We start from the raw sequence: 57,281 nt of genomic DNA, 5'->3' as shown, positions 1-57,281 counted from the left end.
ACCCGCACAACGTGGTAAAAGCTACTTTCAAAGCTTTGTTGGATTTGAGAAGTGCAAACGTAGTAGCACGTCAGAGAGGTATTTCGGTAGGTAAAGTGTTCAACGGAAAATAAGCGATAAGATGAGTAAAGTAAAAGTAAAACAAGTACGTAGCGCAATCAATCGCGATAAATCTCAAAAAGCAACTTTGATTGCGTTGGGATTGAGAAAATTGAACCAGGTAGTAGAACATGAAACTACACCTCAGATCGAAGGTATGATCAAGAAAGTACAACATTTAGTTGAAGTAGAAAAAGCTTAAGATTAACAAGATGAAATTAAATACACTAAAACCTGCTGCAGGTTCAGTAAAAAATAAATTCCGTAAAGGTAGAGGAGAAGCCAGCGGAAACGGCGGGACTTCCGGTCGTGGACACAAGGGACAAAAATCCCGTTCAGGTTACTCCAAGAAAATCGGATTTGAAGGTGGTCAGATGCCTTTGCAAAGACGTGTTCCTAAATTTGGTTTCAAAAACATCAACCGCGTTGAGTACAACGGAATCAATTTAGACGTAATCCAGAAATTGGTTGATGACAAAAAAATTACCGATACACTTTCAAAAGAAGTTCTGGTACAGCACGGATTGGCTCACAAAAACGATTTGATCAAAATTTTGGGTCGCGGTGAATTAAAAGCGACTGTGAATATCACGGCCGATAAATTTACCAAAACAGCTCAAGAGGCGATTGAGAAAGCCGGCGGAAAAGCTGAACTGAAAGGAAAATAAAATAAGTAAGACCGGATAATGGAACCCGAAAAGGTTCCATTTGTTCGGTTTAAAAAATTAGTAAACACATGGAACTAAGTTTTATGTGGCCTATATTAAAATTTAAATGAACACATGAAAGGGTTTATACAAACGATAAAAAATATTTGGAGCATAAAAGAACTGAGAGAAAAACTAATGGTCACGTTCTTTTTCCTTATTATCTACCGGTTTGGTTCTTACATTCCGCTTCCGGGTATTGATGTAAATGAAGTAACGCGTTTGTTGGCTGCACAGTCAGAAGACCAACGTGGACTTTTAGGACTATTAAACTCTTTTACAGGAGGTTCGTTTAACCGGGCTTCCATTTTAGCTTTGGGGATTATGCCTTATATCTCTGCATCGATTGTGGTTCAGTTGATGGGATTGGCAGTTCCTTATTTGCAGAAATTACAGAAAGACGGAGACAGCGGACGTAAAAAAATCACTCAGATTACACGTTGGTTAACCATCGCCATCTGTTTGGTTCAGGCGCCTGCTTACCTGACTTTATTGCAAACTCAGTTATTGCCTTACAGCGGCGGATTCCAGTCTGCTTATCTGATCGATCCGGGAACATTCTGGTTCATTTTTCCTTCTACTATCATCCTGGTAACAGGTACGATTTTTACAATGTGGATGGGAGAGAAGATTACAGACCGAGGAATTGGAAACGGTATCTCAATCCTTATTATGGTGGGAATTTTGGCCGATCTTCCAAGAGCGCTTATCAATGCATTTGAGTTGGATACAACAGGAGGAATTATGTTCTTGCTTGAAATCATAGGATTATTGGTTGTTATTTTACTTTGTGTGCTTCTGGTACAAGCCGTGAGAAAAGTTCCGGTACAGTATGTAAGAAGAGCGCAAGCAGGAAGCAGCAGCTACATCCGTTCGATGACAGATTCAGTACGTTCTTATATTCCTTTGAAAGTAAACGCAGCAGGGGTAATGCCTATCATCTTTGCGCAGGCAATTATGTTCCTTCCTGCAACTTTGGTCGGAATGGTTTCAGATGGTGACTCACCGATGATGATGTTCCTTGCTAAAGTTTCAGATCCGTTCTCATGGCAACATAGTGTGATTTTTGCAATATTAATTATTGTATTTACGTTTTTCTATACGGCTATTACCATTCCGGTTAACCAAATGGCAGATGACCTGAAAAGAAACGGTGGAATCATTCCGGGTATCAAGCCTGGTAAAGATACTGCCGATTATCTGGACGATATTTTGTCGAAAATCACTTTCCCGGGATCTATTTTCCTGGTATTGATTGCGGTCCTTCCGGCTGTCGTTCACTTGTTCGGAGTAGACCAGAGTCTGGCTATGTTTTATGGAGGTACATCACTTTTGATTATGGTGGCGGTTATTCTGGACACTGTTCAGCAGATCAACACTTATTTGTTGAATCACCACTATGACGGGTTGATGTCAACCGGCCGAACGAAAAACGTTGCGTAAGTCATTAATTAATTGTACATTTGCAAACTTTCTGACAAGGGGAAGATAAAATTTATGGCAAAACAAAAACACATAGAACAAGACGGAACGATAATCGAAGCATTGTCCAACGCCATGTTCAGAGTAGAATTAGAAAACGGTCACATTGTGACATCCCATATTTCGGGAAAAATGCGTATGCACTACATCAAATTATTACCGGGCGACAAGGTGAAAATCGAAATGTCTCCTTATGATTTGACCAAAGGTAGAATTACGTATAGATATTAAGGAATTAAAAATGATGAATTTTAAATTTTAATTTTCGTCATTTTTTTGATTTTATAAAAATTTGATAATAACGACAGGAGGCATAAAGCCGGAGCATTTAAAAAAGAACTAAAATGAAAATTAGAGCATCTATCAAAAAAAGAAGTGCTGAGTGCAAGATTGTACGCAGAAAGGGCGTACTGTACGTGATCAATAAGAAGAATCCTAAATTTAAACAAAGACAAGGTTAAGATATGGCACGTATTTCAGGAGTAGACTTACCAAAAAACAAAAGAGGAGAAATAGGTTTGACCTATATCTACGGAATTGGTAAAAGCACAGCACAAAAGATATTAGCTGACGCTAATGTTGACAAAGACAAAAAAGTAAACGAATGGAACGATGATGAAATCAACGCAATCCGTTTGGCAATTACTGAGAACTACAAAGTGGAAGGTGAACTTCGTTCAGAAGTCCAGTTGAACATCAAACGTATGATGGACATCGGATGTCAGCGCGGAATCCGTCACCGTCTTGGATTACCTCTGAGAGGTCAGCGAACTAAAAACAATTCTCGTACGAGAAAAGGTAGAAAGAAAACAGTTGCTAACAAGAAAAAAGCCACTAAATAATAAGTAGTAATCATGGCAAAGAATCAAAAAACAGTAAAGAAAAGAAAGGTCATAGTTGAAGCTACAGGACAAGCACATATCCAGGCTTCTTTTAACAACGTGATCATCACTTTGACAAATAAAAACGGTGAAGTTATCTCCTGGTCATCTGCCGGGAAAATGGGCTTCAGAGGATCTAAAAAGAATACACCTTATGCTGCTCAGGTAGCTGCTCAGGACGCTACAGCTCAAGCTTTGGAAGCAGGTTTAAGAAGAGTGAAAGTGTATGTAAAAGGACCTGGACAAGGTCGTGAATCTGCAATCCGTACTATTCACAACGGAGGTATCGAAGTAAGCGAAATCATTGACGTTACACCATTGCCACACAACGGTTGTCGTCCACCAAAACGCAGAAGAGTGTAACAATTGAAAAGAGAATTAAGATGAAACAATTCATTCAAAATTCAAAATTCAAAATTCAAAATTAGATTAAAAATGGCAAGATATACAGGACCAAAAACAAAAATCGCTAGAAAATTCGGACAGCCTATCTTTGGTGACGATAAAAGCTTCGAAAAGAAAAAATATCCTCCGGGAATGCACGGCCCGAACAAAAGAAGAGGGAAAAAATCTGAATATGCAGTTCAGTTAGAAGAAAAGCAAAAAGCAAAATATACCTACGGAATTCTTGAGCGTCAGTTTGCAAACATGTACAAAAAAGCAAACGCAAAACCAGGGATTACAGGTGAGATTTTGTTACAACTTTGTGAATCACGTCTGGACAACGTAGTGTACCGTTTCGGAATTGCTCCGAGCCGTAGTGCTGCAAGACAGTTTGTTACACACAAACATATCACTGTAAACGGTGAGGTTGTAAACATTCCTTCTTACCAATTAAAAGCAGGTGATGTAGTAGCTGTTCGTGAGAAATCAAAAACACTGAGCGCAATTACAGATTCATTGAAATCCAGATCTACGTATGACTGGCTGATCTGGAACGACGAGCAAATGTCAGGTACATTTAACTCCGTTCCTGAAAGAATTCAGATTCCGGAAGACATCAAAGAACAATTGATCGTCGAGTTATATTCTAAATAATTTTAGAGTACTAGAATTTTATAGTAAGTGGAGAAACCTTCGGGTTTCGGTTAAACCAAAAAATCTTATAAAAAAAGATGACAATTTTAAACTTTATAAAACCGGACAAAGTAGTCTTAATTGAATCAGACAGTAATTTTGGACAATTCGAATTCCGTCCTCTGGAACCAGGATACGGATTGACCATCGGGAACGCTTTGCGCAGAGTATTGCTATCTTCTCTTGAAGGTTATGCAATCACTTCTGTGAAAATTGAAGGTGTTGACCATGAATTTTCTACCATTTCGGGGGTAGTAGAAGACATGACCGAAATTATCTTGAATCTTAAAAAAGTAAGATTCAAAAGACAAATCAGCGAATCTGATTCAGAAACCGTAACTGTGTCTATCTCAGGCCAAGAGCAATTAACAGCAGGTGATTTAGGGAAATTTATTTCAGGTTTCCAAATCTTAAATCCCGACTTCGTAATTGCAAACATGGACAAAAAAGTGAAATTAGACTTCACTTTTACCATTGAGAAAGGACGCGGATACGTTCCGGCGGACGACAACAAAAAGTCAAACGCTGCTATCGGAACAATTGCCATCGACGCTATTTATACGCCTATTAAAAACGTAAAATACAGCGTTGAAAACTATCGTGTGGAACAAAAAACCGACTATGAAAAGTTGATTTTGGAAATCACAACAGATGGTTCAATCAGTCCGCAAGACGCCTTGACCGAAACAGCAAAAATCCTTATCCATCACTTCATGTTGTTCTCTGACGAACGCATTACTTTGGAAGCAGAAGAAGTAGCTTACGGCGAAACTTATGACGAAGAAGCTTTGCACATGAGACAGCTTTTGAAAACAAAACTGGTTGATATGGACCTTTCAGTTCGTGCTTTGAACTGCTTGAAAGCTGCAGAAGTAGAAACCCTTGGTGAATTGGTTTCTTACAACAAATCTGATCTGATGAAATTCAGAAACTTCGGTAAAAAATCATTGACCGAATTGGAAGAATTGGTGGACAATAAAGGATTAAGTTTCGGAATGGATATTTCCAAGTATAAGTTAGACGTAGAATAATTTTATTAAAATGAGACACGGTAAAAAAATCAATCACTTAGGAAGAACAGCCTCGCACAGAAATGCGATGCTTTCCAACATGGCTTCCTCATTGATTACACATAAAAGAATCAATACCACAGTTGCAAAAGCAAAAGCATTGCAACGTTACATTGAACCTTTGATTACAAAATCAAAGACCGACGATACAAACAATCGTCGTGTAGTATTTAAATATTTGCAGGACAAAGAAGCAGTTGCTGAATTGTTCCGTGAAGTAGCTCCTAAAATCGCAGATCGCCCGGGTGGATATACCCGTATCATAAAAACTGGATTCCGTCAGGGAGATAGTGCTGATATGGCGATGATCGAATTGGTTGACTTCAACGAATTGTATACTTCTGCTAAGCCGGAGAAGAAAACAAGAAGAAGCAGAAGAGGAACTTCTAAAAAAGAAGAAACTCCAGTTGCTGAAGTTGAAACCAAAGATGAAGTAGTGGAAGAAGTAAAAGCAGAGGAAACTGCAACAGAAGAAACTGTTGAAGAACCAAAAGCAGAAACTCCTGAAACTCCCGAAGCTTCTGCCGAAGAAGGAACAGAAGAAAAGAAAGATTAATTAGAACTTTCAAAATACTAAAGCAGCCGATTTGGCTGCTTTTTTTATGCCTGAATTTTTCGGGAAGAATTGAAGCTGGAAATTTTCCGGTATTTTGTCATTTTCTTTCCTAAATTTATACCTTACATAAATTAAAATGAACCACGACGAAATCGAAAATATAGAAATTACCTTTCTCTCCATCGACGATTATGCAGAACTCAAAAATGCCATGATCTCTTCTTATCAGTCTATGCCCGATGCCTATTGGGATAAAGGTCAGATCAATAATTTACTGCAAAAATTTCCAGACGGACAAGTGGTTATCAAAGTAGACGGAAAAATCGCCGGTTGCGCACTGTCCATTATCGTAAATTCCGACAAGATTTCTCGCGCTCACACCTACAAAGAGATTACGGGCAATTATACTTTTTCTTCTCATTCACCAAACGGCGATATTCTCTACGGAATCGATATTTTCATTAAACCCGAATTCCGCGGACTCAGATTAGGTAGAAGATTATATGATTACAGAAAAGAACTTTGTGAAAAACTAAATCTCCAAAGCATTGTGTTTGGCGGACGAATTCCGTTCTATCACAAATATGCCAACGAATTATCACCCAAACAATACATTGAAAAAGTAAGAAGCAAGGAAATCGACGATCCCGTTCTGAACTTTCAGCTGTCCAATGATTTTCATCCCATCCGTGTGTTGAAAGGTTATTTGGAAGGCGATAAAGCTTCGAGCGAATATGCCGTTCTTCTCGAGTGGGACAATATTTATTATGAAAAACCTTCTACACAGACTGTAGCAACCAAACGTGTTGTGCGTCTTGGATTGGTTCAATGGCAGATGCGTCCTTACCAAGATGTTTCCCAATTACTGCAACAGGCAGAATATTTTGTGGACACACTTTCCGGTTATCGTTCGGACTTTGCTTTGTTCCCTGAATTTTTCAATGCGCCGCTGATGGCCAAATACAATCATCTGTCAGAACCAGATGCTATTCGTAAACTCGCCGAATTTACCGAAGAAATTGTCAAAAATTTCTCACGTTACGCCATTTCGTATAACATCAATATTATTTCGGGCAGTATGCCCGAAGTAGTGGACGGAAAGCTTTTTAACGTCGGATATCTGTGTCGTCGAGATGGATCCATTGAACGTTACGAGAAAATTCATGTAACACCAGACGAAGCAAAAGTCTGGGGAATGCAGGTAGGAAAAGAACTCAAAATTTTCGATACCGATTGTGGTAAAATCGGAATTCTGATTTGCTACGATGTGGAATTCCCGGAATTAGGTCGTTTATTGGCCGATGATGGAATGAATATATTATTCGTCCCCTTTCTTACAGATACCCAAAATGGTTTTTCACGTGTGAAAAATTGCGCAAAAGCAAGAGCCATTGAAAACGAATGTTACGTAGCCATTGCCGGAAGCGTAGGAAATCTACCCAACGTTCACAATATGGACATTCAGTATGCACAATCCATGGTTTTTACGCCATGTGATTTTGCTTTTCCGATGGACGGTGTGAAAGCAGAAGCCACACCCAATACCGAAATGATCCTGATTTCAGATGTCGATTTGGATTTGCTCACCGAGCTCCACGAATTCGGAAGTGTGAAAAACCTGAAAGACCGAAGAAAAGATGTTTACGAAGTAAAAAGAAGTAATTAATCAATAAAAAAGGAGCGAAAATCCGCTCCTTACTATTTATTTTGTGTGTTTTAAAAACATCCAATATCTATCCTCAACAATTTATCCTTCCACATAATATTTAAAAAAGTACGGAATCGTTTCAATTCCTTTGTAGAAATTAAACAATCCGAAGTTTTCGTTTGGCGAATGGATCACATCGGAATTCAGACCGAAGCCCATTAAAACCGATTTAGAACCCAATTCCTTTTCAAACAAAGCTACAATCGGAATACTTCCACCACCTCTTGTTGGCAAAGCTTCTTTTCCAAATGTATGGGTCATCGCTTTTTTAGCCGCTTGAAATCCTTTGTCAGAAGTCGGTAAAACATATCCATGGCCACCGTGGTGCGGTTTTACGGTAACTTCAACTGAAGAAGGAGCAAGCGTAGGGAAATAATCCACAAATAATTGCGTGATTTTTTCCGGATCTTGATGTGGAACCAATCGCATTGAAATTTTGGCGTAGGCATGCGAAGCAATTACTGTTTTTGCACCTTTTCCGGTATAGCCACCCCAGATTCCGTTTACATCAAGTGTCGGACGAATGGATGCGCGTTCGATGGTCGAATATCCTTTTTCTCCCTGAATATCCGCAATCCCGATTGATTTTTTATAATTCTCCAAACTGAATGGGATTTTCGCCATTTCAGCACGATCGGTTTCAGAAAGTTCTTCCACATCATCATAAAACCCGGGAATGGTAATTTTGCCGTCATCGTCATGCAATTTGGCAATCATTCTCGACAAAACGTTGATTGGATTTGGAACAGCACCTCCGTAAACCCCGGAATGCATATCCAAATCTGCACCTTTTACTTCAACTTCCACATAACTCAAACCTCTCAAACCAACCGAAATCGAAGGTTGATCGTTGGAAATGATTTCCGTATCGGAAATTAAAATGATATCATTTTTCAGTTTTTCTTTATTGTTTCGGACAAATTCACCAAGGCTATTGGAACCGACTTCTTCTTCGCCTTCGATCATAAATTTGATATTGCACGGAAGTTGTCCCGATTTATTCATCGCTTCAAAAGCTTTTACGTGCATAAAGAATTGACCTTTGTCATCGGCAGAACCACGTGCGAAAATCGCTCCTTCGGGATGAATTTCCGTTTTTTTGATGACCGGCTCAAAAGGGCCGGACTCCCAAAGTTCCAGTGGGTCAGCCGGTTGAACATCATAATGGCCATAAACCAAAACGGTTGGAAGAGAAGGATCAATGATTTTTTCGCCATATACAACCGGGTAACCATTAGTCTCACAGACTTCTACGTTGTCGGCGCCAGCAGAATTTAAAAATTCGGCTACTTTTTCCGCTGTGTTCAGTACATCCTGATTGTAAGCTGGATCTGCGCTGACAGACGGAATTTTAAGTAATTCGATTAATTCATCTAAAAATCTTTGTTTATTTTCGGTTATAAACCTTTGTGTTTCGTCCATTATAAATTGAAATTTGAATAAAAAGCTAATGTAAGAAATTTGAGTTGAGTAGTCAGAGTTTAGAAATATGATTTTTTTGATTTAAAGCATTAAACAAAATATTTTTCAAATTAAACCCTATATTCGCTTAAGAATTTTTGATTATGATAATTTACAGCGTGACGATCAACATTGATGAAACAGTGGAAACGGAATGGGTGCAATGGATGAAAAAAATCCATATTCCCGATGTGATGAATACTGGTAAATTTATCTCATGCAGGTTTTCCAAACTGACTTCTCACAAAGAGGAGGGAAGCGCGAATTATTCGGCTCAATACACTTGTCATTCCCGTCATGATTTGGAAGATTATCAGAAAAATTTCGCACAACAGCTTCAGCAAAAATCCTTGGAGAAATTTGCCGATAAAATGCATTCTTTCCGTACCGAACTAGAAGTCATTGAAGATTTTTATTCGGTTTTGAGCTGAACAATCAATTGAAAGATCAAACCGTCACCGCTACTTTTGCTTGAGTGCCTCCGGATTTTCTTTTTGTAATTTCAAAATTACCGCCAATTGATTTTAAACGCTGGGAAATACTGTATAGACCTTGATTTCCAGCTTCTTCAGAGTCTTCATAACCAATGCCATCATCTGTTATTTCAATCTGTAAACCATTTGAATTATTACTAAACTTGATTTCTGCATTTGCTGCTTCAGAATGTTTGATGATATTGTTTACCAATTCTTGAATCACCCTAAATATCATCAGTTGTAATTGTTGCGAAAGTTTGTGTGTATTTTCATGGTTATCCGTTACCGATATTTTGATAAGTTTGGTTTCGTTTATTTCTGAAACAAAGTGTTCGGTTGCCTTTACTAAACCATCTTGTTCCAATACGGTTGGGAGCAGGTTGTGTGCGATATGTCGAGTGTCGGCATGTGATCTTTCTAATATTCGTTGGACTTTTGCCAGTTGTTCCATTCTTTTTTCCTGCGGAAGATGGGGGATGGATTCCAAACTCATTTTGGCTGCGCCAATCATGGCGGCAACGCCGTCGTGCAATTCGTGAGAAATCCTTTTTCTTTCTCGTTCTTCGCCCAAAATAAAGGAATTCAGAATGGCATTTTCTTTGTCCTTTTGCAATTGTTTGAGTCTTGATTCTTGTTTCTTTTTGTTATAGAAGATTGCTCCGCCCAAAATTGAAATCAACAAAGCTCCACCCAAAATCGCCAAAAGTAAATTGGATTGTTGCTTTTGGATTTTAAATTCTTGTTGTACAATCTGCTTTTCTTTCTTTTCGGTTTCGTATTTGGTATTGATTTCATTGATTTCTCTTGCATTTTCAGCTGATGAAATAGAATCTTTGAAGGTTGCATAGGTGTGATAAAAATCGGCGGCTTTCTCTTTCAATCCCGAGTTGTAATAAATAGATGCGGCCGTAAGAGATGCCTTTGTTAAAATACTGTTGTCACCAACTTCTTTTGCAAAATTTATAGCCTGTTCTGCGTATTTCAAAGCTTCTTTATTTGAGCCGGTTTTGTATAAAAGATCAGCATATGTATAATGAGTCGATGTCAGATGGATTTTATTTTCGAGTTCAACGGCGTATTCTACAGCTTTTTTAGCATATTTCAATGATTTATTGAGATCTTTCTCGATTAAGGACAATGTTAGAAACGACAGTGTTTTTGCCTCCAAATCATTGGAGATATCGGACAAATCCAAGGCTTTCTCGGACCATTTAATGGCATTTATTGTATCATTTAAATTATAATACCCGAGACCAAGATTGCTAGCAGCAGTCGCTATAAACTTCTCATCGTTATGCTCATCCAGTAGGTTATAAGACTTTAATAAATACTCAATCTGTTTATCATAATTTTCAGTCGAGCTAAGTAAGGTACCTATATTGACATATAAATATCCCAAATGTACTGGATTCCCTCCGTCTTCCAGAATGGCCGCAACCTTAAGGTAATATTTGATAGCGCTATCCAAATCATCTTTATGGTAATAAGCGTTGGCCAGAAGATTGTAGGCATCTAAATCACTTCGCTGTTTTTCGATTGGATGCGGATTTTCAATAGCCAATTGACTGTACAGCATGGTAGAGTCCATCTCCTGAAGATTCCAGAAATAGAAGGCTTTATTTGCATACAAATAGTCTAAAAAAGCAACATTTTCTCGCTTCCCTTTTTCAATAATCTCATTTATTATCTCCACACAATCTTGCTCTTTATTTTCAATACAGACACTTAACTTATTGAATAGCGCCATAAACTCAGGACCAACATTAATATCTGTATCACGGTTCTGCGCATTTGCAAGAATGGATAGCAGAAAAAAGGTAATGAACAATAGTATTCTCATAATTAATGTATTTTTTAAATGTTAACCAATCCCTGCATAATGGCTTTTTTGACCATTCCGGCAATGTTTTTTACATCGAGTTTCTGCATAATGTTGGAACGGTGCGTTTCTATGGTTTTTTCTGATAAGAATAGTTCTTCTGCGATTTCTTTGGTGGTTTTTTCTTGTACGATTAATTGCAAGATTTCTTTTTCCCTTTCGGTGAGTTCTATTTTTTTTCTTGAAGCGTTCATTTCAAAAAATGCTTGTTGGGTTTTGGGACTGAAATATTGCCCGTCATTTGTCACAACTTTGAGTGCTTTTTCTATTTCTTCCCGACTGTCAATCTTTAATAAATAACCGTCAAAACCTGCGTTAATGGAAGATTTGATCGTTACGGAATCCGCATGACTGGTTAAGGCAATGATTTTCATTTCGGGTGCTATCTGCTTAATTTCTCCGATTATTTTTCTTCCATCGTGTTTACCGAAATGAATATCAAGTAACAAAATATCATAACTTTCTTCTTTTAGAATTTCTTTTAATTCTATGTAATTCAATACACTTTCAGTTTTTTCTACAAATTCAAATGTGGATAAAAGCACCTCTAATCCATCTAAAACCAAAAAATGATCGTCTGCGAGTAAGATCTTCATCATAACTATTTTAATTCTATAGATGATGAATTTAGTGGATTTTTATCAGGTAACTGAGCTTTTTACAATTAATCTCTACATTTTTCCAAAACTTCACGAGCAAAATTAACAGCATCATTAAGAGATGTTTCAGGAGATTCGCTGGTTTTATTTAGAATTGTAAACCTGGCATTCCCAGTTAGCACAACCAGTTCTATGCCGTAATCTGTCCATTTTTGATAGGCGCGATCGCCCAAATTATCAACGGCTTTGTATTCGAATTTCATCCGGCTTTCCAAGATTTTTTTGGCTTGAGCAAGCTCTTTGGGTTTTTCACCGAGTTCCTTTTCGAAATTTGCCAATAATTCTTCGTATTCAGTTTGGGATAATTTTTTATATCCTCTGTCAAATAAATCCACAGCCGTTTCCTGTTTATGAGTTGACAAATCTTCATCTGTATAAAAATCCAGCATCTTTATCGTAACCTGATTCATATCGGGACGTTTGAAAGTTGCGCCGGTTACTTTGGACACAATTTCCTTATCGGGTCGGTCGCTTTTCCAACTATAAACACAAGAGCCATATTTGCCTTTTGTGGTCGAAATTTCTTGTTTGAACGAGGATTCATCGATATTTACATATTTCTCGAGATCGGCTTTGGTCAGTAAAGTTTCGTATTTATAGTTTTTGGACTCCAGACATGAACTAATGGAATTGGACGTCATTTTGAGTTCAGTTTCGGTAGAATTTGAACTGGAACAAGCCATAATAATATGGGACATAACTAAAAGATATATTGCTTTTTTCATAATATTATTTTAAAAATACTGGACGTTTTATTGGAGCTGAACATTTAATTTCTAGCTCAGATATTTGAAAAATAGCAGGAGTATGCTGTTAGGCACTACTCCTGCATAATTTAAGTATGAAAGTCGTAAAGTCTTAAGGAATTGTAATTTCATTTCCACTAAAATCTGAGAACATTTTGGGTGTGTTGACCAAAATAAGATTGTCGTAACTGAAATTGATGCTGCTAGCACTTTGCACACTTACTGCGTATTCAAAACAATCAATGAAATTCACATCGTGCATTTTTAGAAATAAATCATTGCTTCCCAAAAGTATAGCCCCGTTTGGATATCCATTTGTTTTTCCTGCATTGGCAATGTTTAAAAACCCAATTTCATTTAGCGGATTAGTAGTGTAATCAATCTGAATGCCTTCCCAATATCCCGGTACGTCTTCTTTTCCTTTAATAGTAATAGGTTCGTTCGCTGTTCCTACCATCACTACTTCATGGTCATAATGAAAAGCATTTTGAAATCTGATTTTGCTTCCGGCTTCCATCAATAATGTTGCACCCGGTTTAAATGTAAATTTGCGACTCATTTCATTGTCGGGCTTGAATCCGGCAGAAAGAAACGGAACATCGGTTTTATGAAAGGTAACATCTTGATGAGTATCGGTCTGAGTCAATTTTATATAATCGTTTACGTTGCCTGTGTAGGTACTGGTTCCATCGATGGTATTGATGTGATTTACAGAGGTTTGAATTGGAATGTCATTGCCGGTAAAGGTACTGTTGGAAAGCGTTAGCTTCCCTGCATTGAGTGTCGTGCCTACCCAATGCAGTCCAATGAGATGTCCTTCCTGAACGGTACAATGATCCATTTTCATAACACCTCCGGCGGCTCCAATTACAGAGCCTTGAAGTGCCCAGCCCCCGCGGCCTCCTTGTCCGGCATATTCCACAGTTACATAATTCATTTGGTTCGCAGGATTATCGCTGGAAATCTGGATGCCTCTCCAAGATCCTTTATCCTGTTGCGTTCCGGTGAGAATAATTGGATTTTCGGCAGTTCCGTTCATTTGTATTTTACCATTTGCTTCTTTGCCCAAAATCAATCCGGCATTACTTTCAAATGCTATCACAACGCCTGCATCTATAATGAGATCTCCGTTAATCTTTGGGTCACAGTTTATAATGAAATCTACAGGTGCATTTGGGTCATCGGTTAGATGGATGTTGAAATTTTCATTGAAATAACCACAATCCAAAATAATGGGTGGAATTACTTCCACAATTGGTTCATCTGGCGCATCATCGTCACTGTTACACGAGATAAATGCAAATGCAGCAAAAGCAGAAATAGCAAATCTGTTTATGGGTTTAAAAATTTTCATTGTTTTATTTTTTTAGGGTTATACTTATTTTGAGTTAAAGTTTTATAATCATTGAACAAAATTAGGCGGACTGACGACAGCATGTTTCGGGACAATTACTGAAATTTAGACTAGGGGTTTTCCCTGAAGTCCATCGTAGAATTAAAACTTTTTAAGTAAACTTGAACGGCAAAAACTGAGAAATGGGATGAAAAAAATCCATATTCCTGAAGTGATGAACACCGGAAAATTTATTTCCTGCAGGTTTTCAAAACTGACTTCTCACAAAGAGGAGGGAGGCGCCAATTATTCGGCTCAATACACTTGTCATTCGCGCCATGATCTGGAGGATTATCAGAAAAATTTCGCACAACAACTTCAACAAAAGTCAATAGAGAAATTTGCCGATAAAATGCATGCTTTCCACACCGAACTGGGAGTTATTGAGGATTTTTATTCGGTTTTGAGCTGATTTTTAAAGTTGATAAAATATTTTATCCCTAAATTAAATCCGATTCCCTGGTTTTGATATTTTCCTGCTGAAGTGTTGAACCGATAAACTGCCGGGTCTGTGTACATTTCCAAAAATAATTTGAAATTTTTGGCGAAAATATATTCCACACCCATATCAAACAAAAAATTATATTCGGAAGATCTCATTTCAAGATCAGCTTCTAAATTATTAAAAGCTTCTGTTTGAGGTGTCAAACTATTGTATCCGTGGTTGGTGTCCAGACTTGTATAACCCAAACCAATGTCTGCATACATTCTGAATTGATTGCCGATATTTCCACCATACCCAATCAACAAACCCATCATATTTGTATTATAACGGAAATCGGCATCCGAATTTCTTTCGCTTTTTGATCCTTTGTCAATGTTGGAATAAAGTGCGGAAATTTTGGCTCCCGCATCATTTTTGAAATAATAACTCAAAATTACTCCCTTGTTTAGATCCCAAACCGGGTCACCAATTACTGCCTTGCCTTCCGAAATTTTGGTATTTGTAATGTTGTGAAAAGAATATCCTCCAAAAACGCCTACTTCTAATTGTTGTGCAAAACAAAAGCCGGTAAGAAGAATAAATAGGAGAGTGATTTTTTTCATGGGTTAAATTTTCCCCAAATATCAAAAAATTAAAATAGGATATTTTATGAAAATTATCATATTACTTTGAAAGCCTTTCCAAAGCAAACTGTATCATCTTATCAATACTTTTGTAAGAGTCTTTACTGAATTCGCCCAAAGCCCGATTGGCAACCACACAATTCAGCGAAAGTGCTTCGTGTCCCATCATGGCCGATAGTCCATAAATTCCCGAAGTTTCCATTTCGAAATTCGTAATGCGATGACCTTTGAACTCAAACGCAGCTAACTTTTCGTTGATATCAAACGGATTTGGCCGTAAACGTAAAAACCTTCCTTGCGGTCCATAAAAACCATTGGCCGTCGCCGTAATCCCAGATTTGGTTTCGTCCGAGGAAAGCTGTTCCATCAATTCTGTGGAACCTTTGACAATATAAGGAACGGCCTTAGAATCGTCCCAATCCGTTTGTTCATAAAAAGCTTCTTCCATATCTAAATCACGCACCATCAACGAATCTTCATAAAAATGTAGTAAACCGTCAAACCCCAAACCATGAGAACTCAATACATAGGAATCCACCGGAATATCGGCATGCAAAGCCCCCGAAGTTCCCAAACGAACGAATTGTAACGCTCGGAAATCTTCCTTGATTTCACCGGTTTTCAAATCGATATTAGCCAAAGCATCCAATTCACTGAAAACGATGTCGATATTATCCGTTCCCATTCCGGTCGAAATCACCGTAATTCGTTTGCCGTTCAGACTTCCTGTATGAGTTACGATTTCTCGCTTTTGGGTTTTGAATTCGATTTCATCAAAATATTGGGAAACTTTTTCTACACGATCAGGATCACCTACCGTTATGACCAAATCGGCTAATTGCTCAGGTAAAATATTGCAGTGATAAACACTTCCGTCCGGATTTAAAACCAATTCCGATGCTGCTTTGCTCATGATATTCTATCTTTTTTCCAAAGCTAATTAATCCGATTCATATATCAGAATAAAATTCGCTCAAAAATAATTGTTAGTCTAAGCTAACAATTTTGTAGATTTGCATAAATTTAATGAATGTTCCAAAACTTAGTTGAATATTTTGAAAGCATTTCCCCTGTATTGGCCGCTTTGTGTGCAACTTTATTTACATGGGGATTGACCGCTTTGGGTGCTTCTTTTGTTTTCCTATTCAAAACGATGAATCGCGTAGTACTTGACGGAATGCTCGGCTTTACCGGTGGTGTGATGATTGCCGCGAGTTATTGGAGTTTGCTGGCGCCTGCCGTTGAAATGAGTACAGGCGAAGGCGTGATGAGAATTTTCCCGGTTGCTTTTGGATTTATTTTAGGAGCGCTTTTTCTTTTTGGGTTGGACAAACTTTTGCCACATTTACATATCAATTTCAAACAAGCGGAAGGTGTGAAAACGCCTTGGCAACGTACGACTTTACTCACTTTGGCGATTACATTGCACAATATTCCCGAAGGTCTGGCAGTCGGCGTTTTGTTTGGTGGTGTAGCTGCCGGAATTCCCGAAGCGACCATTGCTGGCGCTTTGACTTTGGCCATCGGAATTGGAATTCAGAATTTTCCCGAAGGAATTGCAGTCGCCATGCCGCTTCGCCGAATGGGACTTTCGCGCCGGAAAAGTTTTTTGTACGGACAAGCATCCGCTATCGTGGAACCGATTTTCGGCGTTTTGGGCGCTTTGGCAGTAACTTTTTTCACACCTATTCTACCATATGCATTGGCTTTTGCGGCGGCGGCGATGATTTATGTGGTGATTGAAGAAGTCGTTCCCGAAACCCAACAAAGCGGAAATACAGATATTGCAACTTTGGGTTTTGTCGCTGGATTTGTGGTAATGATGAGTTTGGATGTGCTTTTGGGGTAATAATTTTGAATAAATGAATTAGTGAAAGAAAGATTATTTTCATCACTCACTCATTCAACCTCGTACAATTCAATGGGCAATCCATCGGGATCGGAAAAGAAACTAAAACGTTTGCCGGTAAATTCATCTACTCGAATTTCTTCTACTGTAACTCCTTTTTGAATTAAACTTTCGATGCATTCCTCCAAATTATCCACTTCAAACGCCAAATGACGAAGTCCTCTGGCTTCAGGTTGGCTAATTCTTTTGGGTGGATTGGGAAAGGAAAACAATTCTATGATATAATTCCCATTCAATGCCAAATCCAATTTGTAGGAATTTCGTTCTTCTCTGAAAACTTCACGTATGATTTTCAATCCTAAAATTTCTGTATAAAACTGTTTCGAAACTTCATAATCCGAACAAATAATGGCGATGTGGTGAATTTTCTTGAGTCTCAATTTTTGATTTTTTGTATTCAAAATTAAGGAATTGGTGTAATAAAAAACCCAAAATATATTGGTTTCTGGGATTTTCTTTTACTTGGATTTTTTCTTCTTTTTCTTTTCTGTTTTGGAATCAATTCGTTTATGAAATTCCTCTAAAATCGAATTATTGCTATCGTGACAATTCATCGATTTGATTTCTTTTAGAATTTTTTTAGCCATTTTAAAATCGCGCAAGACTTCTTTTAACCAAACTTTTTTAAATAAAATTTTCACTTTATCCATTCCTTTCAAGGTCAAAGCAAACGAAATCAATTTTTCTGCTTCATCAAAATCTTCGTTTAGTATCAAGGTTTCGATGTAGTAGGGATAAATTTCCAATGCATGAAGATTGTAAGAAATAGCTTCCTCGAAATATTCTTTTGCCGTTTCATAATCCATTAATTGCTCGGCATAAATCCTTCCCAGCAAGCAAATTGCCATTGTGTTTTTTTCATTGTACGAAAGGGCATATTCCAGCGACTCCATTGTTGCCATTAATGAATATGGATAATTATCCAAAGCATTCAGTAAATGTTTATCGATAGTTTTCATTTTTTTTATTCTTACTCCAAATCTTTACCCAAATCCCGTTTCAGTTTTTGGCGTTCCGATTTGTAATTTTTTTCCTCTTTTTTTGGTTTTTTAAAATCCGAACCTTTAAATGTACGTGTCGGATTTCCTCTTTTAATTTCAGTCTGATTGTTCCATTCCGACTCCATTTGTTCCTGAATTCCTTTCAGGTTTTCTTCATTTAGTTTTGCAAGCAAACGTTCGGTTGCCAGTTTTTTGTTCTGATGTTGCGAACGACTGTCCATTGCCACCACAGCAATTCCGGTTGGTTTATGGATTGCCCGAACTGCCGTATTGACTTTGTTTACATTTTGTCCGCCCGAACCGGAACTTCGCATCGCCTGAAATTCAAAATCTTTTTCATTGTAAATCACCGGTTGAAAATCTTCCACTTCAAAAATTCCGATGAACCAATTTTTTCTTTTGTGTAATTTCCGAAACTGACTTTGTCCAATCCACTGAATTGTACCTTTCCAGGAATCCACAAATTCCTGTACGGTTTCGCCTTCCAAAATTACGCTTGCCGATAGAACCGTTCCGTTGTGATTGCCCGGTTCCCGATGAAGCACAACCGGATTTAATCCTTTTTGCTGTGCTTCATCAAGAAGAATTTTTAACACCTGAGCCACCACCCAAGTGCATTCTTCCGGACCTCTTCCGGCCGTTATCTGAAGTATCTTAGTCATTTTTCTAATTTTAATTTAACGATCCATTCGTACCACTTTGGGTAAGAAAGTTCCTAAAACACGCACCAGTTCCTGTTGGGAACTCATCACTTTTCGGATGTCTTTATAAGCCATCGGTGCTTCATCTACATTTCCACCGATCAGGGATACATTGTGCTGTTTCAAAACATTTTGAATATCCTTCCGAGTAAATTTCTGTTTACTTTTAGTTCTCGAATACAATCTTCCGGCGCCATGTGAAGCTGAATTCAGACTTTCTGCATTTCCCAATCCTTCTACGATGTATCCGGGCGCAACCATTGAACCGGGAATAATTCCCAAAACACCTTTGGCAGCCGGAGTTGCGCCTTTTCTGTGGACGATTACTTCGCGTCCGTTCCAGGTTTCTTTCCAAGCAAAATTATGATGGTTTTCAATATTGAAAACGGCTCTGTGTCCGAGTGCTTTCGCAATTCTACGGTGTATATCATCGTGACAGGCTTTCGCATATTCGCCCGCCAAATTCATTGCCCGCCAATATTCCTGACCGTCGTGCGTATCCAAATCTAGCCAAGCCAAATGTTGAACTTGTTTCGGAAGCGGTGTTTGCCGAGATGCCAATTGCGTATAATGTTTTGCAATATTGGCACCCAAACCGCGGGATCCGCTGTGTGATAAAACCGCCACGTATTTTCCCGGGTATAATTTCCATTCCGGACGAACTTCGTTCAGTTCCACTACGCCAAATTCTACAAAATGATTTCCGCCACCCGATGTTCCAAGCTGTGTATAAGCTTTGTCAAGTAAACCTTTCAGCAAAGGAATTTCTCGAAATTCAGATCGGCTGAAAATTTCATGATCTGCTTTTTCTTTATGAACTTCTTTCATTCCGAATTTGGTATGTTCACTCAGAATTTTTTCAAGTTTATCCGATTTTCCATTCAGAAATCCGGAAGGCAAATCGAAAACCGAAAGGCTCATTCGGCAGCCAATGTCCACGCCTACACCATAAGGAATAACCGCATTGTCCGTAGCAAGTACACCGCCGATCGGAAGTCCGTAACCATAATGCGCATCGGGCATCAAAGCGCCACCGACTGCAACCGGAAGTTTCAGCGCATCAAATAATTGAAATTTACTGGCTTCGTCGATTTCATTTTCACCGAATATAGCAAAAGGCGCTCTTGTGGCTGAAAGTTCGTGGCGTTTGACTTCCACAGGACGGATCAGACTTTCGGCTAATTTTCCCCAAACCCCATCCTGACTGTATTTTACAGGATTTAGAAGTACATCTTTGGCTTCGTTCAGAAGACTGGCTTTTTTGTCCTTTTTTCGGTATCGGCTGATTTGACCGAGGGCAATATTGATTGCATTTGTTTTCGGAAAGCCTAATTTAATCAGGTCTTTTCCGGATATTTTATTTCCCATTGTTTAATTTTTAAATGAATTTTTAGGATGACGAAATATTTTCTTGGTCATCGCTTTAATCAATCCGGGAAATTTTTTTTGAAATGCTTTTCAAGAAAAAAGCCCGGAGATTTTATTTCTTCGGGCTTTGCATATTTTGATGAATTTTAATCAATAAAAATTGAAAGCACGAAGAAAAGCTACACCGTATTGAGGTGTTTCGCTTAGCTGATTTTTAATTAATTCAAACATTTTTTCTTCGTTTTTTTGTTGTTAAACTTTCCTTTTGAGTTTGCAAATATCTAAAAAAAGAATTTAGAAAAACAAATTTAAATTTTAAATCATTTGTTTTTAGTCAGTTATGAAAAGTTAATTCCTGACAGCACTCAGAACTTTCTTTCCACCTGAAACCAAAAAGAAAGTCAAAAGCCCTGCAATCAATCCGAATGCAATTTCTTTTACGATGGACGGCAAACCAGGCAAAAGATGATGGAAATAATCAATCTGATGAACGAAAATTCCGCCAGAAACCAAAATCAAAGCGATGGTTCCGATAATCCCCAAGGCTTTGATTACAACTGGAAGTGCTTTTACCAAAAAACTTCCCAAAGCATTGAAAAATCCTTTTTCGCCCGATCTTTTGATGAGTTTATATCCTGCATCGTCCATCCGCACAATAAGTGCCACAATTCCATAAACCCCGATCGTTGCCAGAATAGCAACTACCGAAACCGTTAGGATTTGCGTTGCCAAAGGTGCTTCCAAAACCGTACTGAGTGCGATAATCACAATTTCGACCGACAAAATAAAGTCGGTCACAATGGCCGAACGGATTTTTGTTTTTTCGGCTTCGTGGTTGTCTTCGGTATTTTCATCAATGACTTCTTCGCCCTTTTTTTCACGATGTGTAAAATAATGGATGATTTTTTCTATCCCTTCGTAAGCCAAATAAAATCCACCGATAATCAGTGCAATTTTGGTGGCAACGGGAAGAAAAACATTGAGCAATAAAACAATGGGAACGATGATGAGTTTATTGACGAAAGAACCTTTTGTGATGGCCCAGAGAACCGGGATTTCGCGTGAAGAAAGAAATCCGGTTGCTTTTTCAGCATTTACAGCAAGGTCATCACCGAGAATTCCGGCTGTTTTTTTGGTTGCAATTTTACTCGCTACGGCTACATCGTCCATTAAGGCAGCGATATCGTCCAGAACTGCAAATATTCCTGAGGCCATTGGTTTTTATTTGATTGTAAAAGTAAGGGTTCGGGATTAATTTTGGAAGTTAGAATTTGGAAAAAAAAGAAATATTTTATTTAGCTTTTGATTGGTAGAACTCTTGGTTTTGTGAGTTTTGTAATTCGTAGGGTTTCATTACCTGCTGGAGTCTATTTTTTTGTTAGAAAAAATGGAAAATTCTTAAAACAGGAAGAAATTAAAAACTGACATAAAATAAATTTCAATCGAATCATTATAAGTAAAACGGGAAACCTAATTTTTCAAATTGAATTTTAATATAGTAGATAAATATTTTTTGTTTAATTCAAAATTTAATCAATACATTTGTTCTTCCTTATTGAGAAAGGTGGAGGGATTAGGCCCTGTGAAACCTTAGCAACCCGTTGAGTCGGGTGCTACATCCTATCTTGGCGAAGCCGGGAAAAGATAAGGGAAGAATTACTTCGCATATTTCTTTCATAAGGTAGATTGTATTTTTAATTGTTTGGAGATTCCAATTGGGAACTTTAAACCTTAAACATGAAACCAAATGACAGATTTAATTCAAATCATTCAAAACAGAATCCTCATTCTCGACGGCGCCATGGGTACCATGATTCAGCGCCATCAGCTTTCCGAAGAGAATTATAGAGGAGAGCGCTTCAAAGATTTTCATCAGTCGCTGAAAGGAAACAATGACCTGCTTTCCATCACTCAACCGGAAATCATCAAAGAAATCCATTTGGATTATCTGAAAGCCGGAGCCGATATCATCGAAACCAATACTTTTAACGCCAACCGGATTTCTATGATCGATTATGACATGGTCGATTTAGTGGACGAATTAAACGTTGCTTCCGCGAAATTAGCCTTGGAAGCTGCGGAAGAATTTACCAAACAAACTCCCGATAAACCCCGGTTTGTAGCAGGTTCCTTAGGCCCGACCAATCGTACAGCTTCGATTTCCCCCGATGTCAATGACCCGGCTTTTCGGAACATCGATTATGACGAATTGGTGGAAACCTATAAACAACAAACGACTTCTCTTTTGAAAACCGGCGTCCATGCGATTTTGGTCGAAACGATTTTCGATACTTTAAACGCAAAAGCTGCTTTTTTTGGAATAATGGAAGCGATGGACGAAACGGGAATTCAGGTTCCGCTGATGGCTTCCGGCACGATCACCGACAAAAGCGGCCGTACTTTATCGGGACAAACCACCGAAGCATTTCTGATTTCACTTTCGCATATTCCATTGTTGAGCATTGGTTTGAATTGCGCTTTGGGCGCAACCGATATGATTCCTTATGTCGAAATTTTATCGGAAAACGCACCTTTTTATGTAAGTATTTATCCGAATGCCGGATTGCCCAATGCTTTTGGCGGATATGATGAATCGCCTGAAATCATGTTGGAAAATCTCAAACCGATGATTGAAAACGGCTGGGTAAATATCATTGGCGGATGTTGCGGAACCACACCCGAGCACATCAAAGCCATTGCAGATTTTACAAAAGATTTTGAACCGAGAAAATTGCCGGAATTGGTATAAAAAGTTCTCGACTCCGCTCGAACTGACCCTACTTTTGTCACTTCGAGCCGAGAAGTAAATTAAAAAAAATGAATTTAAAACTAACACTCAGCGGACTTGAACCGCTCTACATACGAGACAATTCGAACTTCATCAACGTGGGCGAACGAACCAATGTGACGGGTTCCAAAAAGTTTCTCAACTTAATAAAAGCCAACGATTTTGAAGCGGCTTTGCAAATTGCCCGTGACCAAGTGGACGGAGGCGCCCAAATCATCGACATCAATATGGACGAAGGAATGCTCGATGGCAAAGAAGCGATGGTTCGTTTTCTTCGTTTGATTGCTGCTGAACCCGATATTTCAAAAGTTCCCATCATGATTGATTCTTCGAAATGGGAAATTCTGGAAGCCGGATTGAAAAATGTGCAGGGAAAAGCGATTGTGAATTCCATCAGTCTGAAAGAAGGCGAAGCGGAATTCATTCAACATGCCAAAAAAATCCGTCGATATGGGGCAGCAGCGATTGTTATGGCGTTTGACGAAGACGGTCAAGCCGATAATTTGGAACGAAGAATTGAAATCTGTAAACGTTCTTATGATATTTTGGTCAATCAAATTGGTTTTCCAAAAAATGATATCATTTTCGATGTCAATATTTTCCCTTTAGCAACCGGAATGGAAGAACATCGCCGAAATGCGCTCGATTTTTTTGAAGCCACCCAATGGATCAAAGAAAATCTGCCGGGAGCTTTGGTGAGCGGCGGTGTGAGCAATGCTTCTTTTTCGTTTCGTGGAAATAATCTCGTTCGCGAAGCCATTCATTCGGTGTTTTTGTACCATGGAATCCGCCATGGAATGGACATGGGAATCGTGAATCCGGAAATGCTGGAGATTTATGACAATATTCCCAAAGATTTGCTCGAATTGGTAGAGGATGTTGTATTGAATAAAAGAGAAGATGCCACTGAGCGTTTGATTGAATTTGCGGAAAATGTAAAAGGCGAAGCTAAATCCAAAAAGAAAGATGAGGAATGGCGAAATTTTTCTTTGGAAAAACGAATTGAACATTCACTTGTAAAAGGTATTACCGAATTCATTGAAGTGGATACAGCCGAAGCTTTGGCCAAAATCGAATCTCCCTTGAAAGTCATCGAAGGCCCTTTGATGGACGGAATGAATGTCGTCGGGGACTTGTTTGGAAGCGGTAAAATGTTTTTGCCGCAAGTGGTGAAATCGGCACGGGTAATGAAAAAAGCAGTGGCTTATCTCACGCCTTATTTGGAAGAAGAAAAACGAAAAAACAAGTCGGATAAAGAACCGGCAAAGGTGCTGATGGCTACGGTGAAAGGCGATGTCCACGACATAGGGAAAAACATCGTTTCTGTAGTTTTAAGTTGTAATGGGTTTGAAATCATAGATTTAGGCGTGATGGTTCCGGCCGAAAAAATTTTAGAAACAGCAATTGAAGAAAAAGTCGATTTGATTGGTTTGAGTGGACTGATTACGCCATCGCTCGACGAAATGGTGCATGTGGCCAAAGAAATGAAAAGACGCGAGATGAATTTGCCATTGTTGATTGGCGGTGCCACAACTTCCAAAGCGCATACGGCCGTCAAAATCGCCCCTGAATATAAATCGGCGATTCACATTTTGGATGCTTCGCGTTCGGTTCCGATTGCTTCGAAATTGGTAAGTGAAAATCAAAATGAATTATTGGTCGAAACGCATAAAGACTATGATAAAATTCGGGAAGGATTTTTGTCGAGATCGGTTAAAAAGGAATATCTAACGATTGAAGAAGCAAGAAAAAATAAATTTAAAATCGATTTCGAACAAAATAAACCGCAAAAACCCAATCAATTAGGTGTTTTTGTACATGAAGTAAGTGTTTCAGAATTAAGAAATTACATTGACTGGACGCCTTATTTCAAAACTTGGGAATTGCACGGAAAATTTCCTTATTTACTGGAAGATGAACTGATTGGAGCCGAAGCGAAAAAATTGTACGAGGAAACGCTAAAAATGTTGGAAAGGATTGAAAATGAAAACATTGCCAAACCCAAAGCGGTTTATGGATTGTTCAAAGCCAACACGGTAGAAGATGATACAATTGAGATTTATGATGAAAACGGTTTGAAAATCAATCAATTCATTTCGCTTCGCCAACAAACCAAAAAATCCAAAAACCTGCCGAACTTTTCATTGGCCGATTTTGTGGCTCCCAAAGAATCCGGAATAGGGGATTATGTGGGTTGTTTTGTAGTGACTTCCGGACAGGAAATTTCGGATTTTGCGAAAGAATTTGAGCAGAAAAACGATGATTATAATTCGATTATGGTCAAAGCTTTGGCTGACCGTCTGGCAGAGGCTTATGCAGAATTTCTTCACGAAAAAGTGCGGAAAGAATTCTGGGGTTACAGTGCCGATGAAAATTTGGACAATGAAGATTTGATCAAGGAAGCTTATAAAGGAATTCGTCCGGCACCGGGTTATCCGGCTTGCCCCGATCATTTGGAAAAATTAAAAATTTGGGAATTGCTGAAAGCCGATGAAAAAATAGGAGTGGAGCTGACGGAATCATTGGCGATGTATCCGGTTTCCTCGGTTTCGGGCTATTATTTCGGGAATCCGGAAGCAAAATATTTCGGAGTAGGAAAAATAAAAAGAGATCAATTGGAGGATTTTGCCAGAAGAAAAAATATGGATTTAGAGTTGGCAGAAAAATGGCTGTCGCCTAATTTAGCTTAATGTTCGAAATTCGAGTTGCGAAATCCGAAATTCGCCAGATAAAATTCATCAAAAAATAAATTAATCATAAAGAGCGAGCTTCGAACTTCGAACCTCGCAAAACGAAAAAATATGAAAACATCACAACTCTCTGAAAATCTGAAAGGATCGGCCATCATCAAATTGGCGGGTGAAGTAAAAGCTTTGCAAGCGCAAGGTGAAAAGATTTACAATCTCACCATTGGTGATTTCGATTCCAAAATTTTTCCTATTCCCGATGAATTGAAATCATTGATCGTGGAAGCTTATCAAAAGGATTTCACGAATTATCCGATGGGCAACGGCGAAGCCGTGCTTCGGAAATCGGTTTCGAATTATCTGAACGAAAACCTGGGACTGGAATATTCCGAAAACGAAATCCTCATTTCAGGTGGTGCAAGACCATTAATTTATGCGGTTTATCAGACCATTTTGGATTTGGATGATACGGTTTTTTATCCGACTCCGTCTTGGAACAATGATGCTTATACTTATCTGTCCCGAAATAAAGAAATTGTGATTGAAGCCCAACCGGACAATAAATTTATGCCGACGGCAGAAGAAATCAAACCTTACATTCAACAAGCCAATTTGATTGCGGTTTGTTCGCCTTTAAATCCGACGGGAACAACCTTTGAAAAAGCCGAATTGGAAAAGATATGCGATTTGATCGTTAAAGAAAATAAACGCAGAAACGAATTGGATGTCAAACCTTTGTATTTGTTGTATGATCAGATTTATTGGCAATTGACTTATGGAGAAACCCGACATTATAATCCGGTTTCATCAAATCCGGAAATGCGAGATTATACGATTTTCATCGATGGAATTTCCAAAGCATTTGCTTCGACCGGCGTACGTGTCGGATGGGCATTTGGGCCGGCCGATATCATCCACAAAATGAAAGACATTCTGGGACACATCGGCGCCTGGGCACCCAAACCAGAGCAGGTTGCAACGGCAAAATATCTCGAAAAATCGGATGAAGTCGAGAAATATTTAAAAAATATAAAATCGGAATTGTCTTATCGTCTGGACGAATTTTACAAAGGATTTTCCGAATTAAAATCGGAAGGATTTCCGGTGGATGTGATTGAGCCTGAAGCTGCGCTTTATCTGACCGTGAAATTTGATTTGATCGGAAAACAAAGGTCAGACGGAACTCTTTTGAATTCGGTTTCGGACATCACGGATTATCTGTTGAAAGAAGCAAAAGTAGCTTTGGTGCCGTTTAGTGCATTTGGAGCATCCAAAGATTCCACTTGGTACAGGTTATCGGTTGGAACGACTTCCAAGGACGATATTTCAGCGATTTTATTGGGTTTGAAAAAAGCATTGGAAACCCTTTCTTAAATTATTTAAAATTATAAATTTTAAATCCTACATCCAACAATAACAACACACAAATGAAAATAACTGAACACTACAAAAACGCTGAAAAAAACAAGAAACCTGCTTTTTCGGTGGAAATTCTTCCGCCGGTAAAAGGACAAAATATTCAGCATATTTTTGATACGCTCGATCCGCTGACTGAGTTCAATCCGGCGTTTATCGATGTGACTTACCACCGCGAAGAATTTGTCTATAAAAAACATCCGAATGGACTTCTGGAGCGGAAGAGCGTGCGGAAGAGACCCGGGACGGTTGCGATTTGTGCAGCGATTCAAAACCATTATAAAATCGATGCGGTTCCGCATATTATCTGTGGCGGATTTGATAAAGAAGATACCGAAAATGCTTTGATCGAATTGAATTTCCTGGAAATTGACAACCTTTTGGTTTTGCGTGGCGATCCTGTAAAATCTGAAAATACATTTGTTCCAGAGCCAAACGGACATCGCTTTGCTTCGGAATTGTTGGAGCAAATCGTGGATTTGAATCATGGAAAATATTTGGATGACGAACTGGAAAATTGCTGTACGACAAATTTCTGTATCGGTGTAGCTGGTTATCCGGAAAAGCATTTTGAAGCACCGAATTTGAACATCGATTTGAATTATTTAAAAAAGAAAGTTGATTTGGGAGCGGATTATATCATCACCCAAATGTTTTTTGACAACCAAAAATTCTTTGATTTTGTAGAAAAATGCCGGAAAATAGGAATCGCGGTTCCCATCATTCCCGGACTTAAACCCATCACAACAAAATCGCAAATTACTGCACTTCCCAAAACTTTTCATGTGGATTTGCCTGATGAATTGGCCGATGAATTGGTCAAAGCCAAAGACAATAAGGAAGTGAGAGAAATAGGGATAGAATGGACGATTAATCAGTCCAAAGAATTGGTCGAAAACGGAATTCCTTTGTTGCATTTCTACACGATGAGCAAATCGGATGTGGTGGTAAATGTTTTGAAAGGTGTTTTATAATGATGGTATTTTCTTGGATTTTGGGTTATAAGCCTTAAAATTAATTGGCATACCTATTGGTTAAGTCAAATTATAATTTTAAATCCTAAAATATGAAAACACATTTATTTTTTTTCGCAGCCTTTCTTTTACTGCCTTTGAGTGCTTTCGGATTTCATGGCAATGCCGGATTACAGATTGATTTTGATCACCGGAATCAATATCTGATTGAAGTAGGTTATGAGCAGTTTTTTTCACGTGGTAGCCTTACGCTTGAAAATCTTTCCGGAGGATTTTATCCCATCACAATTTCACGTGTGGAAGGTCGTAAGCATAGGGTTGTTTATGCCGGAGGTGTAAATCTTGCTCCGTCTTCCGTTACTTATGCGTCTTTTTACCGGGGCAATCTCATAATCAGGGAAGTAGTTCCTTTTTTTGAAGATAATTTTCAAGTGATGAATGATCGGGAATTCAACCATTTTATGAAGATTCTCGCAGATGAAAACTTTGATTCTTCTAAAGTAGAAATGCTTGAATTTCAATTGCCCTATCAATATTTCACAGCTGCACAAGTTGCAAATATTATGGACGAATTATCTTTTGAATCCAGTAAATTGAAATTTGCCAAATTAGCATTTGCTCAGACAGTTGATCCGCGGAATTATTATTTAGTCCGTAATAAACTGAATTTTAACAGCAGCAAGGAAGAACTGACGAGATTTATTTCGGGAACCAGATAATTAATTCTAAAAAAAGCTGTACCTCAATCAGATACAGCTTTATCTATTTGAAATTTTACTTTAAGGATTCGGGTCAACCGGATTCTGATAAGCGCCGGGAGTAGGATTGCTGATTCGGGAACTTCCCAAGATGTCAAAGGGAACCCATTCGGCATAAGTTGAACTTCCGGTACCTAAAACTTCTGAATCAATATCAAGTCTAAGGTCATTTTTGCCAAATCCGGGATCGATGAACATAGGGTCTTTGTCCGTAATATTTGAAGAATCAATCCCCGGTAATTCCATCGGAGAATCAATTCTGATGACATTTGATTTGAAATTATGATTGAAAGTTCCACCGATGTCGTCAAAATAAACTGCGTTCATTGCCCTTCCGTACATAATGCAATTATAGAAGTTAGCTTGCGTAAGCGGAGCTCCGTCATTGCTCAAAAATAAACTGTAATTGCTGCCGGCACCTTGACCTATGTTGTGGTAATTTCCAAAACTTGAATGAACAAATTCCACCGCTCCGCCTTCAATCGCAACGGCTGCTACATCACTGTTGTTTACGACCAGATTATGTCCGGTAATGTTTGAGTTTTTTCCGAATAATCCTACAAATTCATTGTTTAGAATTTGGGTATTATGAATATTTAGATTAGAGTTCTCAACTTCCAGACCAATATTGGCACCTTTGATAACAGCGTGGTCAATGAGCGAATTGCTACTGTTTTTCAAAAGAATTTTCCCCCAGGTATTGGGAAGAGAATCGGAACGTTCGTCCATACGGTCGGTTCGGAAAACGACTTTCTGATTTTGAGTTCCGGTGATATTTGCATTTCCATTGATGGTCAGTTCGGCGCTGTTATGGAAATAAACTTTTGTACCTGCGTCAATGTTCAGGTTGTCGGCTGTAACTTTCCCGAAAATCACACGCGAATATTCATTGTTCCAGTTCACATTTCCAAGGGGAAAGTTTTCGGACTGATCTGTATTGTAAAACATGGCTTTTTCAATATAGGATAGCAGTTTGACTTGTTTGGTTGCGCCTGTTGTTTCTACATTGATTTCATCTTCATAGAGTGGCATAACCGGCGCTTCGCCTGCCGCAATTTCGACAAAAATCAAAATACTGTCTTTTTTTCTGATTGGGACATTTTCAAATTCTGAACCGGGCATTCCGTCCACATTCAATTTAAAATATGACGCATTTCCGCGTGAAAGATAAATTCTCGGAATCTGAACATCTTTGTTTTCGTGGTTGTAAAGCGTTAGTTTATAAGTTTGTGAATTGGTATGATTGAAAATCGTGTCCAGGTTTACAGTGTCGGTTGAAAAGGAAAGACTATCCGAAGCAGGATCAAAATCAAAATCATCCCGACAAGAGGAAATTCCGATGATTAAAGCCATGATACTCAATACGATCAGGTTGCGGGTTTTCATAAAATGAAGATTAAATTGAAAACAAAACTAAATAAATCTGTGCAATGTACAAAGTAGAACGAATAATCTGTATTTTTATTGACTAATTTCAAACGGAGAAGAGAGGAAATATTTTTTCGAAATAATTTTTTGTTTTGTAAAATTTATTATCTTTGCACACTCAAAATAGGAAAATTAGTTTAATGCAGTGGATGCTGACGGAAAGTTGAAATTGCCCAATAAAAAATAAATCTCATGAAAAAAGGAATTCACCCGGAAAATTACCGTTTAGTAGTGTTCAAAGATATGAGTAACGATGAAACTTTCATCACTCGTTCTGCTGCGGAAACAAAAGATACAATTGAAGTTGACGGTGTAGAATACCCGTTGGTAAAAATGGAGATTTCCAGTACTTCGCACCCGTTTTATACTGGTAAGCAGAAACTGGTTGACACCGCTGGGCGTATTGACAAATTCAAAAACAAATACGCTAAATTCAAAAAGTAAGATTTTAATTTGTTCATAATTTAAAACAAAAAGTCCCGAAAATTATCTTTCGGGATTTTTTTATATCTGGCAGGGAATTTATCATTCTCCTGCGTATCGTCCATATAGTTCCTTGTATAAATCCTTGTATTTATCCATAATCACTCTTCTTTTTAATTTGAGAGTAGGCGTGAGCTGACCACCTTCGATGGACCATTCATCAGGAGTGAGGCGGAAGGTTTTGATTTGTTCCCAATGTCCAAGTGATTTATTGTATGAATCAATTTCACGCTGAATCAGATCAATCAAATTTTGGTCTTTTACCATTTCTTCGCGTGAACCCGACAAGGAAATATTTTCTTCTTTTGCCCATGCAATCACATTTTCAAAACTCGGCTGAATAAGGGCCGAAGGCATTTTCTCGCCTTCTCCAATGACCATGATTTGTTCAATGAATCTCGATTGTTTGAAATCATTTTCAATGTTTTGCGGTGCAATGTATTTACCACCAGAAGTTTTAAAGATTTCCTTTTTACGGTCTGTGATTTTGAGATTTCCGTTGTGAAGCTCTCCAATATCTCCGGTTTTGAAATAGCCGTCCTCGGTCATTACCTCTTTGGTCATTTCGGGATTATTGTAATAACCCATCATCACGTTAGGGCCTTTGATTAGGATTTCTCCGTCCTGTGCAATTTTAACTTCCACACCGTCAATGGGTTTCCCAACCATTCCGATTCCAAATCCATCTTTGGACATGGAATTAACCGTACAAACAGGTGAAGTTTCAGTTAGTCCGTAACCTTCGAGAATCGGAATTCCGGCGCCCCAAAACATACGGTTCAATCTCGGAGAAAGGGCTGCGCTTCCGGAAACCATGCAAGTCATATTTCCGCCAACACCTTCACGCCATTTTTTAAAGACGATGGCATCCGCGATTTTATGTTTGATTTTCCAACCCAAACTTTGGTCTCCAAATGGTTCATAATTTTCTACCAGTCCGAGTGCCCACATAAAGATTTTGGTTTTAATACCGCCTGCAGAAGCTCCTTTATCGTAAATTTTCGCATAAACTTTTTCCACAAGTCGCGGAACAACTGTCATCACATCGGGTTTTACTTCTTTCAGATTATCTCCGATGGTTTCCATGTTTTCTGCATAATAAATCCCGATACTATTATAGGTATAAAGATAAATCAGCATCCTTTCAAAAATATGGCAAAGCGGAAGGAAACTCAGTGCTTTGGGTTTCTCAGAAGGGAATTTCGGAACTCTTGGATTGCTCGCAAGCACATTTGAAAGAATATTATTATGGCTGAGCATAACGCCTTTTGGTTTTCCTGTCGTTCCGGAAGTATAAATAATCGTTACCAAATCTTCCGGTTTTACATGCTCTTTTACGGCTTCGACTTCGTGTTGGTTTTCGGCATCGGAACCCAGATCCAGAATTTCATTTAGATTAGGTGCGCCTTCTACATGATCAAATGTGTAAACACCAATCAGAGATGGCACTTGTTCTTTAATCGAAATAATTTTTTCATATAATTCCGCATCCGATACAAAAGCAAATTTCACTTCCGAATCGTTGAAGATATAAGCATAATCTTTGGGTGAAATGGTCGGATAAACCGGCACACCGATACATCCGATCTGTTGCAAACCAATGTCAAGCAGGTTCCATTCGGTACGGTTGGTGGTGGAGGCGATTGCAATTTTATCACCGTGTTTTACGCCAAGTTTAAGAAATCCCCGACTTATGGCATTGGCTTTATTTACATATTCCTGCGTGGAAATGGTTTGCCATTTACCGTTTTTCTTCATGGCGATGCTGTCGGTGCGGGGAGAAGTCCGGAGCTGATGCTCCAAAATATCAAAGAGTCTTGTTATTTTCATATCAAATTAATTCTTTCCTAAATTAACAAAAATAATTTTTAATTCAAATTATTATTCGTCTTCGTAAGAATCCATCTCTTTGTCAAAAAAGTCAAATGCTTTCTCCATCAGATCAGCGATTTCCGTTTCAAGATCCACATCGGGCTCTTCTTCCAAAGCATCAAACCATTCAATTTCTTCGGTTTCGATGTCAAGCAAAAATCTTGGAAAATCAGTATGTATGATGAAAATTTTCTCGGGATAATCAGAATTATCAGCGATCAGAAACTTGGGTGCTTCCATAAATTAATTTTTTTGTTTGTTTATGATAGCGTAAAAGTAACATAATTGACGCAATTGTCAAGCCTGCTAACAAACCAATCCACATTCCAAATGCACGCATCTCAAAATAAATGGCAAGAAGGGCTCCAAGCGGCAATGCGATAATCCAATACGCAACAAATGTAATCATTGAAGGAATCTTGACATCCTGCATTCCACGCAAAGCACCCAGTGTCACCAATTGGATTCCGTCTGAAAGCTGAAACAAAGCGGCGATAATTAGTAGTTGTGCGGCAAGTTCAATCACGGCTTCATTGTCCAAATAAAAAGCCGGAAGTTGAAAACGCAGTAGAACCATTGCTATACCACAGATAAACATAAATGCAATCACCATGATAATGGCTGACCAACCTGCTTCGCGAAGTATTTTATAATTTTTTAAACCTAACTGATAACCAACCCGAACAGTTGCGGCTACGCCTAATCCCATGCACATCATAAAAGTGGTGGAAGCAAGACTAATCGCAATCTGATGCGCCGCCAGATGGGTCTTGGCGATTTCCTGTTCTGCTATGTCGGCTGAAAAGGCATATCCACAAATAAAAGCCGCACCGGCAAAAGCGCTCACCTCAAAAAAAGAAGTCATGGCAGTAGGAATTCCCATGTTCATAATGCTTTTTAATATACTGGAATCCAATACTTTGAATTTAACAGCTTGAAGGTATTCTTTGGTTTTTTTGAAATTCCACAATGTTATTACAAGCACAATAAGCATACTAACTCTTGCAAAGAAAGTTCCCCAACCGGCTCCTTCAACTTCCAGACGTGGAAATCCCCAATAGCCGTAAATCCAGCCATAATTGAGAACGATGTTGACTATATTCCCTATAATTGTTGCAACCGTAACCGGAATAGTCAATGAAAGTCCTTCTGAAAATTGCCGGAACGACTGGAAAATCATAATCGGAATCATCGACCAGGCCATAATGGATAAAAACGGAATCACCATGTCAATGACATCTGGAGGTTGCCCCATGTAATAGAGAAGAGGTTTGGAGAATTCAAGTAGAATGAGAAGAATTATTGCCAAACTAAGATTGAGTAATAATCCATGTGAGAAAATTTTCGCGGCGCCTTCTTTGTCTTTTTTTGCATCTGCAGCTGCCACTAGTGGCGAAATAGCAAAACTGAATCCAAATGCAACAACCAATGCCGTAATGAATACGGCATTTCCTAATGAAACGGCCCCCAATGCGGTTTTCCCAAGTTGTTCATCGACAACGTAATCAAACCTACCGCCGAGTCCGCCTACCATGAAATTGTCGACCAGATTGACCATAATCTGTCCGGCCTGCGTAATCATCACGGGTACAGCAAGTTTTAAATTACGTTTTAAATGTTCTCTGTAAGTCACTTGGGGTTAAAATAATTAAACAAAAAAATCCTTCAAAAATATGAAGGATTTCAGTTCGGAAATGTAAATTTCCTTATTATTTTTTCGCAGCTGTTGTAGCGTTTGGATTTGCTTCTACTACACCTTTGATGCGGAAGATTTTGCGACCTTCTGTAACAGCGTTTGAGCTGATGGTTACAGTTTTGTTGAATGCACCAGCTTTTGTAGTTGTTGTATATTCAACAGTCATCGGTGCAGATTTCCCCGGTGCAATCGGATCTTTCGGCCATTTTGGAACTGTACATCCGCAAGTTGCTTTAGCTTCTGAAATGATCAGAGGTTTGTCACCGGTGTTTTTAATCTGAACAGTAGTCACGGCTTTTCCACCATATTTGATGTTTCCCAAATCTACGTTAGATTCACTTATTTCGATTTCCTGTGCGTTTAGAAATGCTAAACCGCCTACAAAAAATGCGCCTGCTAATAATATTTTTTTCATTGAACTCTGTTTTTGTTGAACAAATTTAGAAATTAAATTTATAAATAGTTCTTACTAATCTTACATTTGCAATTCATTAACAAAACAATATCGACTAATATTTTTTGAACCGATGGAATTACAAACTAAATACAATCCGCAGAGCGTAGAACAGAAGTGGTATGATTACTGGATGCAAAATGAATACTTCTTTTCGAAACCCGACGAACGCAAACCTTACACCATTGTAATTCCACCTCCAAACGTCACCGGCGTTCTGCATATGGGACATATGCTGAATAACACCATTCAGGATGTGCTGATTCGTCGTGCCCGAATGAAAGGTTACAATGCCTGCTGGGTACCCGGAACCGACCATGCGTCGATTGCTACCGAGGCAAAAGTGGTAGCTAAACTCAAAGATCAAGGAATTTCCAAATTCGAAATCGGACGAGAGAAATTTCTGGAACACGCTTGGGAATGGACACACGAACACGGAGGAATCATCCTCGAACAACTCAAAACTTTGGGGTGCTCTTGTGATTGGAGCCGAACCAAATTTACCATGGATCCTGATTTGTCGGAATCCGTAACCAAAGTTTTTGTCGATCTTTACAACAAAGGTCTGATTTATCGCGGTTACCGTATGGTCAACTGGGATCCTGAAGCCAAAACCAATATTTCGGATGAAGAAGTTATTTATCAGGAAAAACAAGGGAAATTATATTTTTTAAGATATCTGATTGAGGGAAGCGAAGATTACATAGTTGTCGCTACCACACGTCCTGAAACGATTTTTGGCGATACGGCTGTTTGCATAAATCCTAATGATGAACGCTATTCATTTCTGAAAGGAAAAAATCTGATCGTTCCGATTGCAAATCGTGTGATTCCTGTTATCGAAGATGAATATGTGGACATCGAATTCGGAACGGGTTGCCTGAAAGTAACGCCGGCGCATGATGTGAATGATTATGAATTAGGAAAAAAGCACGAGCTGGAAATCATCGATGCCATAAATGATGATGCGACTTTGAATCATCACGCTTTGCATTATGCAGGAAAAGATCGGTTCAAAGTTCGTAAAGAAATCGAAATTGAACTCGAATCAAAAGGATTACTGGAAAAAGTAGAAAATTATAACAACAAAGTCGGAACTTCTGAAAGAACAGGAGCAGTCATAGAACCCAAACTATCGGTTCAATGGTTTTTGAAAATGCAAGACTTGGCGCAACCGGCTTTGGAAAATGTGATGAACGACACCATTCAGTTTCATCCTTCTAAATTTAAAAATACCTACAAACACTGGATGGAAAACGTTCACGACTGGAATATTTCACGTCAGTTGTGGTGGGGACATCAGATTCCGGCCTTTTATTATGGAGAAGGACAAGAAGATTTTGTAGTGGCGCTGAATAAACAGGAAGCATTACAGATTATTGAAAAAGAAAGAAATCTGGTGCTGACCGAAGAAGATTTACGTCAGGATGAAGATGCACTTGACACTTGGTTTTCTTCCTGGTTATGGCCAATTTCGGTTTTCAACGGAATTAACGACCCTGAAAACGAAGAAATTCAATATTATTATCCGACTCAGGACCTCGTGACCGGACCTGATATTATCTTTTTCTGGGTGGCCCGAATGATTATGGCCGGATATGAGTACCGAAACGAATTACCTTTCCAAAATGTATATTTCACAGGTTTGGTACGTGATAAACAAGGTCGTAAAATGTCGAAATCTTTGGGGAATTCGCCTGACCCGATTGAATTGATGAAAGAATATGGAGCCGATGGCGTTCGGGTAGGAATGTTATTGACAGCGCCTGCTGGAAATGACTTGCCGTTTGATACCGATTTGTGTCTGCAAGGAAGGAATTTTGCCAATAAAATCTGGAATGCATTCCGTCTGATCAAAGGTTGGGAAGTAGATGAAAATCTGGAAACACCGGAAGAAAATCGTTTTGTAACCGAATGGTTTTATTCAAAATTCAATTCAGAACTGAAAGAAATCGAATCGAATTATGAAAAATACCGGATTTCTGATGTTTTGATGTCGGTTTACAAACTGATTTGGGATGATTTCTGTTCATGGTATCTGGAAGCGGTAAAACCCGAATTTGGAAAGCCAATCGACCGCCAAACTTATGATGTGACGGTTGAATACCTTGGAAACTGTCTGAAAATCCTTCATCCGTTTATGCCGTTTTTAACCGAGGAAATCTGGCAATTGATGGAAGAGCGCAGTCCGGAATCGGCTATGATTATTTCCAAATATCCGGAAGTTGAAAATTTCTGGCAAGGTGTTTTGAATCAGTTCGATACAACTTCAGAAGTGGTTTCTGGAATCCGGGCCATCCGAAACGAAAAAGGAATTTCGCCCAAAGAAAAACTGGAATTATTTGCGACAGAAAATTCAAAAGAAGCATTGAAAACAGAACTCATTGAAAAATTGGGCAATGTTTCGGTTCAATTTGCACAGCAGTTTCCAGAAAAGGGATTCACGTTCAGAGTCGGAACTTTTGAATTCCTGATTCCGGTTTCTGAAAATGTGGATTTGGAAGCGGAGAAAGAGAAGTTGGAAAATGAAAAAGAATACCTCTACGGATTTTTGAATTCGGTGCGTAAGAAATTATCCAATGAAAAATTCGTCAACGGCGCACCCGATGCAGTTGTAAATGCCGAAAAGAAAAAAGAAGCAGATGCGCTGGAAAAAATTGCGCAGATTGAAGAGCAGTTAAAAAGTTTCTGATCTTGATTTGTATATTGTAAATCTGTAAAATGTATAATTAAACCTCACTCGCTTTTAGAACTTGTGAGGTTTTTTGTATTGGTGTATTTGATTTTATTAGAAAAAATACTGATAACCCAAATTACAGCGAATAAGCAGGGAAGTAAGAACCATAACTTTTCATTTCTTGAATTCCCCTTCGCATAATCATATTGATCAAGTATATATTTATCCTTGTAATAAATCCCTTTTATAGAGATTTCTTTTTTATTTTTCACGTGAGATGTGAAGTAGGGATAATCGGAATAACTGTGAAGACTTTTTTCATAATCATTTTTATCAATTAGAAATCCAATCGTATCAAATTTGTAAAACTTAGTGGCGTACCCGTTTTTTCTTAATTCCTTAATTCCATTTTCAAACAACATAAATTTATACCCCGGATATTTTACAAGTTTAATTCGAATATAATTACTTCCTTTTGGGGTTATGTACTTTGAGTCAGATGAAAGAGTACTTTCTATGTAAACAAAGTTTTCAATTTTTGTGTTTTTAGGATTTTCAAGATAGACTCCCAAAGTTAAAATTGAGGTAAAGAAAAAAAACAATACAAATAATAAAGTCAAGTCGGAAGTGAATTTGAATAAGATAAAAGGCTTTTTTATCGAATTATTTTCAGGGAAATTCGTTTCCAAATAAGTTTTTATCTTTTCATACTTTTCCAGTTCCCAGTTCGATTTGAGGATTTTAAATCTGACTTTTTCATTCTGAAGGAATAGACACTCTGAGTTTTCTTTTTCAGGAAAACGAGAGGTAGGGTCTTTATCATAGCAAATGCCTACAACCTGATAAGAGGATAACCTCATTTTCCATTTGAAGAATAAAAATCGGTATTTAAATGAATTCTGATCGAATTCAAAAACTTCGTATTGATTGCATATCCAAAAATATAATTGTACAATGATTAGAAAGGAAAGTAGATAAAAATTAGTAAAACTTAATTCAAAATAAGAAACACCTATGATATAAGCCAGGCAACTAATTGCCGTTCCAGCACTCCATAACTCGTAACTATGAGGATTATAATAAAATTGCCTTCGTACAATTAAATTCATTTGCTAAATTTATAATTAAATTCTAAGTATGCATTTCAAGACCAACAATGATTTAATCCGTCAAATCGAAAAAAACACCGGTTTGGAATTTCTGGAAAAAGAAATGGACGGAAATCTTTGTTTTGCACAAAATAATTTCGATTTGCGTGACGAATTCAAATCGGGATTCAGTTTTTCTGATTTTATTTATTTTTTGAAAAATTTTTCTGAAAAATCTCTAATAATCCCTTCCGAAGCCGCAACATTTTGGGAATTAGTGGAAAAAGGAAAAAATATTTAAGAAAATTATACAACTTATTTAATTTTTTCTGATTTTTTTAGGGTTTTTAGTATTTTGGGGATCGAAAGATTTCGCCGATTTTCGTACTTTTACGAACCCTGAAACAAAAACCTTTATGATAGGTATCTTAATAACCGTTTTTGTCGTCGCATTTCTGATTCTTTTTTCGGGGAATTTATTCCGTCCCAAATATTTCCGGCTTTTGACGATTTTTCCGTTAATGCTGTTTTTATATTTCGGATATTTTCTGATAAATCTCCAATGGGAAAGCAGTTTGCTCCTGCATTACAAATGGATTCCGGCGCTTGGAATCAATCTGGATTTTAAGCTGGACGGACTTTCCGTGCTCTTTTCGTTAATGATTACCGGAATCGGAACCCTGATTTATTTCTATGCTTCGGATTACCTGAAAAACGCTCAATATCTCAATCGATTTTATTGTTACCTGACGCTTTTTATGGGTTCGATGCTCGGTTTGGTTTTGTCAGACAATCTGATGAGTGTTTTTATGTTTTGGGAACTAACCAGCATTACTTCGTTTTTCCTGATTGGATTTAACAACGAAGAAGAAAACTCGCGTAAAAGTGCTATGACTGCCTTTGCCATAACCGGATTGGGCGGATTCTTTCTGTTGGCAGGATTTCTTCTGATAGCCAATGTCACAGGTAGTTTTTCGATTCATGAGTTGATGAATTCACGGGAAATATTACAGAATAATTCGCTTTATGTTCTCATTCTGATATTTATTTTTGGAGGTGCCTTTACCAAATCGGCGCAGTTTCCGTTTCATTTTTGGTTGCCGGGCGCGATGGCAGCTCCAACGCCAGTTTCGGCCTATCTGCATTCCGCAACCATGGTAAAAGCAGGGATTTATATTCTGGCACGTTTTTCACCGGTTTTAAGTGACGGATATATTTGGAATCATACGTTGATGATCGTGGGTGGAATTACTATGATTTACGGAGCGTTTCACAGTATTTTCAGAACGGATCTCAAAGCAATTCTGGCATATTCCACGGTTTCGGCATTGGGGATCATCGTTTTTTTATTGGGAATCGGAACCGAATATGCCTTGTATGCTGCTGTAACTTTCATTCTCGTACATGCACTTTATAAAGCGACTTTATTTCTTACAGCGGGAATCATTGATCATGCAGTACATACGCGTGATATTACTGAACTTTGGGGATTGGGGAAATATATGCCGATTGTTGCCATTGCAGCTTTTGTAGCGGCTTTGTCCAGTGCAGGCGTTCCGCTGACTTTTGGATTTATCAGCAAAGATCTGATTTATGAGTCCACGCTGAATTTCCCCAAATGGGGATTATACCTGACTATATTGGCGGTTGCTACCAATGTTTTATTGGCTTGTTCGGGATTTCTGGCAGGCGTAAAACCCTTTTTGGGAAAACTGACGAAAGAACCACCACATCTGCACAAACCTTCTTTTTATCTTTGGTTGCCGGTTGTGATTTTAAGTATGCTGACTTTGGTTTTCGGGATTTTTCCTTACATAGCGGATGATGGAATTCTGAACTATGCATTTGAGTCAGTGGCCGGAGGAGAAACAGCACTTTATTTGAAACTCTGGCACGGATTCAACACGGTTTTGATGTTGTCTTTACTGACTATTGTTTTGGGATTGTTTTTATTTGTGGTCAATCGTTATTTGCGGGCACCACTTCAGAATATTTTTAAATTGGAATCCATTTCGCCTCAAAGTCTGACGGAATCTTTTGGTGAATTTTTCAGAAAATTCGCATTTATTTATACCCGATTGATGCACAATGGATATTTGCGTAACTATTTGATTGTTATCATTTTATTTATAACCGGACTGGTCGGATACAGATTTTTCACAACAGTTCCTATTGAACTGATCACAGAAGATTTATCGGGATTCAGAATTTATGAACTGACAGTCTTTATCATCATTTTGGTATCGATTTTTTATACGCTCAGAACGACTTCCAGACTGACGGCTATTGCGAGTCTGGGTGTGATCGGATATTGTATCTGTCTGATTTTTGTGTTTTACGGAGCACCGGATCTGGCGATGACACAGTTCGCAATTGATACGCTGACTGTAGTTTTATTTGTATTGGTATTGTTTAAATTACCGGGTTTTCTTCCGTTCAGAAACAAGAAAATTATATTCCGTGATGCCTTGATTTCTCTTGGCTTCGGAGGATTAATTATGCTGATTACTTTGCAGTCGCTGGTTTATCCGGCCAATAAAGAAATCAGTCGTTTTTATGCAGAAAACGCTTATACCTTGGCGAAAGGGAAGAACGTGGTAAATGTTATATTGGTGGATTTCAGGGGATTTGATACTTTGATCGAATCCGTTGTTTTATCCATTGCTGCATTGGGAGTTTATGGAATTTTAAAGTACAGAGGAATCAATGAAGAGGCAGACTAACCGACAGAAGTCAAAGAAATTTGACTTGATTATTTTGAAAACCGCAACGAATTACCTGATTCCGTTGTTGCTGATGTTTTCTGTGTTTGTTTTGCTGCGCGGACATTATTTATCAGGCGGTGGATTTGTAGGCGGACTGATTGCTTCGATTGCATTTGTACTGCATTCATTTGCCCATACAACCAAAGTTACACTGGCATTGTTCCGGTTTTCGCCCAAAACCCTGATTCCGGTCGGACTGTCGATTTGTCTGCTAAGCGCCTTGCTTCCTGTTTTCACAGGAGCGCCTTTTTTTACCGGACTTTGGCTGGAAGAACCCATTGCGGTAATTGGTTCGGTGGGAACTGCATTGTTTTTTGATATTGGCGTTTATGCGGTTGTACTGGGTGTTACATTGACGATTTTGTTTACAATTAAAGATAATGTTTAGATGGAGTTATTGCTGATTTTACTTGTTGGAATTTTTTATGCATCCGGAATCTTCTTGATGCTCCGCAGAAGTATGGTAAAACTGCTTCTCGGACTTCTATTGTTAGGAAACGGAGCCAATATTTTGATTTTTCTAACAGGCGGACTTACAAAAGGAAAACCACCCATCATTGACGAAGCAGAAAAGACCTTTACAGGTGTTTATGCCGACCCTGTTCCTCAAGCTTTGATTCTGACAGCGATCGTAATTAGTTTCGCTTTGAATTCATTTGCCGTGATTTTGCTGAAGAAAGTTTATGCTACAACCGGATCCGATGATTTGGATTCCTTAAATATTCAGGATTTAGATATATGATTACGAATTTCATACTTGCACCGATTTTATTGCACATGTTTACGGCAATTATTTTGCTGTTTTTCTGGCGAAATATCGCGGCGCAAAGAGTAATCAGTGTCATTGGAAATTTCTTTGCCTTTTTTCTTTGTCTGAGATTGTTTTTGGCTACCGAAGAATTTGGTTATCTGATCGTGCAGGTGGGAAGTTGGGAAGCGCCATTCGGGATTATCTTCGTGTCAGATGCCCTGAGTTCGATTATGGTGGTTTTGACAGCAATTGTCAGTCTGGCAGTTGGGATTTATTCGACAGTCGCCATTAATCCGAGTCGGATCAAATACGGATATTTTGTGATTTTCCATTTTTTGGTCATGGGACTTTTGGGTTCCTTTTTGACCGGAGATATTTTCAATTTGTATGTTTGGTTTGAAGTAGTGATTATTTCTTCTTTTGTGCTTTTGACGCTGGGAGGAAAGAAACTGCAGATGGAAGGTGCTATCAAGTATGTGACAATGAACATGTTGGCGTCCATTGTTTTCCTGACAGCTATAGGTATTTTGTACGGAATTACCGGAACGCTTAATATGGCCGATTTGGCTGTAAAAATAAACGGTGTACAAAACGTGGGATTGGTTTCTGTAACGGCTCTTTTGTTTTTTGCCGGATTCGGAATTAAATCGGCAATTTTTCCTTTGTATTTCTGGCTTCCTTCGTCTTACCATACCCCGCCTTCGGCCATTGCAGCTATTTTTGGCGGATTATTGACCAAAATGGGTATTTATGCGATGCTCAGAACTTTTACTTTGATTTTTCAGCCCGATGAGTTCATGCAAAACGTTTTTATTGTAATTGCGGTTATGACCATGATTACGGGTGCTTTAGGTGCGATTAACAAACGAAGTATAAGAAGATTAATTTCTTATCTGATTGTTTGTCACATCGGATATCTGATTGCCGGGATTGGACTTTATACGGAAATAGCTATTGTGGGTGTGATTTTTTATCTGATGCATGATGTGATTGTCAAAAGTAATTTGTTGATGATTACGGGAATTATTCAGAAAATTCGTGAAACGATTGATATGACAAGGCTAGGCGGATTGTATAAGGATTATCCAAAGCTATCTATAGTTATTGCCATTGCGATGTTTTCACTGATCGGGATTCCGCCATTGTCGGGATTCTGGCCGAAAATTCAATTCTTTGGCGAATCATTGCGTACAGAGCATTATGTACTTTTGGGGGCTTTTATTTTTGCCAGTTTTGTTACTTTGTATGCGATAGCAAGAATGTGGTCTGAAGTGTTCTGGAAAGAATCTCCAAAACCATTGACCGATGAAATCGACCGGTTTGCAAGGCTTTCCATTTATAAAAAATTTGCTTTGGTGGCACCGGTTACTGCACTTTCTTTGGTATCTTTATACTTGGGACTGAATGCAGGATTTTTTTATGATTTGGCACAAAGAACTGCGGTAGAATTAATGAATCCGGAACTTTATATAGATGCGGTACTAAACGGGAATTACGGAAAATGATAAAGAATTTTTTACTTAACTTATTGCTTTCACTGGTTTGGGTTGCACTCACCGGCCACTTGAACTATCCCAATTTTCTATTCGGATTTTTCCTCGGATTTATTATTTTATGGGTATTAACGCGAACTGGGACAATTGAAGAGAAAAGTTATTTCTATAAAGTTCCCAAACTGCTTCTTTTTTGTGTGTTCTTTTTCTATGATATGATCCGTGCCAATATAGAAGTCACAAAAGAAATTCTGACGCCAAGGTTTAAATTGAATCCGGCGGTTGTGATTTTTGAGCACCGGCTGAAATCGGATTTTGAGATTACGATGATTTCCAATCTGATTGCTTTAACGCCCGGAACAATGGTTTTGAAAATCAGTCCCGACAAAAAATATCTTTACATCCACAGTTTTAATCTGAAGGACAAGGATAAATTTTCGGAACATCTGAGAAATGGTTTGGAGAAAAAATTAATTGAAGTTATACGATAATATGTCTGTTCATCAATATTTGCTGTATGTACCATTGCCCATAATCTGTGTGGCATTTTTCATCATATTTCTGCGTTATCTCAAAGGACCTAAAGTGGTGGACAGGGTAGTGGCAATCGACTTGATTATCACATCGGGTGTAGGATTAATCGGTATCTTCTGTATTTTGTATAACAATGAATCTTTTCTGGACGTCGCCATGATTTTGGCGCTGATTGCGTTTTTAAGTACCATCGCTTTTTCTTATTATCTCGACAAAGGAGAAAGCAATAAATCGAAAAAAAATGAGTGAGTGGATAATTATGATATTGTGTACGTTAGGAGCGCTTTTCATACTGATTGCCGCTTTGGGTATTTACAGAATGCCCGATTTCTATACGCGTCTTTCGGTTACGGTTAAAGCCGGAACGTTAGGTGTAGGATGTATTCTGGGCGCTGTGGCATTTTATTTTTATGATTTTGCGGTCTCCACCAAGGTTTTTGCCATCATTTTCTTTTTGTTCATTACATCTCCGGTTGCAGCTTATATGATTTCCAGAACGGCTTTTGTAAGTGGAATCAAAATGTTCAATACCACAGTCATTGACGATAAAGGAGAGGAAAGAGGAGAAATCCAAAGTGAGGATGTGGAGGAGAATGATTAATTTTTATTCATTTATTCATTCATTCATTCATTCATTCACAAATCTGATAGTGCCTGATTGATCAACTCACTCACCTTTCTTGCCTTTTGCATTACCATTACGTGGGTTCCGCCTTCTACAACTTGTGCATCTTTTATTTTGGAAATCGGGAAAACAAGATCTTTGTTGCCGTGAATGTGAACGAAATTTCCCATCTCCACATTATTTTTCCAGTTAACGATTTGATTAATGGACCATTTCAGATAATAGGGATCACGGAATTCAAAAAACTCATTGATATCGGGAAGTTTGGCATTGTAAATTTTCCTGAAAACGGCATAAGAAATTCCGTTGTCTGAAGAAATAAATTTCGGAGGAATGAGCTTATGGAGATGCGAATGCGAAGAAAATCGCATAATCGATGGCAATTCCTGTCGGGATTTGACAGTCGAAATTAAAATATTTAATTTGGGATTCAAAAAACGATTCATTTCCTGGGCGATGATTCCGCCAAATGACAATCCCATCAGATTAAATTCTTCGTTTGTATCGATACTTTCGGACATTCTTTCGGCATAATGTTCAAGGCTTTCTCCGATTTCCGGCTGAATCCAAGGCAGATAAACCAACTCAAAATCAGGATGGATTTTCAGGTATTTAAAGGCTTTTTCATTGGCGCCCAATCCGCTGATTTGGTAGATTTTCATAATTTCTGATTTTTTAGAATTTCAGAAAATTCTTCCAGTCGGACTACTTTAACCGGTGGGAAGCCTAAATCATTTAAGGCGAGTAATTTCTTATCATTTGAAATCAATAGATCTGAATTTGAAGCGAGATAAGTATCAACAAATTTATTATCATCCATATCTCCATTCACTAAATGAAAGTAGTAAAAAATATCCTGAAGAAAAGTATTTTCTGAAGTAAGAAAAACGCCCAATAAATTATCAGTTACGGCTTCTCCCCAAAATTCATTGAATTTTTCTTCATATTCCAAAAGTATTTCGGTTGAAAGACTTAGTTCAAATTCAGCATCGAGAAAAGCATCAAAAACATTGCGGTATTCGGAACGTTTACCCACACAACTCAGAAGGCAATTTGTGTCTATAACTACTTTCATTTATCAGTAGCTTCCAACCATTTTTGATAGACAGATGCAGTATAGTTTTTATCCGATTCAGCCCGGGTAATTGCCTGGTCTAATTTCTCGCGGAAATAAAAATTTAACAATGACTTTACTTCCTGTAGTTGTTTTTCATCAGTAATAAACCGAAAACTTTTTAATAGTTCCAATTGCATTTCTGTAAGTTTGGATGAAGAAGTAATCATAATAATTCGTTTATAACAAAATTACGAAAGTTTAATTGAATTTCGGACTTGTTTTTAAACGCTTGCTAAAACCTGAAGATTTTTCCGTGAAACATTCACATTTCCACCGGAATTCAACATCACCAGATCCACCATTTCGGTTTGATTGATCAATTCTTCGTCAAAATCAGTTTCGACTTTTACATAATTTTGGGTGAAACCATGCATTTTACCGTTTTTATTGTCAGATTCCCACAAGACCTTTTGAGTGGTTCCCAATTGGGACTGATAAAAAGCCACGCGTTTTTTCTCGGACAGAATCCGCAGCATTTTATTTCGCTGTTTGCGTATGTTTTGCGGGACAATTCCTTCAAAATCAATCGCTTCTGTATTGTCGCGTTCTGAATAAGTGAAAACGTGTAAATAACTGATTGGCAAAGAATTCAGGAAGTTATAAGTTTCCAAAAACAATTCTTCTGTTTCACCCGGAAATCCGACGATGACATCCACGCCAATGCAGGCATGCGGCATCACTTCTCTTACTTTTTGAATGCGTTCACGATACAATTTTGTCAGATATCGGCGTTTCATTTTTTTCAAAATCACATCACTTCCTGACTGTAGAGGAATATGGAAATGCGGTACAAAACGTTCTGATTTCGAAACAAATTCGATGATTTCATTTCGCAAAAGATTGGGTTCGATGGAAGAAATCCGAAGACGTTCGATGTTTTCTACTTTGTCCAGTTCCTGAACCAATTCCAGAAAAGTGTGTTCGTGTTTTTTATTGCCAAATTCGCCTTTTCCGTAATCTCCAATGTTTACACCGGTTAAAACGATTTCTTTGATGCCTTTCTCAGCGATTTCACGTGCATTTTTCAAAACATTTTCCATTGTGTCTGAGCGGGAAATCCCTCTTGCAAGCGGAATCGTGCAATACGTACATTTATAATCACAGCCATCCTGAACTTTCAAAAAGGCACGCGTTCGGTCACCGATGGAGTAGGAACCTACATAAAAATCGGCTTCTTCAATTTCGCAGGAATGAACGATGGCGTCGTTTTCTTTGTTGAGATCGTCAAGGTAATCGACAATGTTGAATTTTTCAGTCGCACCCAAAACCAAATCCACACCTTCCATTTCGGCGATTTCCTGTGGTTTTAATTGCGCGTAGCAACCTACCACTACCACAAATCCTTCGGGATTAGCTTTCATGGCGTTTTTCACAATCGTGCGGCATTCCTTATCGGCATTGGCCGTTACAGAACAGGTATTGATCACATAAACATCTGAAGGTTCAGAGAATTCCACACGCTCATAGCCGTTGTCCAAAAGGTTTCGGGCAATGGTAGAAGTTTCGGAAAAATTCAATTTACATCCGAGTGTGTGAAAAGCAACTGTTTTATTCGTTGAAAACATTTTGCAAAAGTACAAAATATTAACAATCCAGCAGTTAAAAGAAAGGGTGATTTCACCCCTGAGAAAAGGAGGATTCGCCGAATCTGATCGAATTTAGCATGGACAATCTTTGCAATATGAATCTTAAAAACAATTAGTTATGAAAAATTTAAAATTTAATCTGCTTTATGTTGCTCTGATTGTCGGACTGATAATTTCATGTGATAATGATGATAATCCAGATCCTCAACCTGATCCCGAAGTCAGCTGTATTCCTGCGAATTTACAAACCAATCTGATTGCATTTTACCCATTTTCAGGTGGTTCTATAAATGATTTTTCCGGTAATAATTACAATTTATCCAATCCTACAACTGCTACGCCTGCTCAGGACAGAAACGGTAATGCAAATTGTGCATTTTCATTTGATGCTGCCAATGGCGAATTTTTAACCAGTACCAATTCTGCTTTTATAAACGGTTTTGACAATCAGCCCTTTTCTGTTTCGCTTTGGTTCAAAGCCGAGGGAACGAGAAGTGGAGGTATTTATGAGCAGTTAATCGGAAGAGATACCGGTTTGCACTGTCCGGATACCTATGGCCAATGGTCAGTAGGACTATATGACTGCCGTAACTCAGTTTTTGGGATCAATGATTACAGTTTATGGGGCGATGGCTATCCAAATTTTTACGGTGATACTGATTGTGCAAATGATCCTTCTACCAATGTTTGGCATCATTTGGTAGTTACCTCTGACGGAACTCCGGGAGGAACGATGATGTACATAGACGGATTGCCAACTAGTCATTCTCCCAATACAGGATGTAACAATCCACAAGGGACTTCCGATATAGGTGATTTATTTTTGGGAAAAGAATACACGGGATTACTGGACGATGTGGTCTTGTTTAGCCAGACGCTTACACAAAGTGAAGTCACCCAACTGTATGAGCTGGCTCCCTGTTGTTTATAATATACTAAATAAATGGTGTAAAATGAGAATTCAAGACTGGCCGATACTTAAAAACCTTTTACATTATCAAATATTTTACATCATGAGAAGCTTTCTGCAGACTGAAAGCTTCTCTTTTTTATGGTAAAAAAATAAAAAGGGTGAATTCCCCCTTTTTTTTAACAAGGACCTTCTTATTTTTACAATAATTAATTCTAAAATTATTGAAATTATGAAAACGAAACTTTTACCACTTGTCAGTTTGCTGATGATTTCTTTTTTTTCCTGTAAAGACGATGATAATCAGGGGAATAATCACGAGGGGTGTTTCATAGAAGTTCCTTGTACCGAGCCAAACGGTTTAATCTCTGTTGCGGAAGCAGATGTTTTGGAAGAACATTATAAAGATGTTTTTTATGGTCTTTTCAATGAAGGCAATATGCCTTATAACGGATATGACGGAGCCGTCCGTTACATTTGGTTTGATTTGGATGAAATCAAAAAATACATTGTTTATATCGAACAAAATGCGCAGGAAAACGGATACGATAATCTGGGGTTGCGTGTATATTTGGGCGCAAAAGACCAGTTGGGACAAGACGGTGAAGTCTATCCTCGTCAAACGGTTTTCTTTGTTCCCACTACCAATCCCAGTGGGGGTAGTGATGTTGCAGACAATCTGAATATTGTTAATGCAAAAAGACTGAATTTGGGCGGAGCCGGAATTCCGGATAGTGTAGACCAAGAAGACGGAGTAGGAGCGCCATAACTCATTATCTATGTCCGTTCAGAATTATATTTACCTAACCATCCAACTGCTTGCTTGTTGTGCCGCCATCTATTATTGGCGGCATTACAGGCAAACGCCCATGTGGATATTTCTCCCATTTTTGATTTATACTTTTTGTAATGAAATTCTGGCGATAGCTCTTTCTTCAAAATATCCGGTTCGGATTCTTTATAATCTGTATATTCTGATTTCTTTCGGAGTGTATATGTATTGGTTTGACAAACTTCTCAAATTCAGATTCTGGAAATGGATTATCTGGATTTTGTTTGCAGCAGCTTTTATTTATGATGCATTTACAATTAATCTCATTAAAAATCTCATCAAAACCACGGTAAATGTCCAGGCGGTTTTATTGCTGATTTTTTCTCTTGTATTTTTTGTTAACTTGCTTAAGAGTAACGAAGTGATTCATTACCAACGATTACCGGAATTCTGGATTGTTTGCGGTTTGCTCATGTTTTACATTGGCTTTGTCCCTTTGTCGCTTTATTTGGGTCAGGGATATAATATTTTACATATTTATTACATAGCCATCATTATTTTGAACTTATTGCTGTATAGCGGATATATAATTGGATTTTATGTTTCAGGAAGGAGATAAACTGCTTTTCATAGTCGGGATTATGATTCTGATACCTTTTTCCATGGTGTTATTGTTTGTCATTTTCAATAATCGCAAAAACAAACTGATCCGTCAGCAAATGGAAGAAAAGAAGAAATTTGAAACTGAATTAGCAGAGTCCCAAATTGAAATCAGAGAAGAAACCCTCCGCAACATCAGTTGGGAGCTCCATGACAACATAGGCCAACTTCTGACCCTGGCCAAAATCCAGTTGCAGAATTCAAATAAAGATCCCAAGAAAATTGATGAATCGGTCAATATCCTGGGTGATGCGCTTCGCGAACTCAGGGCATTGTCCAAATCGGTCAATCCCGAAAGTTTAAAAAACATGAGCTTGCTGGAGGCCATTAACAATGAAATCGAACGTTTCGAACGGATGAATTTTATCAAAACCGAATTTGAGATAACCGGTACTCCTTTTGAAATTCCGCAGAAAGAAGAAATCATTATTTTCAGAATTCTTCAAGAATTTTTTGCCAATACTATCCGGCATTCGCGCGCAACTGAACTCAGAATCAAGATCATTTATAAAAAAGAAGAACTGGAAATTCACACCTATGACAACGGAATCGGGTTTGATCCAAATGACAATTTTAATGGAATCGGGCTTAAGAACATGAACACTCGTGCTGCTTTAATCGGAGCAAAACTTAGCCTGAATTCCACTCCTAATAAGGGAACCGAGCTGGTAATTAAAAAATCTTTTAAAACATGAAACATAAAATAGCCATAGTTGACGACCATACTTTATTGTCTCAAGCCATAGGAAACCTGATTGAAAGTTTTGATGATTTTGAAACCGATGGAATTTTTCACAACGGTCAGGAATTGATTAACGCACTGAAAAATAAAACCATTCAACCTCAAATCGTTTTGATGGACGTCAATATGCCAGTTCTCAACGGAATCGAAACAACCAAAATCCTTACAAAAGAATTTCCAGACCTTTTGGTTTTAGCACTTTCGGTAGATGAAGACGAAAATACCATCATCCAAATGTTGAAATCCGGTGCAAAAGGCTATTTGAGTAAAGATATTCAGAAAGATATGCTGCATTTGGCACTTACTAATATTTTGCAAAACGGATTTTTTCATACTCAAAATGTGACCGATGCTTTGCTGGGAAGTCTTAAAAAGAAAAATGAACTCGACGATTTAAAAGAACGTGAAATAGAATTTATTCAGTTGGCTTGTACCGATTTGACATACAAAGAAATTGCGGATAAAATGTTTTTGAGTCCCAAAACCATCGACAATTACCGTGATGCCGTGTTTTCTAAACTAAACATCAAAAACAGGGTAGGTCTTGTATTATTTGCCATAAAAACAGGAATTTACAGGATTGAATCCTGATTTATTGTCTTAGATCAATATTAATTGCTTTTATAAACTCTAAATTTGTATCAATCAAAAAATTAGAGATATGAAAACATATTTATTATCAGTTCTGATGCTTGTATCGGGCTTGCTTTCAGCACAAACTTTAACAAATGATCCATACCATTCCAAATTGGGATTTTCAGCCAATCACTTGCTGATTTCACAAGTGGAAGGAAATTTTACTGACTTCAATGTTACTTTAAGTTATACAAAAGAAGATTTATCGGACGCCAAATTTACGGTTACTGCTAAAGTAGCTTCTGTCAATACAGGCGTGGAACCACGTGACAATCACTTGAGATCTGCCGATTTCTTTGACGTAGCCAAATATCCTGAATTGAAATTCGTTTCGACTTCATTTACCAAAAAAATCGGGAACCAATATGAATTGACCGGAGATTTGACGCTACATGGCGTAACCAAAAAAGTAACTTTAAATGCTACTTATAACGGAAGTGTCGTGAACGGAATGTCCGGTGAAACCACACATGGATTTACCATCAAAGGAAAAATCAATAAAAACGATTTTGGAGTAGGAACAGAATTTCCTGCAGCTGTAGTCGGAAACGAAATTACCATTGTTTCAAACCTGGAATTTCCGGTTAAGAAATAATCTTTTCATAATTTTATATTTTATATCGAGCCGGATTTATCCGGCTTTTTTTTGTCAGGAAAAACCTTGTCAAGGTTTTCAGCGTTATGAATATAACCTCGACAGGGTTCCTATTAAATAATTGACTATCAATTGTTAATAATTATAATTTAAAATTCCCCTTTCACCCAACCTTTTTAAAACTCTTTGCATCTATGTCTATAGAATCAAAAATTTTTATAGATATGAAGACTTTATTATTTGCATTGGGAACGGTTTTCTTTTTTTCAGGTGGACAATTCTTACAGGAACCAAAGGAAAATCGGATTGAATTAAATGAAATTGGAGACGAAGGAATTCTGGCCCAGGAAAAAATTCAGGTGGCTTTATTGCTGGACACTTCCAGCAGTATGGACGGACTGATTGATCAAGCCAAATCACGGCTTTGGAACATAGTCAATACTTTGACCACGCTTCGTTATGACGGAAAAAAACCGGAAATCGAGATCAGTTTGTACGAATACGGTAACGACGGACTGTCGGCCGATGGCGGATACATCCGACAAGTAACGCCTTTAACTTCCGATTTGGATTTATTGTCCGAGAAACTATTTGCTTTGCGTACCAATGGCGGTTCCGAATATTGCGGTCAGGTGATCCAAACTTCCACAAACGAACTGAAATGGGACAACAATAAAAACAGTATGAAACTGATTTACATCGCCGGAAATGAACCCTTTACACAAGGTCAGGTGAATTATGTGGAAGCGATTTCAGATGCCGTAAAAAAAGGAATTTATGTCAATACGATTCATTGTGGAGATGATTATTCGGGACAAAGCGGAATGTGGAAAGATGGTGCCGACAAAGGAAAAGGCGAATATTTTTTCATCGATCACAACCAAAAAGTGATTTATATTCCAACTCCTTATGATGTGCGGATTGACGAATGCAATACCAGATTAAACAATACCTATATCTATTATGGTGCTCAGGGAGGAAAAATGAAAGCCCGTCAGGAAACACAGGATATGATGGCGGCCGAAATGAGTGAGGGAAATAAAATCACACGTGCTGCAGCCAAAGCTAATTATGGTTATTCCAATGCAGGTTGGGATTTGGTGGATGCGGTGGAAATGAAAGAAGCGGATTTGAGCAAAATCGATAAATCAACGCTTCCGGAAAAATACCGCAAAATGAGCGATGCCCAACTGAAAGCCGAAGTTGAAAAAATGTCCAATGAACGTAATAAAATCCAGAAAGAAATTCTGGAGCTCAATACGGAGCGTGAAAAATTCATCCAAAATGAATTGGCCAATCGCGGAGAAACCGATACCGATCTGGGAGCTGCCATTACCAAAGCCGTTCTGAAATTTGCCAATGAAAAAGGATACAAACAAGAGAAACAATAAAAAAAACCGGTCATTGAGGCTCTCGAAATGACCGGCAAAAATTCCACTTTTTTCTTTATACCTCGGTTGGGCGTAAGTCCGTCGGGGTATTTTTATTTACGAATTACGATATACGAACTTCAAATATCGTATATCGTATATCGAACCTCGTTCTAATCCACCCTGAACTTAAACCCGATTCCATGCAGGTTTTCGATTTTTACCGTATCATCTTCGGCAAATATTTTCCGCAATCTGGAAATAAAAACATCCAGACTTCGCCCCATGAAATAATCATCTTCACCCCACAGTGCTTTCAGGATTTCTTCGCGTTTGAGCACTGTATTTTTGTGCTCCATGAAATACTTCAAGAGTTCCGCTTCACGCTGCGTGAGTGAAACAGTTTGATTCTGACAAGTTACCGTATAATTTTGAGAATCAAATTCGCAGTTGCCTATTTTGTGGACAGAAGATTTTGATGCATTTGTATTTTTCTGGGAACGTTTCAGGAAAATTTCGATTTTCAACATCAGTTCTTCAATGCTGAAAGGCTTTACCAAATAATCATCGGCCCCGATTTTCAAACCTTTGATCCGGTCTTCTTTCAGTGTTTTGGCCGAAATAAAAATAATGGGAATTTCGGCATTCAGTTTACGGATTTCCGTTGCGAGGTCAAATCCGTCCATTTTGGGCATCATGATATCCAGCAGGCAGATGTCAAATTCATCTTCTTTAAAGACTTTGAGTGCTGCTTCGCCGTTGGGACAATGCACAACTTCATATTCCGGCTGAAGGCTGTCTTGTGTGAGAAACGCAATTGTTTCATCGTCTTCTGCATATAGAATCTTTGGTTTGACCATACTTATTTATGAGGTATAAAAATAGAAATACTTATGCCTTTATCTTCATTATTTTTGACTGAAATTTTCCATCCTTGTTGCTGGATGATCTTTTTCACATAATACAATCCAAGTCCGAAACCTTTCACTTCATTGTTTCTTTTGTCGGTAACCCGATAAAATTTATCAAATATAAATGAAAGATTTTTATCCGGAATTCCGATTCCATTATCGGTAAAATTCAGTTGAATTCCTTTTTTAATTTTAACTGTACCGATTTGGATTTCAGGTTTTTCAACGCTGTATTTAATGGAATTATCGAGGAGGTTGTGGACCACATTTGTAAAATGAAATTCATCAGCCATTATGTGAATGTCCGGGTTTAAATCGGTAAGAATTTTCACGTCCGGATATTTAATCTGCACCGATTGAATAACATGTTCTAAAGCATCTTTTAGATTCAAATTTACCGGTTTTAGCGCCATTGCAAATTCATCATTACGCGCAACATTCAGGATTTTCTCGATGTGATGGTTGAGTTTTTTTCCTTGCTTGGTGATGATTTCTGCATAAGTATTCAGTTTTTCGTTTTCCTGAATGGCTTTCTGATTGCTTAGCGAACTGGAAGCGAGCAGGATAGAGGAGAGTGGCGTTTTGAATTCGTGGGTCATATTATTGATGAAGTCCCGTTGAAGTTCAGAATATTTTTTTTGTTGAATCAATGTATAAATTGAATAGACATAAATTACCAAAATCCCCATCAAAATTACCGATAAAATAATCCAAAAGGTGAGCGAACTGAGCAGATAAGATTTTTCTTGTGGGAAGCGGACTGCGAAATAGTAAACCAAATCATTGTATTTCTCAAACTCAATTTCTTTTTTTGAATCGGAATCATCATTGACCGAAATGTACTTTCCATACATCATTTCGTCACTTTCACAGTCATAAACTGCAAATTCGAAATCGGTGAGAATGTTGAATTTGGTAAATTCTGTTTTCAGAAAATGTTCCAGAACTGCCGGCTCAATATGATCATTGACATTTACTACGTAATAATCATTTGAAACTTTTTGAATCAAACCTTTGGTGGTAAACTCATGGTCATTTTCATCATAGAGTTCCCGCGCGACTTCCAGTAATGCCACATGCACTCGTTGAGAGAATTTTTTCTCTTCAAGCGTAAAAGCCTTATAAGTCCAAACCAGCTGCGCAATCAGAATCCCGATGGTGGCTACAAGCCCCAATAAAATGATACTATTTAAACGATTGACTTTCAAATTAATATTTTGTGAACTAAAAACCTGTCAAATATAACTTATAAATGTATTTCTTCCATTCCCGGACTGCTGAGCTTTCCCTGCTTAACAACTCATTAACAAACCTTTGAAACTGATTAACATCCGCAGGAATATTTCTGTCTTACCTTTGAGTCGGTAGATTTTTTATCCCCATTTTTATTTAATCAATCACAAGAAAAGGAAGCATTTTAATTGCTTCTTTTTTATTTGCTGATAGTATAAAGTTTCTATTCTTTAACAAACCTCTCTGTATGCGTATAATTGGACGGATAAGCTCCGACTTGCAATAACATCGGTCGCAAAACAAATTCAAAATCCAGACTTTCTATTTTGCCCTGTTTGTTCAAATGAAACTGCATAAATTCTTCTCGAAGCGCCCGGTTTTTCCAGACTGCGCGATAAGTATCAAAGTGCCAGTGCTCCAAAACAGCTTCCAAATCGGGATCCTCCCAAAATCGAATGATTAAATCTTTTCCTTTTTTAAAAACTTCTACTTTTCCGTAAGCTTCCGAAGTATAAATTCCCATGTGAGCCGATTGTGAGAGACTCGGTTTTGTATTGGGAATACGTGCATTGTGAATGACTTCCCGCTCGGCTTGGACTTGCTGATAATATCGCTTGTATCGGTCTAAATAATGGGAATTCCAGTCTCTTTCCGAACCGCCCAAATAAGCATCCATCACCTGATAAGCCACTGCCGTCCCGAAATTATTAAACGTATTGGTAGCGACGATTATGCCCAGTTCCAGTTCGGGCAAAAGGTACATAAAGGTATTAAACCCATCGGTTGCGCCGCCGTGGGTCAAAACTCTTTTGCCTTTGTAATCGAGAATGTTCCAGCCCAGTCCATAACTTGCCTGAGCGTCCATCGCATTATTCATCGGGCGAATGACCTGAGGTTTATGGATTTCATTCATTTGGCGTGGACTGATGATTTCTTTGGTTTTATAAGTGCCTGCTTTGCCTAATTGCATCAACATCCATTTGTTGAGATCATTGATCGAAGAATTCACCCCGCCTGCCGGACCGGCATTGTCCCAGTTTCTTCTCTCAATGGGCGTAATCTTGCCGTCAATTTCTTGATGCGGCCAGGCTTTATTGTCCTGTAATTCCAAAGCCGAAAGGGTAGTGGTGGTTCGGTTCATTTCCAAAGGAACGAAAAGTTTTTCCTGTAAAAACTGATCCCAGCTTCTCCCGTCGCTGTATTCGATAATTTGTCCGGCCAAAGAGTACATTACATTATTATAAACAAAATCGGAACGAAATGGTTTTTCGAAATCCATGTAACGAACCTGATAGAGAATCTCATCCCGATTGCTTTTCGTCATGAATTGCAAACGATTGCCCAATATTCTACCCAGACCAATTTGATGGGTCAATGCATCTTTTATAGTCACTTCCTTTGTAACCCAAGGATCTTTAAACTGAAACCAGGGAATGTGCTGAATGATTTTATCGTCCCAGTTAATTTTTCCTTCATCAACCAAAATTCCAAGCGCGGCTGCCGTTATGTTTTTACTCACCGAGGCAATGCTGAATAGGGTATTGGCATCCACCAAATCGCCGGATCCCAATTTCTTTTCGCCAAAACCTTTGTTGTAGATAACCTTACCGTCTTTCACAATTCCAATGGCCATTCCGGGGATTTCCCAGTCTTTACGGCCGTTTTCTACCCATTGATCAAAATCCTGCGGAAGACCTGACTGCGCAACTACCGAAACGGAAAGAATAAAAACCAAAAACGAAAACGAAATTTTGTGAATGCCGAACAAATTATTTACCATAGTTTTTTCTGAATATGATTTATCAATTGAGGGGAGCGGTTACCGATGTTATATGAAGGTTCATTTATCTATTATTTTTTTATAATTTTTAAATTGTGAATATTATTGTCAGTGTACGTCTTCAAACTAAATTGGACAGTTTCAGTTAAATCCTTAAGGAGTATTTCGGATTATAAATTTATTAATTTTTGTTGATTATACAACTGTCTTCTTTTTTTGATAGAATGCTCTTTTATTTG

Annotated in this window: 61 protein-coding genes, 1 pseudogene and 1 riboswitch (1 of these 63 running past the window's edge); of the genes and pseudogenes, 37 read left to right on the top strand and 25 right to left on the bottom strand. The window is 38.2% G+C overall.

Annotation, left to right across the window (positions count from 1 at the left end):
• The 12 genes from rpsE to WBF63_RS10710 all read left to right on the top strand — a co-directional run.
• Positions 1–113 carry the 3' end of a 30S ribosomal protein S5 gene (gene rpsE, locus WBF63_RS10765; protein ID WP_424369727.1) on the top strand. The gene continues 412 nt to the left of window position 1, outside the view, so only the last 113 of its 525 coding nucleotides appear in the window; its start codon lies beyond the left edge, outside the window; the stop codon is at positions 111–113.
• Positions 114–121: 8 nt separating this feature from the next.
• On the top strand, positions 122–301 hold the full coding sequence (gene rpmD / locus WBF63_RS10760) for a 50S ribosomal protein L30 (protein ID WP_424369726.1): 180 nt from the start codon (positions 122–124) through the stop codon (positions 299–301).
• Positions 302–311: 10 nt separating this feature from the next.
• Positions 312–767: a 50S ribosomal protein L15 gene (gene rplO, locus WBF63_RS10755; RefSeq protein WP_424369725.1), complete on the top strand. Its 456-nt coding sequence runs from the start codon at positions 312–314 to the stop codon at positions 765–767.
• Positions 768–881: 114 nt separating this feature from the next.
• The gene (gene secY / locus WBF63_RS10750) at positions 882–2,249 is read left to right on the top strand and encodes a preprotein translocase subunit SecY (RefSeq protein WP_424369724.1); all 1,368 of its coding nucleotides are present in this window, start codon (positions 882–884) and stop codon (positions 2,247–2,249) included.
• A gap of 54 nt (positions 2,250–2,303) precedes the next feature.
• Positions 2,304–2,519, top strand: coding sequence for a translation initiation factor IF-1 (gene infA, locus WBF63_RS10745; protein WP_182043907.1), 216 nt, complete (start codon positions 2,304–2,306; stop codon positions 2,517–2,519).
• Between the two features lie 113 nt (positions 2,520–2,632).
• Complete coding sequence (rpmJ, locus tag WBF63_RS10740) at positions 2,633–2,749, top strand: 50S ribosomal protein L36 (protein WP_182043908.1); 117 nt, start codon at positions 2,633–2,635, stop codon at positions 2,747–2,749.
• Positions 2,750–2,752: 3 nt separating this feature from the next.
• Positions 2,753–3,130, top strand: a complete 378-nt coding sequence (gene rpsM / locus WBF63_RS10735; RefSeq protein ID WP_424369723.1) for a 30S ribosomal protein S13 — start codon at positions 2,753–2,755, stop codon at positions 3,128–3,130.
• Positions 3,131–3,142: 12 nt separating this feature from the next.
• The gene (rpsK, locus tag WBF63_RS10730; RefSeq protein WP_182043910.1) at positions 3,143–3,532 is read left to right on the top strand and encodes a 30S ribosomal protein S11; all 390 of its coding nucleotides are present in this window, start codon (positions 3,143–3,145) and stop codon (positions 3,530–3,532) included.
• A 72-nt stretch (positions 3,533–3,604) separates the two neighbouring features.
• On the top strand, positions 3,605–4,207 hold the full coding sequence (gene rpsD, locus WBF63_RS10725; protein ID WP_424369722.1) for a 30S ribosomal protein S4: 603 nt from the start codon (positions 3,605–3,607) through the stop codon (positions 4,205–4,207).
• A gap of 77 nt (positions 4,208–4,284) precedes the next feature.
• Positions 4,285–5,277 (top strand): DNA-directed RNA polymerase subunit alpha, encoded by a 993-nt coding sequence (locus WBF63_RS10720; RefSeq protein ID WP_424369721.1) that lies wholly within the window; start codon positions 4,285–4,287, stop codon positions 5,275–5,277.
• Positions 5,278–5,287: 10 nt separating this feature from the next.
• Positions 5,288–5,872: a 50S ribosomal protein L17 gene (gene rplQ / locus WBF63_RS10715; RefSeq protein ID WP_424369720.1), complete on the top strand. Its 585-nt coding sequence runs from the start codon at positions 5,288–5,290 to the stop codon at positions 5,870–5,872.
• A gap of 136 nt (positions 5,873–6,008) precedes the next feature.
• Positions 6,009–7,538: a GNAT family N-acetyltransferase gene (locus WBF63_RS10710; RefSeq protein WP_424369719.1), complete on the top strand. Its 1,530-nt coding sequence runs from the start codon at positions 6,009–6,011 to the stop codon at positions 7,536–7,538.
• Between the two features lie 81 nt (positions 7,539–7,619).
• Here the strand turns inward: WBF63_RS10710 and WBF63_RS10705 are convergent, their stop codons facing one another.
• Positions 7,620–9,002 (bottom strand): dipeptidase, encoded by a 1,383-nt coding sequence (locus tag WBF63_RS10705; RefSeq protein ID WP_424369718.1) that lies wholly within the window; start codon positions 9,000–9,002, stop codon positions 7,620–7,622.
• 143 nt (positions 9,003–9,145) lie between these two features.
• On the opposite strand from WBF63_RS10705, the gene WBF63_RS10700 reads away from it, so the two are divergent.
• Positions 9,146–9,472: a DUF4286 family protein gene (locus tag WBF63_RS10700; protein WP_424369717.1), complete on the top strand. Its 327-nt coding sequence runs from the start codon at positions 9,146–9,148 to the stop codon at positions 9,470–9,472.
• Positions 9,473–9,488: 16 nt separating this feature from the next.
• Here WBF63_RS10700 and WBF63_RS10695 read toward each other — a convergent pair whose 3' ends face one another.
• From WBF63_RS10695 to WBF63_RS10680, 4 genes are all read right to left on the bottom strand, one after another.
• Positions 9,489–11,357 carry a tetratricopeptide repeat-containing sensor histidine kinase gene (locus tag WBF63_RS10695; protein WP_424369716.1) on the bottom strand — a complete coding sequence of 623 codons (1,869 nt, stop codon included), beginning with the start codon at positions 11,355–11,357 and terminating at the stop codon, positions 9,489–9,491.
• A gap of 14 nt (positions 11,358–11,371) precedes the next feature.
• Complete coding sequence (locus WBF63_RS10690; protein WP_424369715.1) at positions 11,372–11,995, bottom strand: LuxR C-terminal-related transcriptional regulator; 624 nt, start codon at positions 11,993–11,995, stop codon at positions 11,372–11,374.
• Positions 11,996–12,060: 65 nt separating this feature from the next.
• A complete protein-coding gene (locus WBF63_RS10685; protein WP_424369714.1) occupies positions 12,061–12,780 on the bottom strand; it encodes a hypothetical protein in 720 nt (239 codons plus the stop codon).
• A gap of 133 nt (positions 12,781–12,913) precedes the next feature.
• The gene (locus tag WBF63_RS10680; protein ID WP_424369713.1) at positions 12,914–14,155 is read right to left on the bottom strand and encodes a hypothetical protein; all 1,242 of its coding nucleotides are present in this window, start codon (positions 14,153–14,155) and stop codon (positions 12,914–12,916) included.
• 187 nt (positions 14,156–14,342) lie between these two features.
• On the opposite strand from WBF63_RS10680, the gene WBF63_RS10675 reads away from it, so the two are divergent.
• Complete coding sequence (locus WBF63_RS10675; RefSeq protein WP_424369712.1) at positions 14,343–14,606, top strand: DUF4286 family protein; 264 nt, start codon at positions 14,343–14,345, stop codon at positions 14,604–14,606.
• On the opposite strand, the gene WBF63_RS10670 is transcribed toward WBF63_RS10675, so the two are convergent.
• Positions 14,588–15,241 (bottom strand): outer membrane beta-barrel protein, encoded by a 654-nt coding sequence (locus WBF63_RS10670; protein ID WP_424369711.1) that lies wholly within the window; start codon positions 15,239–15,241, stop codon positions 14,588–14,590. The two genes, WBF63_RS10675 and WBF63_RS10670, sit on opposite strands and share 19 nt — an antisense overlap.
• A gap of 61 nt (positions 15,242–15,302) precedes the next feature.
• Complete coding sequence (locus WBF63_RS10665; RefSeq protein ID WP_424369710.1) at positions 15,303–16,175, bottom strand: nucleoside phosphorylase; 873 nt, start codon at positions 16,173–16,175, stop codon at positions 15,303–15,305.
• A gap of 117 nt (positions 16,176–16,292) precedes the next feature.
• Between WBF63_RS10665 and WBF63_RS10660 the strand changes: the two genes are divergently transcribed.
• Positions 16,293–17,111, top strand: coding sequence for a ZIP family metal transporter (locus tag WBF63_RS10660; protein WP_424369709.1), 819 nt, complete (start codon positions 16,293–16,295; stop codon positions 17,109–17,111).
• A 50-nt stretch (positions 17,112–17,161) separates the two neighbouring features.
• Here WBF63_RS10660 and WBF63_RS10655 read toward each other — a convergent pair whose 3' ends face one another.
• The 5 genes from WBF63_RS10655 to WBF63_RS10635 form a co-directional block, all read right to left on the bottom strand.
• Complete coding sequence (locus WBF63_RS10655; RefSeq protein WP_424369708.1) at positions 17,162–17,551, bottom strand: VOC family protein; 390 nt, start codon at positions 17,549–17,551, stop codon at positions 17,162–17,164.
• Positions 17,552–17,629: 78 nt separating this feature from the next.
• Positions 17,630–18,130 (bottom strand): tetratricopeptide repeat protein, encoded by a 501-nt coding sequence (locus tag WBF63_RS10650; protein ID WP_424369707.1) that lies wholly within the window; start codon positions 18,128–18,130, stop codon positions 17,630–17,632.
• 11 nt (positions 18,131–18,141) lie between these two features.
• Positions 18,142–18,834, bottom strand: a complete 693-nt coding sequence (gene prfH, locus WBF63_RS10645; protein WP_424369706.1) for a peptide chain release factor H — start codon at positions 18,832–18,834, stop codon at positions 18,142–18,144.
• Positions 18,835–18,849: 15 nt separating this feature from the next.
• Positions 18,850–20,241 carry an RtcB family protein gene (locus WBF63_RS10640; RefSeq protein ID WP_424369705.1) on the bottom strand — a complete coding sequence of 464 codons (1,392 nt, stop codon included), beginning with the start codon at positions 20,239–20,241 and terminating at the stop codon, positions 18,850–18,852.
• 348 nt (positions 20,242–20,589) lie between these two features.
• Positions 20,590–21,456, bottom strand: coding sequence for a DUF808 domain-containing protein (locus WBF63_RS10635; RefSeq protein WP_424369704.1), 867 nt, complete (start codon positions 21,454–21,456; stop codon positions 20,590–20,592).
• A 334-nt stretch (positions 21,457–21,790) separates the two neighbouring features.
• A riboswitch (SAM riboswitch) is annotated at positions 21,791–21,892 on the top strand.
• Positions 21,893–21,988: 96 nt separating this feature from the next.
• Here WBF63_RS10635 and WBF63_RS10630 point away from each other — a divergent pair.
• From WBF63_RS10630 to WBF63_RS10610, 5 genes and pseudogenes are all read left to right on the top strand, one after another.
• Entirely contained in the window at positions 21,989–22,990 is a 1,002-nt protein-coding gene (locus WBF63_RS10630; RefSeq protein WP_424369703.1) for a homocysteine S-methyltransferase family protein, read from the top strand.
• Between the two features lie 59 nt (positions 22,991–23,049).
• Positions 23,050–25,719: pseudogene (gene metH, locus WBF63_RS10625) on the top strand (methionine synthase); the annotation flags it as partial.
• Between the two features lie 111 nt (positions 25,720–25,830).
• Positions 25,831–27,090 carry a pyridoxal phosphate-dependent aminotransferase gene (locus WBF63_RS10620; RefSeq protein WP_424369702.1) on the top strand — a complete coding sequence of 420 codons (1,260 nt, stop codon included), beginning with the start codon at positions 25,831–25,833 and terminating at the stop codon, positions 27,088–27,090.
• 53 nt (positions 27,091–27,143) lie between these two features.
• The gene (gene metF, locus WBF63_RS10615; protein ID WP_424369701.1) at positions 27,144–28,106 is read left to right on the top strand and encodes a methylenetetrahydrofolate reductase [NAD(P)H]; all 963 of its coding nucleotides are present in this window, start codon (positions 27,144–27,146) and stop codon (positions 28,104–28,106) included.
• A gap of 92 nt (positions 28,107–28,198) precedes the next feature.
• Positions 28,199–28,825, top strand: a complete 627-nt coding sequence (locus tag WBF63_RS10610; RefSeq protein ID WP_424369700.1) for a DUF4476 domain-containing protein — start codon at positions 28,199–28,201, stop codon at positions 28,823–28,825.
• A gap of 60 nt (positions 28,826–28,885) precedes the next feature.
• On the opposite strand, the gene WBF63_RS10605 is transcribed toward WBF63_RS10610, so the two are convergent.
• Entirely contained in the window at positions 28,886–30,250 is a 1,365-nt protein-coding gene (locus WBF63_RS10605) for a hypothetical protein (RefSeq protein ID WP_424369699.1), read from the bottom strand.
• Positions 30,251–30,484: 234 nt separating this feature from the next.
• Between WBF63_RS10605 and WBF63_RS10600 the strand changes: the two genes are divergently transcribed.
• Positions 30,485–30,736 carry a type B 50S ribosomal protein L31 gene (locus tag WBF63_RS10600; protein ID WP_424369698.1) on the top strand — a complete coding sequence of 84 codons (252 nt, stop codon included), beginning with the start codon at positions 30,485–30,487 and terminating at the stop codon, positions 30,734–30,736.
• 81 nt (positions 30,737–30,817) lie between these two features.
• Here WBF63_RS10600 and WBF63_RS10595 read toward each other — a convergent pair whose 3' ends face one another.
• The 4 genes from WBF63_RS10595 to WBF63_RS10580 all read right to left on the bottom strand — a co-directional run bounded on the left by WBF63_RS10595 (position 30,818) and on the right by WBF63_RS10580 (position 34,758).
• Entirely contained in the window at positions 30,818–32,605 is a 1,788-nt protein-coding gene (locus WBF63_RS10595; protein ID WP_424369697.1) for an AMP-dependent synthetase/ligase, read from the bottom strand.
• A 51-nt stretch (positions 32,606–32,656) separates the two neighbouring features.
• Positions 32,657–32,887, bottom strand: a complete 231-nt coding sequence (locus WBF63_RS10590) for a hypothetical protein (RefSeq protein ID WP_424369696.1) — start codon at positions 32,885–32,887, stop codon at positions 32,657–32,659.
• Positions 32,859–34,229: an MATE family efflux transporter gene (locus WBF63_RS10585; RefSeq protein ID WP_424369934.1), complete on the bottom strand. Its 1,371-nt coding sequence runs from the start codon at positions 34,227–34,229 to the stop codon at positions 32,859–32,861. The genes WBF63_RS10590 and WBF63_RS10585 overlap by 29 nt, the downstream gene beginning before the upstream one ends.
• Before the next feature lie 127 nt (positions 34,230–34,356).
• Positions 34,357–34,758 carry a DUF1573 domain-containing protein gene (locus WBF63_RS10580; protein WP_424369695.1) on the bottom strand — a complete coding sequence of 134 codons (402 nt, stop codon included), beginning with the start codon at positions 34,756–34,758 and terminating at the stop codon, positions 34,357–34,359.
• A gap of 112 nt (positions 34,759–34,870) precedes the next feature.
• Between WBF63_RS10580 and WBF63_RS10575 the strand changes: the two genes are divergently transcribed.
• Entirely contained in the window at positions 34,871–37,489 is a 2,619-nt protein-coding gene (locus tag WBF63_RS10575) for a valine--tRNA ligase (RefSeq protein WP_424369694.1), read from the top strand.
• 44 nt (positions 37,490–37,533) lie between these two features.
• Here the strand turns inward: WBF63_RS10575 and WBF63_RS10570 are convergent, their stop codons facing one another.
• Positions 37,534–38,583, bottom strand: coding sequence for a hypothetical protein (locus WBF63_RS10570; RefSeq protein WP_424369693.1), 1,050 nt, complete (start codon positions 38,581–38,583; stop codon positions 37,534–37,536).
• Between the two features lie 28 nt (positions 38,584–38,611).
• Between WBF63_RS10570 and WBF63_RS10565 the strand changes: the two genes are divergently transcribed.
• From WBF63_RS10565 to mnhG, 8 genes are all read left to right on the top strand, one after another.
• The gene (locus WBF63_RS10565) at positions 38,612–38,863 is read left to right on the top strand and encodes a hypothetical protein (protein ID WP_424369692.1); all 252 of its coding nucleotides are present in this window, start codon (positions 38,612–38,614) and stop codon (positions 38,861–38,863) included.
• 115 nt (positions 38,864–38,978) lie between these two features.
• On the top strand, positions 38,979–41,285 hold the full coding sequence (locus WBF63_RS10560) for a putative monovalent cation/H+ antiporter subunit A (RefSeq protein WP_424369691.1): 2,307 nt from the start codon (positions 38,979–38,981) through the stop codon (positions 41,283–41,285).
• A complete protein-coding gene (locus WBF63_RS10555) occupies positions 41,269–41,715 on the top strand; it encodes a Na+/H+ antiporter subunit B (RefSeq protein ID WP_424369690.1) in 447 nt (148 codons plus the stop codon). The genes WBF63_RS10560 and WBF63_RS10555 overlap by 17 nt, the downstream gene beginning before the upstream one ends.
• A complete protein-coding gene (locus tag WBF63_RS10550) occupies positions 41,716–42,069 on the top strand; it encodes a Na+/H+ antiporter subunit C (protein ID WP_424369689.1) in 354 nt (117 codons plus the stop codon). It abuts the gene before it with no gap.
• A complete protein-coding gene (locus tag WBF63_RS10545) occupies positions 42,066–43,583 on the top strand; it encodes a proton-conducting transporter membrane subunit (protein WP_424369688.1) in 1,518 nt (505 codons plus the stop codon). Before WBF63_RS10550 ends, WBF63_RS10545 begins: the two co-directional genes overlap by 4 nt.
• Positions 43,580–44,062 (top strand): Na+/H+ antiporter subunit E, encoded by a 483-nt coding sequence (locus WBF63_RS10540; RefSeq protein ID WP_424369687.1) that lies wholly within the window; start codon positions 43,580–43,582, stop codon positions 44,060–44,062. The genes WBF63_RS10545 and WBF63_RS10540 overlap by 4 nt, the downstream gene beginning before the upstream one ends.
• Position 44,063: 1 nt before the next feature.
• Positions 44,064–44,354 carry a cation:proton antiporter gene (locus WBF63_RS10535; protein WP_424369933.1) on the top strand — a complete coding sequence of 97 codons (291 nt, stop codon included), beginning with the start codon at positions 44,064–44,066 and terminating at the stop codon, positions 44,352–44,354.
• Positions 44,347–44,706 (top strand): monovalent cation/H(+) antiporter subunit G, encoded by a 360-nt coding sequence (mnhG, locus tag WBF63_RS10530; protein ID WP_424369686.1) that lies wholly within the window; start codon positions 44,347–44,349, stop codon positions 44,704–44,706. Before WBF63_RS10535 ends, mnhG begins: the two co-directional genes overlap by 8 nt.
• 35 nt (positions 44,707–44,741) lie before the next feature.
• Here the strand turns inward: mnhG and WBF63_RS10525 are convergent, their stop codons facing one another.
• From WBF63_RS10525 to mtaB, 4 genes are all read right to left on the bottom strand, one after another.
• Entirely contained in the window at positions 44,742–45,392 is a 651-nt protein-coding gene (locus tag WBF63_RS10525; protein WP_424369685.1) for an alpha/beta hydrolase, read from the bottom strand.
• A complete protein-coding gene (locus WBF63_RS10520; RefSeq protein ID WP_424369684.1) occupies positions 45,389–45,805 on the bottom strand; it encodes a putative toxin-antitoxin system toxin component, PIN family in 417 nt (138 codons plus the stop codon). Before WBF63_RS10520 ends, WBF63_RS10525 begins: the two co-directional genes overlap by 4 nt.
• Positions 45,802–45,984: a hypothetical protein gene (locus tag WBF63_RS10515; RefSeq protein ID WP_424369683.1), complete on the bottom strand. Its 183-nt coding sequence runs from the start codon at positions 45,982–45,984 to the stop codon at positions 45,802–45,804. The genes WBF63_RS10520 and WBF63_RS10515 overlap by 4 nt, the downstream gene beginning before the upstream one ends.
• 84 nt (positions 45,985–46,068) lie before the next feature.
• Entirely contained in the window at positions 46,069–47,412 is a 1,344-nt protein-coding gene (mtaB, locus tag WBF63_RS10510) for a tRNA (N(6)-L-threonylcarbamoyladenosine(37)-C(2))-methylthiotransferase MtaB (protein ID WP_424369682.1), read from the bottom strand.
• 139 nt (positions 47,413–47,551) lie between these two features.
• On the opposite strand from mtaB, the gene WBF63_RS10505 reads away from it, so the two are divergent.
• From WBF63_RS10505 to WBF63_RS10475, 7 genes are all read left to right on the top strand, one after another.
• On the top strand, positions 47,552–48,364 hold the full coding sequence (locus WBF63_RS10505) for a LamG domain-containing protein (RefSeq protein WP_424369681.1): 813 nt from the start codon (positions 47,552–47,554) through the stop codon (positions 48,362–48,364).
• Positions 48,365–48,575: 211 nt separating this feature from the next.
• Positions 48,576–49,112 carry a hypothetical protein gene (locus WBF63_RS10500; RefSeq protein ID WP_424369680.1) on the top strand — a complete coding sequence of 179 codons (537 nt, stop codon included), beginning with the start codon at positions 48,576–48,578 and terminating at the stop codon, positions 49,110–49,112.
• 10 nt (positions 49,113–49,122) lie between these two features.
• A complete protein-coding gene (locus WBF63_RS10495; protein ID WP_424369679.1) occupies positions 49,123–49,734 on the top strand; it encodes a hypothetical protein in 612 nt (203 codons plus the stop codon).
• Positions 49,715–50,470: a sensor histidine kinase gene (locus tag WBF63_RS10490; RefSeq protein WP_424369678.1), complete on the top strand. Its 756-nt coding sequence runs from the start codon at positions 49,715–49,717 to the stop codon at positions 50,468–50,470. The genes WBF63_RS10495 and WBF63_RS10490 overlap by 20 nt, the downstream gene beginning before the upstream one ends.
• Positions 50,467–51,108, top strand: a complete 642-nt coding sequence (locus WBF63_RS10485) for a response regulator (protein WP_424369677.1) — start codon at positions 50,467–50,469, stop codon at positions 51,106–51,108. Before WBF63_RS10490 ends, WBF63_RS10485 begins: the two co-directional genes overlap by 4 nt.
• Positions 51,109–51,178: 70 nt before the next feature.
• Entirely contained in the window at positions 51,179–51,748 is a 570-nt protein-coding gene (locus WBF63_RS10480) for a YceI family protein (protein WP_424369676.1), read from the top strand.
• 224 nt (positions 51,749–51,972) lie between these two features.
• On the top strand, positions 51,973–53,139 hold the full coding sequence (locus WBF63_RS10475) for a vWA domain-containing protein (RefSeq protein ID WP_424369675.1): 1,167 nt from the start codon (positions 51,973–51,975) through the stop codon (positions 53,137–53,139).
• Between the two features lie 152 nt (positions 53,140–53,291).
• On the opposite strand, the gene WBF63_RS10470 is transcribed toward WBF63_RS10475, so the two are convergent.
• The 3 genes from WBF63_RS10470 to WBF63_RS10460 form a co-directional block, all read right to left on the bottom strand.
• Positions 53,292–53,978: a response regulator transcription factor gene (locus tag WBF63_RS10470; protein ID WP_424369674.1), complete on the bottom strand. Its 687-nt coding sequence runs from the start codon at positions 53,976–53,978 to the stop codon at positions 53,292–53,294.
• A 2-nt stretch (positions 53,979–53,980) separates the two neighbouring features.
• A complete protein-coding gene (locus WBF63_RS10465) occupies positions 53,981–55,237 on the bottom strand; it encodes a sensor histidine kinase (protein WP_424369673.1) in 1,257 nt (418 codons plus the stop codon).
• Positions 55,238–55,485: 248 nt separating this feature from the next.
• Complete coding sequence (locus tag WBF63_RS10460; protein ID WP_424369672.1) at positions 55,486–57,042, bottom strand: serine hydrolase; 1,557 nt, start codon at positions 57,040–57,042, stop codon at positions 55,486–55,488.
• Positions 57,043–57,281: the final 239 nt, after the last annotated feature.

The sequence above is a fragment of the Moheibacter sp. genome, assembly GCF_049672845.1.
Taxonomy (GTDB): Bacteria; Bacteroidota; Bacteroidia; order Flavobacteriales; family Weeksellaceae; genus Moheibacter.
The sequence above is the reverse complement of the archived record's forward strand: the minus strand, read 5'-3'. Positions and strand labels throughout refer to the sequence as shown.

Coding starts and splice junctions, on each gene's coding strand:
- WBF63_RS10505 (WP_424369681.1), top strand. CDS start 47,552: ATGAAAAATTTAAAATTTAATCTGCTTTATGTTGCTCTGATTGTCGGA.
- mnhG (WP_424369686.1), top strand. CDS start 44,347: ATGAGTGAGTGGATAATTATGATATTGTGTACGTTAGGAGCGCTTTTC.
- WBF63_RS10540 (WP_424369687.1), top strand. CDS start 43,580: ATGATAAAGAATTTTTTACTTAACTTATTGCTTTCACTGGTTTGGGTT.
- rpsK (WP_182043910.1), top strand. CDS start 3,143: ATGGCAAAGAATCAAAAAACAGTAAAGAAAAGAAAGGTCATAGTTGAA.
- WBF63_RS10470 (WP_424369674.1), bottom strand. CDS start 53,978: ATGGTCAAACCAAAGATTCTATATGCAGAAGACGATGAAACAATTGCG.
- WBF63_RS10700 (WP_424369717.1), top strand. CDS start 9,146: ATGATAATTTACAGCGTGACGATCAACATTGATGAAACAGTGGAAACG.
- WBF63_RS10490 (WP_424369678.1), top strand. CDS start 49,715: ATGTTTCAGGAAGGAGATAAACTGCTTTTCATAGTCGGGATTATGATT.
- WBF63_RS10475 (WP_424369675.1), top strand. CDS start 51,973: ATGAAGACTTTATTATTTGCATTGGGAACGGTTTTCTTTTTTTCAGGT.
- WBF63_RS10565 (WP_424369692.1), top strand. CDS start 38,612: ATGCATTTCAAGACCAACAATGATTTAATCCGTCAAATCGAAAAAAAC.
- WBF63_RS10495 (WP_424369679.1), top strand. CDS start 49,123: ATGTCCGTTCAGAATTATATTTACCTAACCATCCAACTGCTTGCTTGT.
- WBF63_RS10685 (WP_424369714.1), bottom strand. CDS start 12,780: ATGAAAAAAGCAATATATCTTTTAGTTATGTCCCATATTATTATGGCT.
- WBF63_RS10520 (WP_424369684.1), bottom strand. CDS start 45,805: ATGAAAGTAGTTATAGACACAAATTGCCTTCTGAGTTGTGTGGGTAAA.
- WBF63_RS10500 (WP_424369680.1), top strand. CDS start 48,576: ATGAAAACGAAACTTTTACCACTTGTCAGTTTGCTGATGATTTCTTTT.
- prfH (WP_424369706.1), bottom strand. CDS start 18,834: ATGACTAAGATACTTCAGATAACGGCCGGAAGAGGTCCGGAAGAATGC.
- rplQ (WP_424369720.1), top strand. CDS start 5,288: ATGAGACACGGTAAAAAAATCAATCACTTAGGAAGAACAGCCTCGCAC.
- WBF63_RS10585 (WP_424369934.1), bottom strand. CDS start 34,229: ATGATTACGCAGGCCGGACAGATTATGGTCAATCTGGTCGACAATTTC.
- WBF63_RS10480 (WP_424369676.1), top strand. CDS start 51,179: ATGAAAACATATTTATTATCAGTTCTGATGCTTGTATCGGGCTTGCTT.
- WBF63_RS10630 (WP_424369703.1), top strand. CDS start 21,989: ATGACAGATTTAATTCAAATCATTCAAAACAGAATCCTCATTCTCGAC.
- WBF63_RS10695 (WP_424369716.1), bottom strand. CDS start 11,357: ATGAGAATACTATTGTTCATTACCTTTTTTCTGCTATCCATTCTTGCA.
- mtaB (WP_424369682.1), bottom strand. CDS start 47,412: ATGTTTTCAACGAATAAAACAGTTGCTTTTCACACACTCGGATGTAAA.
- WBF63_RS10485 (WP_424369677.1), top strand. CDS start 50,467: ATGAAACATAAAATAGCCATAGTTGACGACCATACTTTATTGTCTCAA.
- WBF63_RS10680 (WP_424369713.1), bottom strand. CDS start 14,155: ATGAAAATTTTTAAACCCATAAACAGATTTGCTATTTCTGCTTTTGCT.
- WBF63_RS10705 (WP_424369718.1), bottom strand. CDS start 9,002: ATGGACGAAACACAAAGGTTTATAACCGAAAATAAACAAAGATTTTTA.
- WBF63_RS10525 (WP_424369685.1), bottom strand. CDS start 45,392: ATGAAAATCTACCAAATCAGCGGATTGGGCGCCAATGAAAAAGCCTTT.
- WBF63_RS10575 (WP_424369694.1), top strand. CDS start 34,871: ATGGAATTACAAACTAAATACAATCCGCAGAGCGTAGAACAGAAGTGG.
- metF (WP_424369701.1), top strand. CDS start 27,144: ATGAAAATAACTGAACACTACAAAAACGCTGAAAAAAACAAGAAACCT.
- WBF63_RS10555 (WP_424369690.1), top strand. CDS start 41,269: ATGAAGAGGCAGACTAACCGACAGAAGTCAAAGAAATTTGACTTGATT.
- WBF63_RS10605 (WP_424369699.1), bottom strand. CDS start 30,250: ATGAAAACCCGCAACCTGATCGTATTGAGTATCATGGCTTTAATCATC.
- WBF63_RS10670 (WP_424369711.1), bottom strand. CDS start 15,241: ATGAAAAAAATCACTCTCCTATTTATTCTTCTTACCGGCTTTTGTTTT.
- WBF63_RS10620 (WP_424369702.1), top strand. CDS start 25,831: ATGAAAACATCACAACTCTCTGAAAATCTGAAAGGATCGGCCATCATC.
- WBF63_RS10595 (WP_424369697.1), bottom strand. CDS start 32,605: ATGAAAATAACAAGACTCTTTGATATTTTGGAGCATCAGCTCCGGACT.
- WBF63_RS10580 (WP_424369695.1), bottom strand. CDS start 34,758: ATGAAAAAAATATTATTAGCAGGCGCATTTTTTGTAGGCGGTTTAGCA.
- WBF63_RS10640 (WP_424369705.1), bottom strand. CDS start 20,241: ATGGGAAATAAAATATCCGGAAAAGACCTGATTAAATTAGGCTTTCCG.
- WBF63_RS10635 (WP_424369704.1), bottom strand. CDS start 21,456: ATGGCCTCAGGAATATTTGCAGTTCTGGACGATATCGCTGCCTTAATG.
- WBF63_RS10590 (WP_424369696.1), bottom strand. CDS start 32,887: ATGGAAGCACCCAAGTTTCTGATCGCTGATAATTCTGATTATCCCGAG.
- infA (WP_182043907.1), top strand. CDS start 2,304: ATGGCAAAACAAAAACACATAGAACAAGACGGAACGATAATCGAAGCA.
- rplO (WP_424369725.1), top strand. CDS start 312: ATGAAATTAAATACACTAAAACCTGCTGCAGGTTCAGTAAAAAATAAA.
- WBF63_RS10690 (WP_424369715.1), bottom strand. CDS start 11,995: ATGATGAAGATCTTACTCGCAGACGATCATTTTTTGGTTTTAGATGGA.
- WBF63_RS10600 (WP_424369698.1), top strand. CDS start 30,485: ATGAAAAAAGGAATTCACCCGGAAAATTACCGTTTAGTAGTGTTCAAA.
- WBF63_RS10545 (WP_424369688.1), top strand. CDS start 42,066: ATGATTACGAATTTCATACTTGCACCGATTTTATTGCACATGTTTACG.
- secY (WP_424369724.1), top strand. CDS start 882: ATGAAAGGGTTTATACAAACGATAAAAAATATTTGGAGCATAAAAGAA.
- WBF63_RS10460 (WP_424369672.1), bottom strand. CDS start 57,042: ATGGTAAATAATTTGTTCGGCATTCACAAAATTTCGTTTTCGTTTTTG.
- WBF63_RS10570 (WP_424369693.1), bottom strand. CDS start 38,583: ATGAATTTAATTGTACGAAGGCAATTTTATTATAATCCTCATAGTTAC.
- WBF63_RS10720 (WP_424369721.1), top strand. CDS start 4,285: ATGACAATTTTAAACTTTATAAAACCGGACAAAGTAGTCTTAATTGAA.
- WBF63_RS10710 (WP_424369719.1), top strand. CDS start 6,009: ATGAACCACGACGAAATCGAAAATATAGAAATTACCTTTCTCTCCATC.
- WBF63_RS10665 (WP_424369710.1), bottom strand. CDS start 16,175: ATGAGCAAAGCAGCATCGGAATTGGTTTTAAATCCGGACGGAAGTGTT.
- WBF63_RS10660 (WP_424369709.1), top strand. CDS start 16,293: ATGTTCCAAAACTTAGTTGAATATTTTGAAAGCATTTCCCCTGTATTG.
- WBF63_RS10560 (WP_424369691.1), top strand. CDS start 38,979: ATGATAGGTATCTTAATAACCGTTTTTGTCGTCGCATTTCTGATTCTT.
- WBF63_RS10550 (WP_424369689.1), top strand. CDS start 41,716: ATGGAGTTATTGCTGATTTTACTTGTTGGAATTTTTTATGCATCCGGA.
- rpmD (WP_424369726.1), top strand. CDS start 122: ATGAGTAAAGTAAAAGTAAAACAAGTACGTAGCGCAATCAATCGCGAT.
- WBF63_RS10610 (WP_424369700.1), top strand. CDS start 28,199: ATGAAAACACATTTATTTTTTTTCGCAGCCTTTCTTTTACTGCCTTTG.
- WBF63_RS10675 (WP_424369712.1), top strand. CDS start 14,343: ATGAAAAAAATCCATATTCCTGAAGTGATGAACACCGGAAAATTTATT.
- rpsM (WP_424369723.1), top strand. CDS start 2,753: ATGGCACGTATTTCAGGAGTAGACTTACCAAAAAACAAAAGAGGAGAA.
- WBF63_RS10515 (WP_424369683.1), bottom strand. CDS start 45,984: ATGCAATTGGAACTATTAAAAAGTTTTCGGTTTATTACTGATGAAAAA.
- rpsD (WP_424369722.1), top strand. CDS start 3,605: ATGGCAAGATATACAGGACCAAAAACAAAAATCGCTAGAAAATTCGGA.
- WBF63_RS10535 (WP_424369933.1), top strand. CDS start 44,064: ATGTCTGTTCATCAATATTTGCTGTATGTACCATTGCCCATAATCTGT.
- WBF63_RS10650 (WP_424369707.1), bottom strand. CDS start 18,130: ATGAAAACTATCGATAAACATTTACTGAATGCTTTGGATAATTATCCA.
- rpmJ (WP_182043908.1), top strand. CDS start 2,633: ATGAAAATTAGAGCATCTATCAAAAAAAGAAGTGCTGAGTGCAAGATT.